Annotated in this window: 50 protein-coding genes and 1 pseudogene (1 of these 51 cut by a window edge); 18 read left to right on the top strand and 33 right to left on the bottom strand. The window is 57.4% G+C overall.

Annotated features, from left to right (window positions below; genetic code table 11):
• On the bottom strand, positions 1-934 hold the start of the coding sequence (locus ACOZ4N_RS00690; RefSeq protein WP_424016150.1) for a HAMP domain-containing methyl-accepting chemotaxis protein. It extends 1,289 nt beyond the left edge of the window; the window shows 934 of its 2,223 coding nt (coding positions 1-934); its start codon is at positions 932-934; its stop codon lies beyond the left edge, outside the window.
• Positions 935-1,146: 212 nt separating this feature from the next.
• Between ACOZ4N_RS00690 and ACOZ4N_RS00685 the strand changes: the two genes are divergently transcribed.
• The 3 genes from ACOZ4N_RS00685 to ACOZ4N_RS00675 all read left to right on the top strand — a co-directional run bounded on the left by ACOZ4N_RS00685 (position 1,147) and on the right by ACOZ4N_RS00675 (position 6,355).
• Positions 1,147-2,907 carry a methyl-accepting chemotaxis protein gene (locus ACOZ4N_RS00685; protein WP_424016271.1) on the top strand — a complete coding sequence of 587 codons (1,761 nt, stop codon included), beginning with the start codon at positions 1,147-1,149 and terminating at the stop codon, positions 2,905-2,907.
• A gap of 294 nt (positions 2,908-3,201) precedes the next feature.
• Positions 3,202-3,735 (top strand): DICT sensory domain-containing protein, encoded by a 534-nt coding sequence (locus tag ACOZ4N_RS00680; RefSeq protein WP_424016149.1) that lies wholly within the window; start codon positions 3,202-3,204, stop codon positions 3,733-3,735.
• Positions 3,736-3,907: 172 nt separating this feature from the next.
• Complete coding sequence (locus tag ACOZ4N_RS00675; protein ID WP_424016148.1) at positions 3,908-6,355, top strand: bacterio-opsin activator domain-containing protein; 2,448 nt, start codon at positions 3,908-3,910, stop codon at positions 6,353-6,355.
• A 235-nt stretch (positions 6,356-6,590) separates the two neighbouring features.
• Here the strand turns inward: ACOZ4N_RS00675 and ACOZ4N_RS00670 are convergent, their stop codons facing one another.
• The 4 genes from ACOZ4N_RS00670 to ACOZ4N_RS00655 all read right to left on the bottom strand — a co-directional run bounded on the left by ACOZ4N_RS00670 (position 6,591) and on the right by ACOZ4N_RS00655 (position 10,364).
• Complete coding sequence (locus tag ACOZ4N_RS00670) at positions 6,591-7,523, bottom strand: DUF6610 family protein (protein ID WP_424016147.1); 933 nt, start codon at positions 7,521-7,523, stop codon at positions 6,591-6,593.
• 143 nt (positions 7,524-7,666) lie between these two features.
• The gene (locus ACOZ4N_RS00665; RefSeq protein ID WP_424016146.1) at positions 7,667-8,449 is read right to left on the bottom strand and encodes a hypothetical protein; all 783 of its coding nucleotides are present in this window, start codon (positions 8,447-8,449) and stop codon (positions 7,667-7,669) included.
• Positions 8,450-8,656: 207 nt separating this feature from the next.
• Positions 8,657-9,619 carry an ImmA/IrrE family metallo-endopeptidase gene (locus ACOZ4N_RS00660; protein ID WP_424016145.1) on the bottom strand — a complete coding sequence of 321 codons (963 nt, stop codon included), beginning with the start codon at positions 9,617-9,619 and terminating at the stop codon, positions 8,657-8,659.
• A gap of 94 nt (positions 9,620-9,713) precedes the next feature.
• The gene (locus tag ACOZ4N_RS00655; protein ID WP_424016144.1) at positions 9,714-10,364 is read right to left on the bottom strand and encodes a PD-(D/E)XK nuclease family protein; all 651 of its coding nucleotides are present in this window, start codon (positions 10,362-10,364) and stop codon (positions 9,714-9,716) included.
• A gap of 444 nt (positions 10,365-10,808) precedes the next feature.
• Here ACOZ4N_RS00655 and ACOZ4N_RS00650 point away from each other — a divergent pair, with 444 nt between their 5' ends.
• Positions 10,809-11,660, top strand: a complete 852-nt coding sequence (locus ACOZ4N_RS00650; protein WP_424016143.1) for a DUF7537 family lipoprotein — start codon at positions 10,809-10,811, stop codon at positions 11,658-11,660.
• Positions 11,661-12,205: 545 nt separating this feature from the next.
• Here ACOZ4N_RS00650 and ACOZ4N_RS00645 read toward each other — a convergent pair.
• From ACOZ4N_RS00645 to ACOZ4N_RS00605, 9 genes are all read right to left on the bottom strand, one after another.
• The gene (locus tag ACOZ4N_RS00645; RefSeq protein WP_424016142.1) at positions 12,206-13,159 is read right to left on the bottom strand and encodes a hypothetical protein; all 954 of its coding nucleotides are present in this window, start codon (positions 13,157-13,159) and stop codon (positions 12,206-12,208) included.
• Between the two features lie 64 nt (positions 13,160-13,223).
• Positions 13,224-13,616 carry a hypothetical protein gene (locus ACOZ4N_RS00640; RefSeq protein ID WP_424016141.1) on the bottom strand — a complete coding sequence of 131 codons (393 nt, stop codon included), beginning with the start codon at positions 13,614-13,616 and terminating at the stop codon, positions 13,224-13,226.
• A 90-nt stretch (positions 13,617-13,706) separates the two neighbouring features.
• Entirely contained in the window at positions 13,707-13,856 is a 150-nt protein-coding gene (locus tag ACOZ4N_RS00635; RefSeq protein ID WP_424016140.1) for a hypothetical protein, read from the bottom strand.
• Between the two features lie 164 nt (positions 13,857-14,020).
• Complete coding sequence (locus ACOZ4N_RS00630) at positions 14,021-14,206, bottom strand: hypothetical protein (RefSeq protein ID WP_424016139.1); 186 nt, start codon at positions 14,204-14,206, stop codon at positions 14,021-14,023.
• Positions 14,207-14,424: 218 nt separating this feature from the next.
• A complete protein-coding gene (locus tag ACOZ4N_RS00625) occupies positions 14,425-16,254 on the bottom strand; it encodes an archaea-specific SMC-related protein (RefSeq protein ID WP_424016138.1) in 1,830 nt (609 codons plus the stop codon).
• Positions 16,255-16,338: 84 nt separating this feature from the next.
• On the bottom strand, positions 16,339-17,013 hold the full coding sequence (gene rdfA / locus ACOZ4N_RS00620; RefSeq protein ID WP_424016137.1) for a rod-determining factor RdfA: 675 nt from the start codon (positions 17,011-17,013) through the stop codon (positions 16,339-16,341).
• A gap of 57 nt (positions 17,014-17,070) precedes the next feature.
• On the bottom strand, positions 17,071-17,724 hold the full coding sequence (locus tag ACOZ4N_RS00615) for a hypothetical protein (protein ID WP_424016136.1): 654 nt from the start codon (positions 17,722-17,724) through the stop codon (positions 17,071-17,073).
• Between the two features lie 179 nt (positions 17,725-17,903).
• Positions 17,904-18,338: a hypothetical protein gene (locus ACOZ4N_RS00610; protein ID WP_424016135.1), complete on the bottom strand. Its 435-nt coding sequence runs from the start codon at positions 18,336-18,338 to the stop codon at positions 17,904-17,906.
• Positions 18,339-18,341: 3 nt separating this feature from the next.
• Positions 18,342-18,869, bottom strand: a complete 528-nt coding sequence (locus ACOZ4N_RS00605) for a DUF7342 family protein (protein ID WP_424016134.1) — start codon at positions 18,867-18,869, stop codon at positions 18,342-18,344.
• Positions 18,870-19,219: 350 nt separating this feature from the next.
• On the opposite strand from ACOZ4N_RS00605, the gene ACOZ4N_RS00600 reads away from it, so the two are divergent.
• On the top strand, positions 19,220-20,512 hold the full coding sequence (locus ACOZ4N_RS00600; RefSeq protein WP_424016133.1) for an RNA-guided endonuclease InsQ/TnpB family protein: 1,293 nt from the start codon (positions 19,220-19,222) through the stop codon (positions 20,510-20,512).
• A 250-nt stretch (positions 20,513-20,762) separates the two neighbouring features.
• On the opposite strand, the gene ACOZ4N_RS00595 is transcribed toward ACOZ4N_RS00600, so the two are convergent.
• The 4 genes from ACOZ4N_RS00595 to ACOZ4N_RS00580 form a co-directional block, all read right to left on the bottom strand.
• Positions 20,763-21,020 carry a hypothetical protein gene (locus tag ACOZ4N_RS00595; protein ID WP_424016132.1) on the bottom strand — a complete coding sequence of 86 codons (258 nt, stop codon included), beginning with the start codon at positions 21,018-21,020 and terminating at the stop codon, positions 20,763-20,765.
• A gap of 443 nt (positions 21,021-21,463) precedes the next feature.
• Complete coding sequence (locus tag ACOZ4N_RS00590) at positions 21,464-21,943, bottom strand: hypothetical protein (RefSeq protein WP_424016131.1); 480 nt, start codon at positions 21,941-21,943, stop codon at positions 21,464-21,466.
• A gap of 64 nt (positions 21,944-22,007) precedes the next feature.
• The gene (locus tag ACOZ4N_RS00585; protein WP_424016130.1) at positions 22,008-22,421 is read right to left on the bottom strand and encodes a hypothetical protein; all 414 of its coding nucleotides are present in this window, start codon (positions 22,419-22,421) and stop codon (positions 22,008-22,010) included.
• Between the two features lie 293 nt (positions 22,422-22,714).
• Entirely contained in the window at positions 22,715-23,725 is a 1,011-nt protein-coding gene (locus ACOZ4N_RS00580; protein ID WP_424016129.1) for an SOSS complex subunit B family protein, read from the bottom strand.
• Between the two features lie 752 nt (positions 23,726-24,477).
• Here ACOZ4N_RS00580 and ACOZ4N_RS00575 point away from each other — a divergent pair.
• Positions 24,478-25,281 (top strand): DUF429 domain-containing protein, encoded by an 804-nt coding sequence (locus ACOZ4N_RS00575; RefSeq protein WP_424016128.1) that lies wholly within the window; start codon positions 24,478-24,480, stop codon positions 25,279-25,281.
• A gap of 150 nt (positions 25,282-25,431) precedes the next feature.
• Here the strand turns inward: ACOZ4N_RS00575 and ACOZ4N_RS00570 are convergent, their stop codons facing one another.
• The 4 genes from ACOZ4N_RS00570 to ACOZ4N_RS00555 form a co-directional block, all read right to left on the bottom strand.
• Positions 25,432-26,595 carry a hypothetical protein gene (locus tag ACOZ4N_RS00570; protein WP_424016127.1) on the bottom strand — a complete coding sequence of 388 codons (1,164 nt, stop codon included), beginning with the start codon at positions 26,593-26,595 and terminating at the stop codon, positions 25,432-25,434.
• A 222-nt stretch (positions 26,596-26,817) separates the two neighbouring features.
• Positions 26,818-27,372 carry a hypothetical protein gene (locus tag ACOZ4N_RS00565; protein WP_424016126.1) on the bottom strand — a complete coding sequence of 185 codons (555 nt, stop codon included), beginning with the start codon at positions 27,370-27,372 and terminating at the stop codon, positions 26,818-26,820.
• Between the two features lie 614 nt (positions 27,373-27,986).
• Entirely contained in the window at positions 27,987-31,370 is a 3,384-nt protein-coding gene (locus ACOZ4N_RS00560) for an ATP-binding protein (RefSeq protein ID WP_424016125.1), read from the bottom strand.
• An 857-nt stretch (positions 31,371-32,227) separates the two neighbouring features.
• Positions 32,228-34,222, bottom strand: a complete 1,995-nt coding sequence (locus tag ACOZ4N_RS00555) for a hypothetical protein (protein ID WP_424016124.1) — start codon at positions 34,220-34,222, stop codon at positions 32,228-32,230.
• Between ACOZ4N_RS00555 and ACOZ4N_RS00550 the strand changes: the two genes are divergently transcribed.
• Positions 34,209-34,487, top strand: a complete 279-nt coding sequence (locus ACOZ4N_RS00550) for a hypothetical protein (RefSeq protein WP_424016123.1) — start codon at positions 34,209-34,211, stop codon at positions 34,485-34,487. The genes ACOZ4N_RS00555 and ACOZ4N_RS00550 overlap by 14 nt on opposite strands.
• A gap of 41 nt (positions 34,488-34,528) precedes the next feature.
• On the opposite strand, the gene ACOZ4N_RS00545 is transcribed toward ACOZ4N_RS00550, so the two are convergent.
• From ACOZ4N_RS00545 to ACOZ4N_RS00535, 3 genes are all read right to left on the bottom strand, one after another.
• On the bottom strand, positions 34,529-34,795 hold the full coding sequence (locus ACOZ4N_RS00545; protein ID WP_424016122.1) for a hypothetical protein: 267 nt from the start codon (positions 34,793-34,795) through the stop codon (positions 34,529-34,531).
• Between the two features lie 67 nt (positions 34,796-34,862).
• Positions 34,863-35,231, bottom strand: coding sequence for a hypothetical protein (locus ACOZ4N_RS00540; protein ID WP_424016121.1), 369 nt, complete (start codon positions 35,229-35,231; stop codon positions 34,863-34,865).
• Positions 35,232-35,306: 75 nt separating this feature from the next.
• Complete coding sequence (locus ACOZ4N_RS00535) at positions 35,307-36,965, bottom strand: hypothetical protein (protein WP_424016120.1); 1,659 nt, start codon at positions 36,963-36,965, stop codon at positions 35,307-35,309.
• Positions 36,966-37,248: 283 nt separating this feature from the next.
• On the opposite strand from ACOZ4N_RS00535, the gene ACOZ4N_RS00530 reads away from it, so the two are divergent.
• Positions 37,249-37,659 (top strand): winged helix-turn-helix domain-containing protein, encoded by a 411-nt coding sequence (locus ACOZ4N_RS00530; RefSeq protein WP_424016119.1) that lies wholly within the window; start codon positions 37,249-37,251, stop codon positions 37,657-37,659.
• 383 nt (positions 37,660-38,042) lie between these two features.
• Here the strand turns inward: ACOZ4N_RS00530 and ACOZ4N_RS00525 are convergent, their stop codons facing one another.
• The 6 genes from ACOZ4N_RS00525 to ACOZ4N_RS00500 form a co-directional block, all read right to left on the bottom strand.
• A complete protein-coding gene (locus ACOZ4N_RS00525) occupies positions 38,043-39,341 on the bottom strand; it encodes an ATP-binding protein (protein ID WP_424016118.1) in 1,299 nt (432 codons plus the stop codon).
• Positions 39,342-39,636: 295 nt separating this feature from the next.
• Positions 39,637-41,550, bottom strand: coding sequence for a hypothetical protein (locus ACOZ4N_RS00520; protein ID WP_424016117.1), 1,914 nt, complete (start codon positions 41,548-41,550; stop codon positions 39,637-39,639).
• Positions 41,543-44,242, bottom strand: coding sequence for a VirB4 family type IV secretion system protein (locus ACOZ4N_RS00515; RefSeq protein WP_424016116.1), 2,700 nt, complete (start codon positions 44,240-44,242; stop codon positions 41,543-41,545). Before ACOZ4N_RS00515 ends, ACOZ4N_RS00520 begins: the two co-directional genes overlap by 8 nt.
• Positions 44,243-44,247: 5 nt before the next feature.
• Entirely contained in the window at positions 44,248-45,369 is a 1,122-nt protein-coding gene (locus ACOZ4N_RS00510) for a hypothetical protein (RefSeq protein ID WP_424016115.1), read from the bottom strand.
• A 234-nt stretch (positions 45,370-45,603) separates the two neighbouring features.
• Complete coding sequence (locus ACOZ4N_RS00505; RefSeq protein ID WP_424016114.1) at positions 45,604-46,140, bottom strand: hypothetical protein; 537 nt, start codon at positions 46,138-46,140, stop codon at positions 45,604-45,606.
• Between the two features lie 212 nt (positions 46,141-46,352).
• The gene (locus tag ACOZ4N_RS00500) at positions 46,353-46,751 is read right to left on the bottom strand and encodes a hypothetical protein (protein ID WP_424016113.1); all 399 of its coding nucleotides are present in this window, start codon (positions 46,749-46,751) and stop codon (positions 46,353-46,355) included.
• A gap of 557 nt (positions 46,752-47,308) precedes the next feature.
• Between ACOZ4N_RS00500 and ACOZ4N_RS00495 the strand changes: the two genes are divergently transcribed.
• Both ACOZ4N_RS00495 and ACOZ4N_RS00490 read left to right on the top strand, forming a co-directional pair.
• Positions 47,309-48,025: a hypothetical protein gene (locus ACOZ4N_RS00495; protein ID WP_424016112.1), complete on the top strand. Its 717-nt coding sequence runs from the start codon at positions 47,309-47,311 to the stop codon at positions 48,023-48,025.
• Between the two features lie 89 nt (positions 48,026-48,114).
• Positions 48,115-48,447, top strand: coding sequence for a hypothetical protein (locus tag ACOZ4N_RS00490; protein ID WP_424016111.1), 333 nt, complete (start codon positions 48,115-48,117; stop codon positions 48,445-48,447).
• 23 nt (positions 48,448-48,470) lie between these two features.
• On the opposite strand, the gene ACOZ4N_RS00485 is transcribed toward ACOZ4N_RS00490, so the two are convergent.
• Positions 48,471-49,673: a hypothetical protein gene (locus tag ACOZ4N_RS00485; RefSeq protein WP_424016110.1), complete on the bottom strand. Its 1,203-nt coding sequence runs from the start codon at positions 49,671-49,673 to the stop codon at positions 48,471-48,473.
• Positions 49,674-49,798: 125 nt separating this feature from the next.
• On the opposite strand from ACOZ4N_RS00485, the gene ACOZ4N_RS00480 reads away from it, so the two are divergent.
• The 8 genes and pseudogenes from ACOZ4N_RS00480 (at position 49,799) to ACOZ4N_RS00445 (ending at position 56,647) form a co-directional block, all read left to right on the top strand.
• Entirely contained in the window at positions 49,799-50,002 is a 204-nt protein-coding gene (locus ACOZ4N_RS00480) for a hypothetical protein (RefSeq protein ID WP_424016109.1), read from the top strand.
• A 33-nt stretch (positions 50,003-50,035) separates the two neighbouring features.
• Positions 50,036-50,233, top strand: a complete 198-nt coding sequence (locus ACOZ4N_RS00475; protein WP_424016108.1) for a hypothetical protein — start codon at positions 50,036-50,038, stop codon at positions 50,231-50,233.
• 24 nt (positions 50,234-50,257) lie between these two features.
• Positions 50,258-51,934, top strand: a pseudogene (locus ACOZ4N_RS00470) (transposase).
• A gap of 841 nt (positions 51,935-52,775) precedes the next feature.
• A complete protein-coding gene (locus ACOZ4N_RS00465) occupies positions 52,776-53,087 on the top strand; it encodes a hypothetical protein (protein WP_424016107.1) in 312 nt (103 codons plus the stop codon).
• Positions 53,088-53,693 (top strand): hypothetical protein, encoded by a 606-nt coding sequence (locus tag ACOZ4N_RS00460; protein WP_424016106.1) that lies wholly within the window; start codon positions 53,088-53,090, stop codon positions 53,691-53,693. It begins immediately after the preceding gene.
• Between the two features lie 9 nt (positions 53,694-53,702).
• Entirely contained in the window at positions 53,703-54,959 is a 1,257-nt protein-coding gene (locus tag ACOZ4N_RS00455; protein ID WP_424016105.1) for a tyrosine-type recombinase/integrase, read from the top strand.
• 423 nt (positions 54,960-55,382) lie between these two features.
• Positions 55,383-56,222, top strand: coding sequence for a ParA family protein (locus tag ACOZ4N_RS00450; protein ID WP_424016104.1), 840 nt, complete (start codon positions 55,383-55,385; stop codon positions 56,220-56,222).
• Entirely contained in the window at positions 56,219-56,647 is a 429-nt protein-coding gene (locus ACOZ4N_RS00445) for a hypothetical protein (RefSeq protein WP_424016103.1), read from the top strand. Before ACOZ4N_RS00450 ends, ACOZ4N_RS00445 begins: the two co-directional genes overlap by 4 nt.
• Before the next feature lie 75 nt (positions 56,648-56,722).
• Here ACOZ4N_RS00445 and ACOZ4N_RS00440 read toward each other — a convergent pair whose 3' ends face one another.
• Positions 56,723-57,571 (bottom strand): MBL fold metallo-hydrolase RNA specificity domain-containing protein, encoded by an 849-nt coding sequence (locus ACOZ4N_RS00440; RefSeq protein WP_424016266.1) that lies wholly within the window; start codon positions 57,569-57,571, stop codon positions 56,723-56,725.
• Positions 57,572-57,671 lie beyond the last annotated feature (100 nt).

Here is a 57,671-nt window from a genome sequence, read left to right as displayed (position 1 = left end):
CACCCCGGATCTCCTCGAAACTCCCGGCGAGTTCGTCGGCACCCGCCTCGAGATCGGCGACAGTCTCCCCGTACTGGCCCGGATAGTCCGCCTCGAACTCCCAGCCGAGATCGCCCTGTCGTAGGCCACGGCTGGCGGTTCCGATCTGCGAGAACACGCCTCGAAGGTTCGACTGCATCTCACTGAACGCCTCGATCATCCGGCCGAGTTCGTCGTCTTCGACGTGGTCGTCGAGATCGTTGTCGAGGTCGCCGTCACTGACAGCCTGTGCAGTCTCCTCCAGCGTGGTGATCGGCGGGATGATCCGTCCGGCCACGAACAGGCCGACGGCAATCGCGAGAACGAACGACACGAGAGTCAGTCCGAAAAGTAACCACTGAACCGTCGCTGTGGTGCTGTCTGCCGACGCGACTGCTGCTTCTTTGTCCTCGACAGCGAGCTCTTCGAGCGTGTGTGCGTCCTCACGCATGTCCGTCAGTATCGGGTCCAGTTCTGCCATTTGCTGTCTGGCACGCTCCGTCTCACCGGCTTCTGCTGCGTCGAACACCTCCTGGGCGACGGCCGTGTACTCCTGGTGTCTGGACTGCAAGTCGGCGAAGGCCTGTTGTTCTTCCTCGCTCAGGTCGCTTTCATCCAGCTGCTGTGCCCACTCTTCGAAGTGGGAATTGGCCTCCTCGAAGTCGGCTCTGGCCCCGTCCTCGTCGAGCAGCGCCGCTTGAACCGCTATCTGTTGTTCCTCGACGGCGACCAGCATCTCCATGGACGCGTCGATGTCATCAGCGTCCTCGGAGATGACGTGGGCTTCGCCATCGACGGCGCCCACGGCCTGGTACCCGACCAATCCTGTCACACCGACCAGCAACGCTACGAGCACGAACGCCAGGATGAGTTTCGGCCGCAAGTCGAACCGATCGATTTTTACCTTCTCCAGCATGCGACATCCTCTCACGACCAACCCAATAGTTAGTGACTCTAGATAACAGGATGAGTATCACGGCTGAGAACCACCCATCGTCTCGATCGGCAACTTCTCCGTTCGAAGCGTTCCTAGAAGTCCCAGCCGAGAACACCGACTGAGTCGTGCTCCTGGTAGTGTGCCGGTATCTAGAGGCGGGACTTATGCTCGCGTTCGATCCACACACGTCTATGTCCGATTCGCCGCAGTACGGCCGAGACGATTTTGGACGTGGCGGCCTCAACGATCAGCTGGACGCGGACTCGCTTGTTGGCGAGATCGGCCTGGATAGGTCCGAAATCCGGTGGCGGAAGGATTTCGTCGGTTTCACCGACGACGATGTCCGTCGTCTTCGGACGTATCGAGATGACTTCGCGGACAACGCCGACCAGGTGGCCGAGGACTTCTACGACAACCTGACCGACCACGAAGAGACAGTCGAGGTTATCGGGCGGTCGCCCAAGAACGTCGAGCAACTTAAGCGGACGCAATCGGCGTATCTCGTGACGCTTGCCGATGGCGAGTACGGCACGGACTACTTCCGGGACCGGGCCCGTATCGGCAAACTCCACGATATACTGGATATGCCGATGAAACACTACCTCGGCCAGTATGGCGTCTACTACGATCTCATTCTCCCGCTGGTGGGCGACCGCCTCGTCGAATCACTCACAGAGCGCCTGACCGACGCTGTCGCAGACGGTGGGACCGAACCTGCCTCTGGCGGGGGAGAGGACGCGCTGAATCCCGGACCTGATCTCTCGCGTCGCGCGATCGAAACAGCGGTCGAAACGGAGGTCGACGACGCCGTACAGGATATCCTCGCGATTCTCCGAATCATCAATCTCGACATGCAGGTCGTCACCGACACCTACATCCACTCATACAGCCAGCAACTTGAGGAGGAGATCGAGCGCAACGAACGACTGATGGCCGACGTCGAAGAAGATGTGAAGCAACCGGTGAGTGACCTCCAGACGAGCGCCGAGGATGTCGCCGAGAGCGCCACTGCAATCAGTGACGCAGCGACGCAACAGTCCGAACGGGTGGACGAGATTTCGTCTGAGGTAGCGAACCTCTCGGCGACAATCGAGGAGGTCGCCTCGACAGCCGATCAGGTCGAAAGTGCGAGCGACCGGTCCGAAACCCTCGCCGAAGACGGCAAGGAAGCCGCCGACACTGCTGTTGGGGTCATGGACGATATTGGCGACGCTGTAAACGAAGTGGCGGACGATGTCACCTCGTTACGGAACCGTGTCCAGCAGATAGACGAGTTCGTCGATGCGATTGACGGCATCGCCGAACAGACGAACATCCTCGCGCTGAACGCATCGATCGAGGCCGCCCGTGCCGGGAAAGCGGGTGAAGGATTTGCCGTCGTCGCAGACGAAATCAAGTCACTCGCGAAGGAGTCACAGACACACGCCAGTGATATCGAGACGATGGTCGATGAGATTCAGACCGATGCCGAGGAGACGGCGGCCAATCTCGCTGACACCACCGAGCAGGTTGATCGGGGCATCGAGCAGGTTCAGGACGCTATGGACAGTCTGACTGAAATCGTCGAAGCTGTCACCGAAACAGCGAACGGAATCAGCGAGGTCGCAGACGCGACAGACGACCAGGCTGCTGCTGCCGAAGAGATCGCGTCGATGGTCGACGAGGTGGTCGATCGGACCGACCGCGTCGCAGAGGAGATCGAGAGTCTGGCTGCGGCGAACGAGGAACAGGCGGCGATGGTCTCCGAAGTGGAGGAGTCAGTAACGCGTCTGTCCGGTGAACGCTCCGCGACGGACGGCGGGCGGGATACCGTCACCACGACTGACCCCGAGGAGGTGTCGATTCCACAAGACCTCCCCGACGACATGCCGGACTTCGTGATCGAAACGCTCTCCGAGGAGCAACTGCGAGAGGTGGCTATCGGGAACCGTGATCCGACAGACCTGCTGTGATGAGGGGCTTCCAGCCGAGAACGGGTCGTGCCGATAGCGACAACAGACGCCGGAGATAGAAACGAGGGAGGAATACTGAATGGAGTCATATTCTGATGCGTCGATGGGTCTCCGTGATAGTATCGAGTACATCAGACACCGCGAGAAGGAACTCCGTCTGTTCAACGTTGGCTCGACAGAGCGGATAGACGAGGAACTCAGGGCGTATTTCGAGACATTGAACGTGCGAATTACTGTCGGTCGAACGAATCCGGGAAACCGGAAGGCGTCGCAGTCCTCAGCAACGCGACCGAAGTGCTCGCCCTCGTTGACGTCGCGAGCCTCCAGGAGTTACTCGAAGACGCGCCGACAGGAGCCAGCCAGTTCGGTATTGCCGACGGGAAATACGAGGAAATCCTCCGTCATCTCAAGGAGACTTCCTTCACGTCGTACGATACGGAACAGTTGCTATACGCGTCCCGAGAAATCGAGGACCGTGCCCGTCGGGTCGGCCAAGGTACGATTCACGCGGGGTTTCAGCAGTGCTCGGTCATGGCAGAACAACGATCAGTTTACACCGATCTCGCTCGTCGAGGTGTCTCCGTGCACGCCTACAGCGCCCCCGACGCTACGCCACCGGATTTCGGTTCCGGGCACGTTCATGCAGTTTCGACGGCCGAGATTGCCGAAACGTGGTTTGTCGTTTTTAACGGCGGTGGCGACGATACGCAGAAGACTGCTTTAGTTGCCCGCGAAAGCGACGACATCGGATTTTACGGAATCTTGACGTACGATCCGGGATTCGTTGATCACCTGCTCGCTCACCTGAATCAGACCTACGACTCCTGAACCGACGACCTGACATCTCCCGTCTAAAGTTCACATGCGAGAGTGCATACCGAATGCCAACCTCTATACAAAAAACTAATGAATATCTGGTTGGAAGAAATATCACCACCATTCTAAAAATATGAAATCAGTAATATGTTATTTATATCTGGGTAAAAGACCGTGATGTGAAATGGGCGAACGGAATCGGCAGGATAGAGATGGCGAGGAAACGCAGTCGAATCGCGCCGACGCTGTCGAAGCCGATTCTATCACGTGGCATGACATTTTCGAGACTGAAGAGCGCACGTCAGAACGGGCCGAAGTAGTAGACGAAAACACCGAGTTCGGAGAGAATGCCGAGAGACAACTTCAGGAACGAACGAACGCACTCGACGCGCTCAAACGGGCGAGTGAACTCTTTACTGGCCTGCCTGTCGATATTGACGACCGTATTCGGACGTACGTCGCTGAACTCCCACAGTGGTTCCGGCGTTCGCCAACGATTGAGGCCAGGATCCGGGTGGGAGACGATGTGTTCGAAACTGATGGATTCCATCAGACTACAGACACCCTGACAGCGAAGGCCTGCACACGCATCGGAACATCTGTCTCGATAACAGCCGTCTGCACGGACCAGCAACCCAGCACGGGCCAGCGGGCGTGGACCGAACCCGAGCGGGAACTGGTCGAGGCGGTCGTCGCACTCATCAAATCAGCCATCAACCGATGGGAGATAGACAGTCTGAAGCGCGTGTCCGATGGCGTTGCCGTACTCGACAGCGACCTCTCCTACGCTTACGTGAACCAGCAGGCTGAACAGTTTCTCGGTCAAGACAGCGAGGAACTACGCGGTGAATACGTCTGGGACGTTTTCCCCGAAGCGGTTGACACCATCGCCGAAGAGAAAATCCAGACGGCTCTCGATACGCAGTCATTGACATCCTTCGAGCGATATAATGCCGAAAAAGAGCAGTGGGTCGAAGCCAGAGTCCACCCGAGCGACGACGGCGTCGTCATCGTCTTCTCCCCCATCACCGACTCGAAAGTAGCCGAACGGGAACTGGATCACGTTCTGGAAACGATTCCCGTTGGAATCATCCTCCTGAACGCCGAGGGGGATATCACTCGCACAAACTCCCGTGCCGAAGAGTTACTTGGCCTGTCCAGACACAAGATGGATGAAAAGGGGTACACCCACCCCGACTGGGACATCTGGGACGAGGCGGGCAACCCGATCACGCGTGAGGACCATCCGATCACGCGTGTCTTTGAAACCGGTGAGACCATCCAGGGGTTCACTCACGGAATCACACTCCCGGACGGCTCCGAACGGTGGCTGTCGAGCAACGTCGCTCCCGTCAAGCGCGAGGACGGGTCTATCGAGCAGATCATCGTCGCGCTGGAAGACGTCACCGCCCCCAAACGTCTCGAACAGCTCATCAAGACGTTCCAGCCGGCCGACGAGATTCTCAACAACGCAACCGCGGGCGAGGAGACCAGACAGGCAATCTGTGAGTTGCTGACGGACACACGGGAATACCAGTACGCACGGATCAGTGAGCACACCCCGGACACAGAACTGATCGAGTCGGATCTCCAGGAAGGGTCGGGGTCTGTCGCTGTCAAGGAGTCAGTAACGCTCCCGATACAATCGCAGACGGAGGTCGCTCCGGCAGCGGTCGCTGTCGAAACAGGCGAGATACAGGTGGTTACGAGGACCCAATCCGACTCACGGTTTGCGCGGTGGCGAGCGGACACACTGGACCACGGGTTCCAGGGTGGCGCTATCGTTCCGCTTCAGCACAGAGGTCGTGTCTACGGTCTACTCGTCCTGTACACACACCGTGGAGAGGCGTTCGGGGGCCGCGAGCAGACACTCCTGACGACGTTCGGTGAGCGGGTTGGGCAGGTCCTTCACTCACTCGAGACAGAGCGCATTCTCCACGCCGACAAAATGGCCGAGCTCACCTTCGAGAGTACTGACTCGGCGTCGTTTTTTGTCTCCACTTCTGAACAACTAGACTGTACGATCGAGATCAGGGACACGATTCCGGCCTCGGACGAGATGCTCGTCCACTATGCGTCCGTTCAGGGTGCGTCGGTGGATGCCCTCAGTGATCTCGCGGAGGACACGGACCGGGCCGCCCAGTTGCGACAGATCCGGCAGACGGAGGATTCGCCTGGCGGAGAACTCGAAATCGGGCTGCGCCGGCGGTCCCTAGCACAGACACTGGTCACAGAGGGTGCAGTCGTCACGACGGACACAGTAACTGACGGCCGGGCCGAAGTCGTTTGCGAAGTACCGCTCGGAACCGATATCGGGTCGCTTGTGGCACGTGTGCAGGAGTCGTTCCCGGAAACGACGTTGGTCTCAAAGCGTGAATACACTCCGGCCGCGAAGACTGATGCACACGCAGTCGGGCGGGTGCTGTGTGATATCTTCGAAACCGAACTCACGGACCGTCAACAACAGGTCCTGCGAGCTGCGATGTACGGGGGGTACTTCCAGTCACCGCGACGAAGTACGGCAACCGAGATCGCCGACGCGCTCTCACTGACCCAGTCGACGTTCTCCTATCATCTGCGAAATGCGCAGCAGACGCTTTTTGAACGGCTATTCGACCGAATAAACCGATAACCACCGACACTCTGTCGGAATTGTTCGAACTCACGGTCGTCCAGGACATCCTCGTGGGAGTGACGGATGGTCAGTGCTTGTCGGTGTCGGTCGGCCCATTCGCTGTCTGACGCTCTATGAGTGGCTGTCATCTGTAGATGCGGAGGGATTCAAATTCGACCTCGTAAAAACGCCGATGGGTGATGCACCATCTGCTGGATACATGCTCTATATTCAGCAAGAGTGCTGAACGGGATTACGGTGCCGGCGTCAGGCCCTCTCGGTACTCGATTCGGGCCCGCTCGTGTTCGTCGCGATAGGCCAGCGCCGGGCCATCCTCGTACTCGACGACGATGGCGTCCTCGAGAGCACGTCCGTCAGCGTGCGAGCCGTCGACGGCCCAGACGGGATCTAGCGGCTCAGTTGCCAGCGGGCTGGAGCCGGTAGTCTGGTCTGGCCAGACGCCGACCGAGCGCCAGTAGCGACGGATCTGTTCGAGACTCCGCTTGACTGTCTCCCGGATCGAGAGGTGGTCTGCTGACCGGTAGCCGTTCGGGTGGAAGAACTCACCCTTTAGTGCGGCGAGGTGGATCCCGTTCCAGTCCACACCGACGATATCCGCCGGTTCCTCGCCGGTCACACGCGGTTGCGTAAGTTCCTGAATCGTCTGGTACTGTTTCGGCGGACTCGCACCGAGCAGGTGGACGCGTCGGCCCCGCCAGTCGACGATGTTCGTGTACTCGTCTGCGGTCTTGTCAGAGTACCCCATCGGATAGCCGAGAACCAGGTCCTCGTCGATAGCGGGAATCGCCTCGCGGCACTTCGGAACGATAATGATCTCGACGTCGGGAAACGAGGCTTTCAGCTCTCGGGCCGTCCGGCTGTATTCGCGCCCCTCGTCCCGAGTGTATGCATCGCCGAGCATCGCAACGTTAGGCTCTAGCTGCTGGAACCGCCGCAGGTACCGGTCGATATCGGGGTTCCGGAAGTCGTTGTCGAGGATCTGAACTGGAACGTCGACGTTCCGGGGCGTCTGTTGATACGTGTAGTCCTCGCGGATTCCGACTGAGAAACCGAGGGCGAAAGCATCGATAACGAAGGGGCTCCGGTGGAGGAATCCAATCCGGTCGGCGCGCTGTGCATCGTCGATGGTCGTTGCTGACCAGGAAGCTCTGGCTTCGGAAGACATCTGGACCACGGCCGCACGGAAGTGTGCGCCCAGCTGGGCGGGGGCAGCACAAACCTTGGTGGCGGCGGGACCGTCGTGCAGGTGGTTAACCAACAGGCCGGGAGAATACGCGGAAAAAGCGCCACTCTCCCTCTGAGTGTTGGTTAACGCAAATCAGTCTGGTGGTCCAGCGGCGCCGTCGACGAGACGTGGTCGTCGAGCAGGTCGATCGCCGTCGGATCGAAGAGGTCCGAGACGTGCCGGACGTTCCAAAGGCCGGACTGGTACACCTCCGATTTCTCAGAGTGGTATCCGAGCCAATCGAGGTCGGAGGGGCCGGCAGTCCGACGGTAGTGGCTGACGAGCGCGATCAGGTTCTGCTCGATTACCACTCGATCTACATCGGGACCCGGTTCGCCGGGGACGTCAACCCACAGAAAGGGAAGGTCGCGGATATACGTCGACACCTGCTGCTCGAGGTCGTGTTCCTGCTCGCGAACGGCGGTCGTCTCGGCGTCAGGATTCTGTTCTCCCCAATGGGGATACTGATCGTGCCAGCCGTGCTTCTCGATTAGCGCCCGACCGACGTGGAGTCGGAAGATCGAGCCACGGTGGTTGCCGCCATCGGCGTACTTGCCTCGGACGTTGCCCCGATGCTGGCGTAGGCGGTTCCAGAGCGTGTTGCTGGAGCCCTCACTCACGCCGACAGTGCCGATCCGGGAGAGTCGCCAGTCTGCGGGCGACATCGTTCTGAGCTCGCTGTTGGGCGAAAAAAAGAAATACACACCGCGGTCGGGCCAGTCCAACGTTCCGTCGACGTCGTCGAGATAATAGGGGCCGTGGGTCTGCTCGCGAAGGTCGGCGAGTGTCTGGTACAGCTGTTCAAGCGGGTCTGCCGCTGTGGAAGCTGCTGACGACAGCATTTCCTCACCGAGCCGGGAGAACACAAACTCGAAGAGGGGCAAGAGGCGTCTTTTCGGTATGGCGGTGTGCCCGGTCTGTGACCACTCACACGACGATCGCGAAGTCGCGATGAACGGCGATGTGTACCGATGCCCTGGTGGGCACATCTGGGTCGTTCAAGAACGGCCGCCCGGCGAAATAGAAACAAACCCGGATCTCTGGGAGCGTGTTTCGGAACTAGTCGACGGACGCTAGTCGGCTGGTTCGACCGTCTCGATGACTTCCTGTGCGGTGTTGGAGATCCGGCTCAATCGGTCGTGGACAGTTTCTGGTGCGTCCCCATCCCAGGCGGCGAGGTAGAACCGGGAGTTTGCTGCATCGAGACCGAAGTGCCGACAGACGACGTAGGCGACGGCTTCGGCTTCGACTTCGATCTTGGCTTCTTCCTCGTCCTCGTCGGGCTCGAAGTGGAGAATCGCGTGGGCGATCTCGTGGATCAGCGTTCGCGCAAGGTCGGCGTTGTTGTCCCGGTCCTGAATTTCGATGACCGGGTGCATCGTCACGGGACTGCGGCGCTTGCAGATCCCGTTTGCCGACCCGTGCTCCCACTGGTCGGGGGCAACGATATCGACCTCGAAACCAAGCTCCTCGCCGGCGTCGATCAGCGCCTCGACGAGGCCGTCGGGGTCACCGTGAGCCTCAGCATCGAGTTCGGGGAGTGGTTCGCCCTCGGTCTGGCTCACGTCGAAGACGGAGGTCGGCTTGAATCCGACCAGTCCCTCTGGCCAGTTGTCCGGCTCCGTCTCGTCGTAGTTGCAGTCGATGTTGTCGTGGTACGACGGCGCGTTCTCGCACTTGGGACAGCGATTGGTGATAATCGGTGCCCAGATCCAGATCGCGCTCTCGCCTTCCGTGACGTGGCGGTCGAACTCGTTTTGCCACGTCCAGTAGCCGGCGACCTTCGTCGCTTCGGGGCACTGCAATTTGATCAGGAGCGTGTTCCGATGGGAGTAGTCGTGGAACTTGCTCTGGACGTCCAGCCACTCCTGGAACTGCTCGCTGGCGAGGGCTTCGTCGGTCAGGTCGGCAAGGTCCTCGACCCAGCTATCCAGGCGCTCGCGCATATCATCGGCTCGCGAGTCGGACTCGTCGAACGCGACGGCCGGTTTCTGCTCAGTCGTATCGTCGGTCTGCTCGGAGTGTGTTGTCGACATTGGTCTGGTTCGGAAGCGCTCACGATGGAACGCTCCCTCACCACACTCCGGGGAAAACAAACACGCCGAGGAGAGGCTGTGAGGTGGATTTGGACTACTCTTGTCCACAGAGCCAGCAGCCACAATCCTCGAAGGGAACGTCAGCCTTGCTGGTGATCTCGCCCGCTTCGCGGATCCCATCGCGGATCTCGCGGGCTTTCTGCAGGAGTTTCGCCCGCCGGTCGGCATCGAAGGGATACGTCGTATCTGCAGGCCACGGCCGGATTTCGAGGTTCTTGCGATTGACGTAGATGATCTGGCCCGCCTCAGCGTCCAGCGCGTCCATGTATAGCGTTAGCTGATCCAGATGCCGTTCGGTCGGCGGGTTGAAATTGTACCACCCACCCCGGGTTTTGAAGTCGTACACGATCCCCTGCTCGGGGTCCCACAAGTCGGTGTGGCCGGTCACGCGGATCTCCTCGCCGCTGACGGGGTTGGTGTAGATCTTCTCGATCACGCGTTCGAACTCACAGCTGGGGAACTGGTCGGCCAGCTCCGACTGAATCCACTCGTGGACGAGTGTTCCCGCCCGGAAGGTCCCAAGGGTATCGGTGTCGAAGTCTTTGAGGCCGAGTTTGGCGAGTGTTGCCTGCCGCCTGCACTTGGCCAACTGCGAGGGATGGAACGTGACGGCGTCCCGTTCGACGTGGCTGTCCTGCTCGGCAGTGTCACGGATCGCCTGGCCGATCTGAGATTCCCAGTCCACTGTATCAGGGGTTGGTTGTGCGACTGCGCGGTCGGTGTCAGTGACGGAATTTTCGTTCGACATATGCTCTCTTGGGGGAGGACTCCCCCCACCCGCCAGGGGGGGCACAAACCACCTCCAAGAGGAGGATTCGCAGGTTGCGTGGGGATCTTATAAACTCTCGAAACTAGATGCTGACCGCAATATTATTGCACAAGATGCGGTCGAATGTTATGTGGACAACGTTCAGACGGAGGTTCCATTTGTCGGAGAATACATTCGACTCTATTGATGGAGATAACTATCAGCGCTCCGTTCAAACGCACACTGAGAAGTTAGAAATCATGCCTGGTTCTGAGCTGAAAGGCGATTAATGCAGTAATGGCTTTTTGCATCGTTAAATAGCTGATCTGAAACTCATGACAGACCACAATACTTATTTTACTTCCATTAGATCTCTATTCGATGAGAACAACAGTAATTACTTTGATCGTTGTCGCACTGATAGCGATAGCGGGTTGCAGTGGGGGACCGCAAAATAACCCAACAACAGATACTAATTCATCAGTAAACACTACCGAAGCAGAAGATTCTGAACTAAATAATTCGGCTGATTCGTCGAATTCAGCAACCTCATCGGTTAATGGAAGAGAACTGTTCGTCACCCATAGGAATGCTGGCAAGTCTGTCGGTTTCGAAGCAGAGATTTGGCGTTCTGGGCCAGGGACCATAAAACAAAATGGGACGCTTATGATCAATTCGGACCTTTCCAAATTCGTTATTCACCGAACTGGTGACGTGACATTTACCTCCACGGAACCTGACAAATATGTTGAAAAACCGGGAGAGAATGAAACTGTCGTATTTAAATATTCTCCTCCGGGAGAGTATCGTGACTCGGCATATTACGAAGCCTTCTTAGCTCCTGGAAAGGGTTCTGCCCAGAACTTCTCTAGCCCGGAGCCAGGATTCCTCAAAACATCACTCATCCGTTATGCGTTTGAGCCAACAGGTACTCAAACTATAAACGGTGAAAGTATGTCAGTTTATGACGTAACCGGGATTTCGGAAAATGCACGTGAGGTTATTCAGAATAGGTTCCAAGATAGAAACATTACAGTCGATGGTAAAGTGGTAGTTGACGGGCAAGGAATCATTCGGAATATGACTGTGGCACTCAGTCGACAAGGAGTAGATCAACAGTCTACTTATGCATATGTTGTTAACTCTGTAGGGGATGTCACGGTGAAGGAACCAGATTGGTTATCAGAAGCCTGCTCAAAAGGCTCCAATTCTGGGTATCAATTCACCTGTTAGGGTTTCCCAAGTCTAATCTAGACCCATACCTGCCCTGTTTCTCGACTCACGCATATCTCCGGGGACAGCTGGCTACTAACATTGACCCGAAGAGCGCCACTTGCGCTCTCAAATTGCTTGAACGACTGGGCATCGGCCTGCATGTCGACTTGTGATGGGTCGACGTACGGATCCTGATGACGCTATCGTTGACGGCGATTCGACATTCGTCGACGATTGGATCGACAGCGTTTACAACCGTTTTGGAGTGTGCTGAGCTTCGACGTGAGCTTGAACACGGCGGGAGGGGAGTCGCGGGCAGGAGTATCGTCGTCTTGCTCGGGCTCCTCGGCGGGCCGTGCTGTGGTTCCTGTTCTGGTGTCGGTTCGGCTCTGTCCGTCGATTCTGCATCTGTCAACATCGATGGCCTCCATCCGACTGGGGCGAACAAACTTCCCCTGTATCCCCGCTCAGGGGAGAACGGTCACGAGCCGGTCGGACCAGTAGTTGAGTCGGAAACTGCTGTAGCCTTCGGAGAGCCAGTAGGTCTTGACAGTCGCAATACGCTATAGCGAATCGTCCGGGTTCTCCCAAGCAAACTCGTAGCCAGCGATAATTCGCTCGTCGATGACGTCGCCCACCTCGTGTTCGGGCCCGTCCCAATTGATCGCGACCGTGTGGTCGCCGTTGGGCGGCTTGATCCGACCTCGATCCGCGACTTCGACCTTGGAGACCGTCTTTGCCAGCGTGCCCAGCGTCGCGAGGTCCGCCGCCTCCATGCTGAAAGAATCGCCGTCCGCTGAGTGGACACTGTGTTTCACGTCGCCGCGGACAGTGTCGTACTCGACTCGTTCGATCTCGATATCCTTCGCTTCTTCGAGCAGACGAACGAAGTGGGCGAGGCCGTGGAGGATCTGGTCGTTTTCCTCTTCGACAGCGAGCCGTGTGTCGCCGGCCTGGATATTGCTACTCCGACGGCCCTCACCTGGATCTGGACGATCCACGGGCATACAGCTGCATAACAGCGTGCCTTCTGGACCGGTAAGGATCCACGGGTAAGGACCACACAGGATGACGGTGTACTCCGTCGCTGAGTACCTGCCGCCGCCAGTGAGCACCCGCAGGGCTTTCTCCAGGGCGGCCCCGTCGATGCCATAGCCGTATCCCTCGCAGCACCCATCGACGTGGGTCACGAACGGGTCGATCCCGTCGAAGCCACCGTAGGTGTCTGGGATCCCCCAGATCTCGCCGCTGCCGTATTCCTCGACGTACTCGGCGACATCGCCATCGACGATCCAGCGGGTTTGCTGGGGTTGGACGTGGCCCGCACTAGTCTGGATCGACGATGCTGGTCGTCGCGTCTGGAGGCCCCACTCGGTGTCGGGTGACTCCCACTCCGGGAACTCGGATCGATCGGGAGCCGCAGTCAGGCGGGCACACCGGGCGACGCTGGTCGGGGCGGGATCGAGGTCTTCTCCTGTACTTCCGAACGCGCTCAGAGACGTACGAGAGTCGGTCATTGGTTGTGTCGGGAGGATCTGCTCTCCTAACCCGCTGGGAGACAAAAAACAAGGCGCGAGACGGTCAGGACTCGTCAGTCTCGAGGACGAGGCTGACGGTCCTGGTCGCCAGGTCTGCGAACTCGTCGGCGACATCGTCACGACCGTTACGCCGGAGCGAGTGTGCAGTCACCGTGTGCGCGAACGCCAAATGCACGAGCTCTTGGTCAGCAAGCTCGATTTCGGGATCGACGCTGTCGGCGATTTCGGCGAGGGATGCTGCGGCGTCGAACGCCCGAGCGAGATCGTTCAGTTCGCTGGCGGTGGGATCAGAAGCGCACTGGGCTGCCGTTCGAAGTGCCTCACGGTGAGAGAGCGACTCGCCGACCGAGGGTTCGATCGTGGGCGTACTATTCGTCGATTGTGCTGGTCCAGCAGTTGAAGAATTCTTTGTCGACATCGGTTTGAGGAATTGCACTGCGGTTGGTTGGTTTTCGAGTCGATCTTCAGCCTCCTGAGAGGGACAAACGACGCCGTCTGGCTGAGAACGAAAGCGGAGAGACCGCTGCTAGACGAGATCCTCGGGATCGAGGTCGTTGTCGTGGTACTCCTGGCCAGCACGATAGAACACGGGCAGGGCAGTCAGCGCGTAGACGGCCATGACCCCGACCATGAGCCAGTAGTCGCTGTAGAAGGCGCCGAGGCCAGCCAGGAGCATCGAGACAGCAAACGAATAAATGATGAAATAGGCGATAAACCGCTGGTTTTCCCAGTAGCTGACGAAGTTTGCAGCCATCTCGGGGAGAGCGTCGACGAACTCGCTACCGAAGGTTTTCAACGAGTCAGTCGATCTCCGAACGCCGGAGAGGAACCGCCGTATCATTACTGAAGTAGGGATTCGCGATCTTCACCTTGGCGTCCGATCGCCAGAAACTTCGTTCCGATCTTTTCGTCTTCGGAGGACCCCATCTCGTATTTCGTCCCCCGCAGCTCAAAAGAGACGAGATCACCGTCACGGGTGACGTCTACATTTGGTTCCTGGATTAGATGGTCGTCGCTGGTTGCCATCAGCGCAGTCTTTCTTTTCTGCCAACAAAACGGTTTTGGAACATCCAGAAAACGCAAGACAGCGCGTTAGTTAGCGCAGGGTAGTTCGGGTTATTGCAAGGAGTTCCGTCGGAGAGAGGGAGTTGTTGGTCCGAAGCTCCGGCGCTCAGCTTGGATTGGACTTCTCTCTCGCGTTCAGGCGAAGGAAGAGGTCAACATTACGGTGTAAAATCCCTGAATCAAGCAACAGCGCCGGTGTGGTCCGAGACCACGTCCCAGTCGTCTGGCGAAAGCTCCGTCCCCCCAAAGTCACCGGCCTCGGGATACGCCGTCGTCACGACGTACTCGGTCCGATCGCTGAGGTAGTCCACGAGCGTCTGAAGATGTTCACTGGCGAGCCCACCCACATCGTCCAGCAACAGACAGGGCACTCGGTCGGCGACGCTGAAGGCTTCGTAGCCAGCGAGGGCAGCGATGAAGCCGACGAGTTCGACCTCGCCTTCCGACATGGCATCGACAGTGATCTCTCGGCCGTCGCGAGCAATGATGAGTTCGAGGTCGGCTGTTTCCCCGGTGTCGGGGTCAACGTGCTTTTCGAGGCGTGCGGTCTCAAAGCTTGGGTCGAATTTCTCGACGACGTCTTCCAGCGCGTCGTCGAAGGCCTCGCGAGCGTTCGCGATCACATGCTCGCGACGGGCACGCAGCGACTGGATCTCCTGACTCAACTCGTCGATTTGGGCCTTCAGGTCCTCTCGCTCTGCGGCCTCGTCTTCAAGCTCCGACTTCACGTTGCGACGCTGTTCGAGTGTCGCCTCCGTCCGGGCGATCTCCTGTTCCAGCGTACTGCGGCGGTCGTCCGTTTCCTCGACCTGTGATTCCAGTTCATCGACCCGATCGGTTACCCGGTCTAGCTCTGCGCGGGCCTCTTCCAGTTCGGCTTGGGATTCGCTGAGCGTCGACCGAAGCGAGGACAGGTCATCTTCGAGCGCCTGCTTCTCGCGGCGCTGCTGTTGGATCTCGTTCTGTCGCTCCTTGAGGTCGCTCACATCGCTTTTGAGCGTCGACCGTTGCTCCCGTCGTTCAGCAATGGCCTCACTCAGCGCGTCGATCTGGGCCTGGATATCGTCGCGTGTCGTCTCGTGGCCACAGACCCAGCAGGAGAGCTGGTCGGTGTCGATCTGGCGGTCGACATCTGCCACGAGGTCGAGATGGCCCTCATCGAGCACTCGCTCGTTGGTATTATACAGCGTTTCGAGTGTCTCGATTTCCTCCGAGAGTTCGCGAACACGCTGTTGCTTGTCGTCGAGTTCGGCCTTCAGATCAGGGGCTGACGGGATGTCGATGGCTTCCAGTGCCGCCTCGTTCTCTTCAATCTGGGATTCGAGCGACTCGATTTTCGCTTCCAGTCGGGACACCCGCTGCTCGGCTCGCTCCCGTTTCTGACGGGCGTCTGCGAGCTTGTCTTGCAGCGCTTCTTGGTCACTGGATTCGGCTGTATCGCCGTCGATTTCGGCGAGTTCGGTCTGCAATTCCTCAAGTTTGGATTCAAGAGCGTTGATTTGCTCGGTCTTCGAGGTGAGTTTCTCGGCCGCACGTTCAGCATCGTTGAGGTCTGCTTCGACACGTCGCCGTTCTTCCTGCAGTGACTGGATCTGCTCGCTGATATTCTCCTGTTCAAGCGGCTGAATCAGGTATGGTGTGAGGTCCCCACCGTCGCGAACGGCAGTCCGGATCGCATTGTCCTCGTCGAGAAACGCGAATAGTTCGGCACAGATCTGGTCCTGTTCATCGGTGAGATACGGCGTGCCCGACCGGGAAACAGCCCCCGCATTCCGCTGCAGCGTTACTTCATACTCGTCAGTGGGAGTCTGGAGAGACACTGAACCCTCAGATTCTCCGTCAGTGAGTGTCCCTGTCGAGATTTCACCGCCCAGAACTGTCCGTATAGCCGTCACCAGGGAGGTTTTCCCTTGCCAATTCGAGGCCTGCACCGCGTTCGGGCCAGGTTGGATCCGTGCGGTCCCGTCGCGAATCCCAGCGATATTCGATATTTCGAGGTCCCACGTCATTTGCTACGGTAAAACAGGCTGTAGGTTCTTAACTTGTGTAGGACTGCAATTGCACAGCACCACGGTCTGAAAGAAGCATGTGGGTCAGGCTAAGAAACTGGAGATGACCTCAGTGGGGCTCACATCGGGGGCAGCCTCCAGGTCGTTGTGGGTGGCACAGACAAATCCCTGTTCGATCGCCGTCTCGATAGAAACACGCGTTGGACAGTAGTCACAGCGGAGGGAGGCTGAGAATTCCAGTTCGGCGTCATCATAGCCGGCCAGCCGATTCTTCTTACTAAGCGCCCGAAGTGAGTTCGTCACTCGATCGCGGAAATTATCTCTCGCGAGGTCAATCCCGTCCCGTTCCCAGTCGGTGTTGGTATTATCCTCATCGGTGCCTTTCTCGGCGTCGATGCACTCCTTGAAGTGGCGATAGATTGTGCTGTAGGAAACGAAATCGTCGGTCAACGCGTCGACATCAATCCCGTCGGCTTCAAGCTCGCTCACCAGTTCTGCGCGCTTATGCTCGGGGATCTCGTCGTCAGCAAGCACCTCGTACTCAGCGTCGATCTTGTACTCGGGATCGGGGCGGCCGTGCTCTTGGTAGACGAGTTTGAGTAGTTGCTTGTTGAACCAATCTTCGAGTTCGTTGATGCTGAGTTCGTCGTGGCCGTCCTCGCCACGCCATTTCGCAACGAGCGTGTTGTTCATCTCCTCCTTGTCGAACTCGTAGTTGTAGATCATCTCGCCGGTCTTGCAGCAGAATCGGTGTCGCATCAGTAGATTGCCTCTTGAGAGTTCTATTGCTCAGCACACTGCATAAATCCGACTCTCTCACCGGTTCAGGACCGAGGAGGGGTCGACCCAGTCGCTGGTACACCCCTGTTCGAGCAGGACCCATTGCTGCTCTGGGTTCTCAGTGGCACCGTCGCGAAGCCGAACAATGAGATCGAGAGCTGTGTTCAGCTGACCCTGATCAAGTCTCCCGATAAGCCCTTCCAGTGAATCGCGATAGATCAGATGGATCATTGCGTGAAATTCCTTGCTGAGGTCGCGGATCGTAGCAATGGTGTCGACCAGTGTGTCGGGATCAGCTGTGTCGACCAGAGCGGTGATTTCGAGGCCGACTCGGATCATGCCGGGTTCCACATCGTCTGGGTTAGCGTGGAACCACAGCAGCTGATGCAGTCGGGTACGGACAGTCTCACAATCGGCATCGGTCAACCCGAGTGGATAGTATTCCCCACCGCCCTCCAAATCGAAGCCAGCGTCGGCAAGCCGCTCCTCAAAATCGGGTTCGGAATCGGGTCTCCCAACAAACGGAATCCGGTCAAGGGCTGGATCGCCGAAGAGCTGCGAACTCATATGTGCATATGAGCTGTCTGCGACGTCACCCACGACGAGAATGACACTGCCGTCCTTCTCGAGACTAGTGAGTCCGTCTCGAAAATCCTCACCCGAACAGTGGTCAAATTCGCTCAGAAACATACCAATAGAAGGTCATCTCAGAACCTGTGTTTGATCTGGGATCCTCTGTATACCCATGCAGATGATATCTACTTACTATATGTTTTTGTTCGGCAACGCTTCTGACCCGTCAATGGAGTCTAGGGGTTGCGCCAGCGCTCCGTTGGTGCGTGTTCTCTTGTATGTTTCCTAATAACGATTTACAGATCTTGGTCCCAAACAGCCCCGACGCGATCGTCGACATATTCCAAGACCTGCTCAAGCATTCGCATAAAATCGTTCGGATACTCCCGGTCAACAGCATCCTTGGTTTCTGCATTGGGAGGTTGATGGAAGTGGTCACGAGTATTGTGTGGGTTCTCGTGCCGGTCCCACCGACACATCCGTGCTTGACCGTTCCATTCCTCCCGATAGGTAATGTAGAACGCACCATCAACGTAGGCTCGCAGCTCTAGCGATACTTGGTCCATTCGGGTCGGATAATAGCTATCGTCAAACAGGGCAACCACTGATTCCGGATACGAGGCCGGAAACACCGACACGGTCTCAACGAGTGTGAGATCCCCAAGACGTCGCGCAACCGTCCGGAGTAATGCTTCGTCGAGAATATGCTCAGCGGGGTCGTCATCAACCATTGCTCACGCAGGCGCTTGATCGGCCTCGTCACGGTGTTGACGAGCTTGTTCTAGTTCTCGGATGCGCCGTCGAACGGTCCGCCATTCTTGGAGTTCACGCCAGACCGTCTCTACATCGTCATACTCTGCATGATTGAGCGCATCGACATCTGCTGGGCTTTCAGCGTCGAAATACTTCTTGTACTCAGTCTCTTGCTGAGTGAGCTGTTCAAGATGGGCTAGTAGTTCTTCATCTGACTGTGATTGGAGCCGCTGGATCCGTCGCCAAGTGAAGTACTGTTCGTTTCGCTGGAACATATCTGGCGACTCCGCCGTCTGTTCCAAAAGCCCCAACTCTACGAACCACTTGAGATAGTCCCGAGCAGTTTCCTTCGAAACATCTGCCTGCTCAGCGATGTCTTTGACACGAGTGGGTTCGTATAATTGCAGGGCAGTCGAATACACTCGACTTCGCGTAGATTCTGTTTCCCGTTGAGATTGCCACTCTTCGGAAAGCTTTGGGATGTCTTCTGGAGGTTCATCTGATGTCATTAGCAGGGTCTACAGCATCTGAATAAATATAATTTGCGGGCGCTGAATTTATTTAGCGGATCAAAGTAACTGTTCATCGGATCTAAAAGGTCCCGCGGAAGCGGGCGTTGGCATCGTCAGCCAGATCAAACGTCTGAACGTCGCCGAGAGAACGCACTCGCGCAGGCTGCCCACGCCGGGCACGGATCAGCGTCGCGCCGTAGGCTTCACAGCGGTACCAGCGCGGAAGCCCACCCCTTCAGGGGTGGGAGGTAGCGCGTACGCTCCGTGCAACGACCTGCCAGTATCAGCAGTACTGACTCCCCAACGTAGTGAAAAATATTAATAAAGAGTGGCTAGTCCCGTGATGTATGGCGTGGGAGGTAACTCGAACGGTTCGCGTCCGTCTCGACGTTCCCGACGATCGCAAGAGCGACCTCCACGCCACCAACAGCAAGTTCCAGTATTGTGCCAACCGCACCGCAGACTGGGCGTGGCGCTATCCTGACGAGGACTGTGTAACCAGCAAGAGTGAAGCCGAAGCCGGTATCTACGACGAACTCCGCTCCGAGACGGACGGCCTCCACGCGAACCTCGTGCAGAAAGCCATCAAACGCGCTACCGACGATATTGGCAATTGCGTTGACCGGCTAGCCGAGGGCGAGAACACCAGTAAGCCCGAATACGATACGTTCAGTATCGTCTACGACAAGCGAGCGGCCACCTACTATCGTGACAAAGTGAGTCTCGCCACCGTCAACGGGCGGGTCGAATGCGAGTACGACCTGCCCGACGATCCCGAATGCACCCCACACGGCGAGTATCTGCTGAACGACGACTACTCCTTTTCGACCAGCACCGTCCACTACGACAGCGAAACCGACGAATTCTACCTCCACGCCGCGATGGAACGGGAAATAGACGCGAGCGGTCTTGAGAAAGCCGAGGATTCGAGAGTCCTCGGCGTGGACTGCAACGTCGACGCCCACATCGCCGTGACCAGCACGGGTCGGTTCGTCGGCAACGCCGACGCCCTCAACCACAAGCGCCGCGAGTTCGAGAAACGCCGTGCCAGCCTGCAACGGACCGGGACGCGGAGTGCCCACCTGACCTACCACCGTATCGGTGACAGGTTCGGACGCTGGAGCGAGGACTACCTGCATCGCTGTTCCAAGCAGATAGTCGCAGAAGCCGACGGCCACGGCTGTACGCACATCGCGTTCGAGGACTTGGCGCAGATCCGAGAGCGCATCAGCGACAGCAAGAAATTCCAGCAGTGGGCATTCCATGCGTTACAGGAACAAGTCGCGTACAAAGCCGACGAACACGGGATCGTGGTCGAGACAGTCGACCCATCCTACACGAGCCAGCAATGCTCGAAGTGTGGCTGTACGCTGGAAGAAAACCGCGACGGGCAACGCTTCGCCTGCCTGGACTGTTCGTACTCGGTGAACGCCGACTACAACGCGGCGAAAAACGTTGCTCGAAAACTGGCGTTGAAACTCCAGCGGGGGCAGAAGTCCCCTGCTGGAGGGGCGTTCTGTCAGTACGCCCTGAAGTCGGGGGTGATGACCGTGAACGCGACTGACGTGGCGTCCGACACTCCTGTGTCGACAGAACGGGAGTCCACCGACAAGCCCACCGCTTCAGCGGTGGGTAGCTGACCGCGGCCACAGGTGCGACAGGCGGCCCCATCGTGACGCGAGGCATCGCGCGGCTCGGCCTGCTGTTCAAGTAGGGTGAGAATCAGTCGAAATTCGAGATCCGACTCGAGACTGGCGGGCAGTACGTCCGTCTGCTGGTTGTCGCTGGGCATGGTTGAACTCCTCCACCCTGCTCGGGGACAACAAACGAACGCTCAGGATCTGCTGGACAGCGGTCACGAAGAACAAGGAGCAAGCCCCAGAGTGGGTGTCACTCATTCACAGAAACCCGATCAAAATCACGAATCTGGTTTCCAACAGCCTCAGTGAACTCGTTGATCGGGGCCTTCGTAGCAGCGCTTGGCATTGCACCGTAGCCATCCCACTCCCGAGCATACTGAACAAATGTGCCGATATCTACACCGTCAGCCTCAGTCGTATCATACGAGTCATATTCTGTGGAAATACCAAGAACGAGGACTTCACCGTGGTCCCGGTGTTCGTAGATACATTCTGATTTGATTTTCATGGCTCTGTGGCTAATCGTTAGTTCTCGTACACCATTAGCGTTGAACACCTGAATGTGAGAAAGTACAGAACCACATTATCACCACTATTCTGATAAGTCGGAATTCGAGGTCCGACTCCTCTACCCTGTCCGGCGACACAAACGAATGCCTGCGATTTGCTGGATTACAGTTATTCGTCGACTGTCACCCACGTTTCGCCGGTGAGCATACAGTCGGCGCACTTACTGTGGCGCTGGTACTCTTCAAGAGTGTCGTATAGGTCTCGACACCCGAAACACCGAATCTTGTCCGTTGACGTCGATGTGCTGACAGTCATGGCTCCTCTCGCACCCCCTGGAGAAAACAAACGCTTCCAGAGGGTCGGTTCACAGAAACCGTTAACCAACACTGCGACCTGAAACGTCGAAAACTGCGGTTCTGCGTGCCGGATGTTGGTTAAAAGCTACTGGTTTGGATCAACTGGATCGATTAACTGCAGGTCCGGATCTGCATCACCGATCCCACAGATCGCGATCTGATCGTCATCGAGGACTGCTCGGGCTTTCGCGAGAGTGTCGCGCGTTCCGGGAGACGTTCCGTTCCAGAACGCGAGGACTGCGTCGGCACGCTGAACGATCTTCGTGTTCCGCCGGGGGCCAGCAGCCTCGCCGTAGGTGTCCCAGTTCGGTTCGAGGACGGTGATGGGAACGCTGCCGACGTCGGCCAGTGCTGCGGCGGCGGCGTCGACGCCGTCGGCGCCCCCTGAGACGATTTCAGCGACTGGCCAGCCAGTGTCCAGAAGTGCTTGGCCGACGGCTTCGACACAGCGGACGGGTGCTTGCTCGAACGGGAACGATCGCGAACCGACGATGGCGACCGACAGGCCGCCTTGTTGGGTGATCTGGACGCCGTGCCACGACCGAGAAGGTGCTGTAGCGGACATACCTTGTTGCTCCGAGCGGGATTGATTCCCTCTCACTCCCTCAGGGAATACAAACCCACGGCGGTCAGGACTCGAGGGACACAATCTCGACGAGTGGCTGCATCGACAGCGAGAGCGCTTCGACGACGGCGGTCTGGATCTCGTCGGTGAAGCACTTCAGGGGCGGATCGGTCCGAACGGTCCAGGTGGGTGTTTCGTACTCGACGGGCACGATGTCGAGCGTCACCAGCTCCCGGGTACCCTGGGTCACGACGACGGTGACAGCGGTGTCGTCACAGAAGGCCTCGTCGAGCGACCAGCCATACTTGGCTTCTGCCTCGACCGGCGGTGTTGCGTCCGGACCGGTATCAGTCTGACACTCATCGCGAACGGGAACATCGTCGAGGTCGTCGATGTCCTGGGGCCAAGCCGGGTCGAACTGGTTGGCGGGCGATACGCGCGTTTTGTCGGGAGCTTCCGTCATCGAGAACTCCTCCACCTCACATGGGGAGAACAAACAACCGCTGCGACGACTCGGGGACACTCGTCGCAGAGCCTTCACGGCACTCCCTCTTGTGCCGTTAGGGACCGCGCGCAGCGACGCGAGCACGGTGGACCGCCGTGAGGCGCGCGATGCGCCGAGCGCAGCGCTCCGTCGTCCCCGCGAGTGACGCCTGGAGCGAGCGGGGGCTCGACAGACGCCTGCGTCTGTCGGTGGCGCCCCGCGCTGTGCGAGAACCCTGTCCAGCCGGCCAGCCACCACGCGTGACGGCAAAAAAGGGCGGCGGGTCGTCAGCCGTCGAACCGCTCGAGCGCTCGGTCGACGTCCACCGTTTCGACCCACGCGTGGGTGTCTGACTCGACATCCCAGGGAGCCTTCGATGGATCGTCGCCTGCCTGCCCGGTCCGGTGCATCGGCCCATCACCGCGTTCCTCGATGGTGATGTCGGTGTGTTTCCCGGTAATTGCCAGGCAGGCCTTCCCGTTCCACTCGTTGACCATCACGCCTTCGAGGCGGACCTGATCACCCTCCCGGAGCGTCGCCATCCCGTTGGACTGGTGGGACTTCGACCAGTAGACGAACTTCCGCCGTTCGCCCTCGTTGTCTTGCAGGTACCCCGCCTGGTACTGCCCAACCGCCGGCGTCTCGAAGAGGTGATCGACCTCGGCTTCGACCGTCGTCTTCCAAGTGGTGAAAACATCGATTTCATCGAACGTTTCTGCCACATCGGGCAGCCGCTGGAGCGATCGTTTGACTCCGAGTGCTCCGTCGAAGGCGTCAGCCCCATCGAGGACGCGCTGTGCAATGAGCTTCGCGAGGCCAGCCCGGCCCAGCTGGATGTCGTCGCCCATCTCCTCCGCCAGTGAGGACGCCACCTGGTTGACCGCCGCGAGTTCGTCCTGTTGCAGCCACCCACGGGGATCGGCCTGCTCCTGGGGATCCACGTCGGGACGCTCGTCGGCCGTCGTCTGCTGGTAGTTCGTGTCAACCCCACTCTGCACTCTGGAGGACGCCGCCCGCTCGAGGCTGGCCGTATCTGCATCACGAGCGACCTCGCGATGGCGCACCATTTCGGTTTCCCGGCTGACCCGCCGTTCCTGCTGGGCGAGCGTTTCACCGTGTCGGCAATCCGGACCAACCGCCGGGTCACGCGTCCAGTCGTAGTCGTTCTGACGCTCGTAGTAGTTTCCACGCGAGTCGATCCCTTTGTTCGGTCTGAAGTCCAGCTCGTCGCCAGCCTGCGTTTCGGCGACGTCTTCCAGGATGTGTTCCGGCCCACTGACCTTGTCGGCCAGCGACACCGTCATCTGTTCCTCACGCGGATCGCGCTCCTTTGCTGCCAGTGCGCCTTTTTCAGTCGTCGATGCCTTTTTCTGCGATTGGTTGTTACCGTACATTGTAGATCACGAAGGCGCTCACGCGCCCGACACCGCGATGCTCCAACATCGCGGATTTCCTCGACGTCACGTCCAACAGACCCATCTGCGCGCTCTCGCTCGCGCCTTCGCGAGCGCCCCCTGGGCGCGAGCGAGAGCGCGCCTGAGAGGCGGACCCCTTTCCAGCACCGCGCGCCGTCCTGCCGAGCGATGCGTGGCCGACCGCCGGGAGGCCACGTGCTAGCGAGCGGGGAGCACCGCGACCCGCGAGCAGCGAGGCAGGGCTCGGAAGACGAACGGAGTGAGTCTTCCGGCGACCCGGCCGGAGCGAGCGTCCAGCGGGATATGCCCGTTCGTGTCCGGCCCGGACTGCGGGTCCGTGTCCAGCGCGACTGTCGCCGAGAACGCGCGCCGCCCAGTGGCGCGCGACAGCGCAGGCGGCACCAAGCGCTGGAACGCGAAACGCCCGCGAGGGGCGCAACCGACGGGGATACCCGCTGGCGCCGAGGGCACATACATTTTAGCCCGGAACGCGGCCGAGCGGAGCGAGGCCGCGACAGCCCGGAATGGTCGGTCGCGAGCGACGCGGAGGGCGGAACGCGGCGAGCGGGGCGGGCCGTGTCGATACAATCAGTTGAATCCGAATTGCTATGGATCGGCCACCAACACGCTTCCATATGACAACCACATCGTGGCAGCATATCGGCGTGGACTGGGATGCCGGCAAGTGGGTCGCAGTCGGCTATTCCGACACCGGAGAGGCGGGTGTTGACTCGTACGCGGCGTTCAAAGACATCTGGACAGAACACGGCGACACCGCCGACCGCATCCTCGTCGACATCCCGATCGGATTGCGCGGGCCGAGCAAAGACGCGGACGGCCATGACGAGCACAATGAGTCGCAGTCGAGACGGTGTGACCGTCTCGCTCGCAAGGTGATCGGTCCGCGCTCGTCGTCAGTATTCCCGGCCCCCTGCCGTGCGGCCGTCGAGGCTGCACTGGATGGCGACAAGAGCCACAGCGAGCTGAGCGAGATCAATCGGGAGGCGGTTGGCAAAGGGCTCACCCAACAGGCCGCGAGCATCATTCCAGGGATTGCCCAGGTGGACAGGGTGCTAGCCGAGGAGGCTGCCGACGAGACGATTATCGAGAGCCACCCGGAGGTCTGCTTCAGGGCGTTCACTGACGAGCCCCTCCAGTACAATAAGACGAGCGCTCAAGGGCTGGCCACGCGGCTGGACGCGCTGGCGGCCAGTACCGAGTACGAACCAGGGACCTGGCGAACCCTGGCTGACGAGCTCGCTGGGGACCACGCCATCGGGGTCGACGATCTTGTTGACGCACTCGGCTTGGCGTTGACGGCCAGAGCGAATCACGATGCATTCCACAGCCTCCCAGACACCGACTCGGTACCCACTGATGCTTCGGGGCGGCCGATGCGGATGTGCTATCGACGGGCGGAGCCATTTGATCTTGACTGAGCGGCAACCGCGGGCCCGACCGTTGTTACACCGGTAAGCATGGATGCAGGAATAGAATCGAGTGAAGAACGGACCAGGACTCATACGCTTCTCGATAAGCCGCTGTTGTCGTACGATTCCGCTCTTAGCGAGCCAAATTCGTATGCCCACCTACCGCGTCACTGGTGTCTCCCGGTCCGCCCAGACACTTTCCCCCTCGGGGATGGCATCCATGCCCTGAATGCTCGCATAGACGCTTGGATCGTCCAGTGAGTCCATCCGATACATGTGCATTGGTGGGTCCTCCTCGTAGGCCGAGCGAATCGCCGTCGAGATGAACTCCTGATCTGGGGGGACGCCTGCAGGGAGATCCCCGATAGGCTGGCCGTCCTCGGCGACAAGGCGACGGATGAACTCGCCGTTATGAGCCTCCCAGAGTTTCTGTCCATGGCGCCGAACACACAGGACGTGACAGTGCTCGTCGCGGTCAGGTAGTTCGGGGAACGTCGAATAGTCCATCCCCTCCCACTCGAAGGGTGCGTGAGCCTCACACAGTACGAGGTCCGTCGCGAGCTCACCCTCAGCAAGTTCGTGAAACGGGTCGACGAATCGATTGTGGTCCTCGGCTGACAATCCCTCGAAGAGATGCTTTTCAGGTGAGCCCGATGGCCCTTCATCCAGAGGTAATTTCACGATTGGCAGATCTCGAGTCCGCACAAGAACACTCCCAGTATCGAGTGCCCGTGTCTCGTAGACTGGTGTCGCAAGGACGTGCTCACGACTGCCGATACGCTCGAGGAACGCAGCGCCGAAGACGGTCACGAAAGGTAGTTTCTCGATGCCGTGTTCGGGGAGGCGGTCGGTCGGGATTTTTCGCCCGTCGGGCATGATAGCGAGGACTGCCACCCACGGGTCGGTAGCTTCGGCGAGGGCTTCGAAGGCGTCGACGAGTTCCTCGACCTGTGCTTGCACGTCGTGGTTCTGTCTCGTGTGGTCGATCCAGGCGCCCGGCCCTCTGATCGTCACTGGAGCGATATCGTCGACAGGGTCACTGAGGTGGAAGTCGATGGTGTAGGTGTGTCTCGAATGATTGTACTCGTCGTCCCTATCGTACCAGACATTGACACTGCCATCCGCTCCGAGTAGTTCGGTGCCCGAAGCGGAGTCTGCTGACGACTCACCGTGGAGACGGTCGGCAACCGCCTCGATCGATTCTTCCTGGCCGACTTCCGCCGTGAATCCGTTCTGGAGGAAGGCCCTGAGAACATCTTCGACAGTCGTCTCCCCCACCGCGTCGAAACAGACCATCCCCAGTAGCCAGCTATCGTCACCCATTGGAACATTGTTTTGGAGCCCTCGCAATAATCCTCATGCCCCTTCCTGATTGTGAGTGCTACCTAGTGCTTTCCCCGATCGCGCGGAGCTCTGCAATGCGAGCACGATGGACCGCATGCGCTTTTTGCGAGCGCAGCGGTCGGCTCGAAAAAGAAGAGAGGATTCTGCCCAGTTCGACCACCCTCGTCGGGCCCCCTTGGAGAACTGTCCCCCAGTGTCCCGTCAGTCTAGGTCGTCCGGATCCGGCAGATCGACCTCGACACCTTCGCCGGGATGCTCGAACTCGTCGGGGTCGATGGCATCCCAGTCGGTCTGTTCGGCTGGGGTCTGTTCCTGCTCCGTCGACGTCGTTCTTTCTTGCTGGTCGCGATCGAGTCGGTCCTCGATCCGATCCAGCTGGGCACTGATATCATCGACAGTCGCTAGCTGTTCGTCGAACTTCCGGAGCGTCTCGCGAACCTGCGTCAGTTCTGCATCGATTGCCTCCAAATCCCCTGTCGAAGCCTGTATCTCCTTGAGATGAGCCGCTGCCAGATTGATCGTCAGCCGGAGGGTCTCTGCTCTATTCGTCGTCAGCGCTGCACCCAGGTCATCGATGAACTCTTTCTCCGGCGACCCCACCCGCACCGTATAGACCTCGTCGGTCGCATCGGTGTCAGGGACTGCCCCAGACGAAGAGTCATATTGAGCTAGTACCGCATCAACTGCCTCCATCAAATCGTCGAGAGTTATATCGCTTTCACCGTTGGTGTCGAGATCGAAGTCACTCTGATCCATCGACATTCTTAACATCTCAATCAAGGCCCAAATAAATTCCTCTCCGACCATCTCCCCTGTCGTTTTGCTCCCCCTCATCCCAGTCCCATCCCCGCGACAACGTGGATGTCCCGCCCCCTCTCAGCTGTCTGATATGCCAGATCGCTGCCTACTCCCTGAACCCCCTGTTTCGTCTGGTTCCCCGCCCGCCTACCCCGCCTATATCACTCTATTCCTTCGCACGAGCAACCCGGTACACCAAGACACCAGATTGCTCTAGAATCTCGCTAAAACAAGCTGACTCCATAACTGGCAGTACACGGCTATATATACAAGATCGGGAAAATTGGGGGCCGTCATGCCGCCGTCTGGTGGTTACCTCTGTATTCAAGATTTTAGAGTGGGAATCCATCCTGTATTCATATTATCCTATATCTGCGTAAAACCGCAAGAAGAGGCCCGTCTGAGTCTGTATACAATGGTGTATTCAATCCGTGGAAATTTCTATCAAATCCGGCCCACGTACTGCGGTTACAGCTGTATACGCACCACTTTCCTATATGATTGGAAACACTAGACCAGCATACGCACAGCTGTTGAAGCGGAAAGCTGCGGGCAAGAAAGAAACTAAGAGATTATTGAACCGAGGAGGAGTCAGGATCTTCGTAGCGACCCTCGCCTACTGTTCTATCAAGAATAATACCAAACCCGGTAACCTTGTCAAGACCAGAACCAGCATCAGTTTGTTCTGTGATTTTTCCGTACCCCTGAGTGTTTCGTGAAGGGTGATCTGCAACATAGCCTTCCTCCTCGAGGATGTCCAAGAGATGGTGAGCCGCGTTCTGGCTCTCGACGACCCACAGTGCCATTGCCTCGTTTGTTTCACAGAACTCTGCGAGCTTTTTGTAGTCTCCGAGGACATCGTCTTTCCGAAGGGGAGAGTCTTCCCGATCTGGGCGAGACGTTTCAACTTCGACGACCCGGTGTTCTTTCTGAGGATGGGTCGCAACGAGGTCGAAGGTACCACTCGTATCGTCACCTCCGATGTAGGTCTTCACGGTGAACCCCCGATTCGAGTAGATCCGCTTCAGGAGAGAGACGATCACTTTGTGGCGAGGGCTCTCCCGTGGATCACCTTGCTCCGTTCCCCACACGATTTCGAGGTCATCGAACGCGGCCAGTGTCTTGTTCGTCGGCCAGTAGTAGGTGTAGCGGTTGGCCAGTCTGACTTCCCGCAAGAACTCATCGTCGACGAGACCATCTGCGAGATCACGCCGGTCAAACTCACGGGTTGCCATTGGATCGCCCCGCTCGTAGAATGGCAGATCACCGTTCCAGTAGTCGACCACGTCCTGCAGGAACGTCTGCTCCTGGTTGGAGAGTGCTTCTGCGGGGCGAGAGTCATCGACATCATCTCCAATGTCAAGGTCGGTGGACGTCGACGGCGCAGCACTTCCGGCCTCCGATGACGACTCGTTGCCGAGGGTATCCAGCTGCGTGAGCCGATTTGCTGTCTGCTCGGGGGAGATACAGTACTTCTGGCGAGTCTTGGCCCGGGTTGCATCGGCCATCGGACGAATCGCCGAGTCTGTTTCAGCATGTCCCGGTGGCAGCGGGAGCGGTTCGAGTGTCATAATCTCGGGCTGTTGCTCCTGGAAGCCCGTCGGGGGCAACTGGGCGATGAACTGTCCCTCGGGAAGCCCCTGGATGTAGTCACGGACCTCGTCGCTGTCCAGCCCACCGTGGAAGAGGCTGTCCGGCAGGTCATCGTCGGTCGAGACGTTGCCGATGATCTTGGTGTTGATGTTGTTCAGGACCTCCGTGTAGACAGATCGGTTCTTATGCGGATCGTCGCCGAGGACCTGAGCGGGATACTGCATGACCAGCCCCAAGCTCAGGTCGAACTCACGGCCTTCCGGGAGTAACTTGTTGTGGACGATGTTGCTCCGGGTCAGTGGCGCGCTCTCCTCGATGAGACAGTTGACGACGTAGTCGTCACGGCTTGGCGTGTGGAGGCTCTTGATCGCTGTCCACAGGTGGCTCAGGAACAGCACGTTGAACATCTGGGACGCGTCATCACGAAGCTCCCCAGTGTCGATCACCACCACCTTGTTGCTGTGGAGAATCTCCCGCAGGTCGAGGACGTTCTCGTCTTCGGCGTACCAGCCACGATTGTGGTCCCACTCGGGTTTGTAATCGAGCATCCGCCAGATGAAGTCCCGGTCGTTCAGCTTCGAGATCCGGTTGGTAACGGCGCCGGCTGTCTTCTTGAACTGCCGCTCGTTCTTCTCAGTGTGGCGTTGCAGGGATGCCGCCACCGTGGCCGAGGACGTTTCTGGAACGCTCTTGTGCATCTCGTACTCTAGGGCCATGTCGTAGAGATCCGAGATAGGGAACGCATCACCCCCGACACGGGTTTCCTCGAGGCGAGCCTGCTCGGGAGCGGGATATTCGGCCCGCTCTTCCTCGAACAGCGTTCGGATGAACGCTTTCAGAACATCGTTCCCGACCCACGCCTGTTCGACCTTTTCCTCACCAACGGCGAACCGAAGGACTTCGTAGAAGTGGTCGATCGTGTCCTGGATTGCGGATTCACGGGAACGACCGGCCTGATAAATCAGCGGCCGGAGGTCAAAGAATGGTAGACCGGGGACTTCCTGATTGTCTTCGGGGATCTTGATGTACTCGACGTCGTCGAGGTCGTCGAAGATGTAGCGATGAGTGCGGAGGTAGTTGTCGCACATATCCCCGCCCTTGGAATCGAGCAGGAACGTCGGACCAGAGAGCTCCTCGTGGGCAGTCAACAGATCGTTGATGCCGGCGACGGTTTTCCCACTCCCGGTGGAGCCGGCCCGGAGATAGTGCCGGGTGAGCGTCTCAGCATCAAGGTGGATCGCCTCACGTTGAGATACTTGATTCCGCCATTCAGCCACGGATTCGAGGGCTTCCTGCCCTGTGGACTCGGTGGGACTGTCGACGACAGTGGCAGCTTTCCCGATACACATCCCGTCGTCGAACGACTGGAAGACCTCCTCGTCGGGCGTTGTCAGCGGAGAGTGCGCAGCCGGCCCACCGCCCGAGGCCCCTCGCGAAGCCTTCGGTAGTGAGTCGATCGTCGGGACAGTCACGAAATTCGCGAGTTCGTTCGCGTTCGCGACGAGCATGGGCTTGCTCTTCCAGAACGACTCAGTGGGTGTTGGCCGGGTCAACTCGTGATTGAGCAGGCGCTGGTACTCACTATCATCCTGCCCCAGGTATTCACCTTCGAGCTGGTAGAACGACCCAGACAACTGGCTGAAGGAAGATTCTGCATCACGGATCACCTTCTCGTCGCTCGAGGCACATCGGATAGAGACGTTGAAACTCGTCTGTGGGTCCTTGTTGTTGAGCTGGGCCATCCGCGTCGCCTTGTGCCGAGACTGATCCTCTGGCCCCTGTTCAGCAGAGCCGACTTCTTCGGCCGGCGTGTCGTTACGGTGACGGCTCCGCTGTTCGTGTTCAGAGACGCCGACCAGCCGGTCGAGGAAGGTCTGGACGAAAAAGCCGAACCCGGAGGTAACACCCATCTTGAGGTTCCGCTTCTGGCTTTCGGCCTTCCGCGTCCAGTCGACACGGGGCTCGAACACCGCCTGGAACAGCCACTCTTTCTCGGTCGTGATTGCTGTTTCGAGCAGATCCGACAGTGGCGACCGGTCGGCGCTGTCGTCGTCGAACTCGGACAGCAGCATCATCCAGTCGTGACGTTTCTGCTCTTTGCCAACCCACCGACAGAGGTGGGGCGTCTCTTCAAAGCACTCTGAGAGGGCAACGTCGTCGGTGTCGAAGCGGTAATTCGACGGGTACTGGCTGGTGGTCTTGCTGTGGAGTTGATCGAGGTCGTCTTCTTGGTCGATCCCGAAATAGAAGTGGAATCGCTGGTGGCCGGCGGGCTTGTGAATCAGGAACTCGAAGGAGTTGACCGGCTCGACGAAGTCGAGATGGTTTTCGAGGCCGAGCGGGAGTTCGCGACCGTCACCCATCGAGTGCAGTCCGCGGAGTTGGCTGGTGATGGTCTGCGGGGAGAGCTCACTCCGGACGGGTGTGATCTCGATATACTCACGGGCCTCGGTTTCTGCGGTGGCTTCAATTGCATCGGTTCCTGTCTGCGTGTCGACGCTCGGGTCCTGGGTCTGTGAGTCGCCGGAGTTGGTGTCTGAGGGGGTGCTATCGTCTTCGTCCTCGGACTGGGACCCACCAGTCGGCTCAAACGGGATCGGTTCCGACCCGGACGGTGAGCGGTCTTGGAGAGGAGAGGAGTTGAGAGAACTACCAGGGCGAGAGAGACGAGAGGCTGCTAACTCGGTTCGATCGGTGTCATCGACCGGATCTGGACGCTGATCAGTGGTGTGAGAATCGCGAGACGGATTACTGTCTGGAGAGTCGTCGCTATCGGACATCTGCAGCTATCAGTTACAGTCCCAACAGGTTATTATTTGTGACTGTAGACTGTGTGAATGAAATCTAGGAAGATACAGCGGGTCCTAGAAAGGTTCTCCAGCGGATTCGGTTACGTTTGGGTGCTCAGTACAGATTGTCAATGGAACGTGATATTATTACCATGGAAGAATTCATAGTAACAATATAATGTCTGTTTCAAGCATTCAGAGGTTTGCAATATTGCTAATGCTTTTTGGTGGGTTCTTAGAGGCGTCCGCAGCGGCCGCTAACAACTGGTCCGGAATACGAGGAGCAGGTGAACCAATTATGTTCGCAGCACTGGGTATCGGCGCATTTGCAATGATCCTATCATTCACAGAACAGGCTGATAAATAAGCAGTCTCATTTTTTCGGATGGTTCACCCGTGAGCCTACGAAACCACTATTCCTCATACCACGCCTATCGAGATTCCCTGTTCGGCTTGAACACGAGCCTGTACCACATCAGGAACAGCAGCAATGCTGCCCACTCGACGACCAACATGACCTGATGGATCATCCCCGACAGCCAGCGATACAGATCGCCCGACCGCTCTAACATGAAAATCCGGACGTAGTGGCTCGTGTAGGCCTTTTCGTAGAACGTACTGGCACCGGACATCGGGTCAGTGCCCTCGAACCCGACGGTTACGAGCGCCTCGGTCGCGTGAACAGTCGCCCACCCACTCGCGTTCGTCGTGACAGTATTCGTTTTCACCCCGTCGACGGCGAGTTTTGCCCCGCTAATCCCAGCCGATGTATCGGGATCGAACAGCCGGACATGGACGGTTTTCCCGTCATTTTGCATCTTGATCTTGGACTCCTGGTAGGTGATATGCTTGACCGTCGTCTGGATACTGTTCCCGAAGATGTCCTCAGCACTGGCCTGTAGGTTCTGCAACTGGGCATCCGTCATGTAGGTCTTGCCAGCGTAGCGGGTATAGAGCGGCGTCTCCCCCTCCCGGTTCACAATCCCTTGCGGGAGCGAGCGATCTGAGATGGTCGTCGACGACGTGCGCTTGTCGATCTGGTATCGGAGCTGGCCACGTTTCGACCAGTTCCCCAGTGCCGCGTAGTCCCGGTACAGATGCGCTGCCTCTTTCTTTCCCACCGGATGATCGAAGGTCGTCGGAACTGTCTTTTTACGATCTCCGACAAACTTCGTAATCGAGTCGTACAGCGAAACCGGGTAGAATCGCCAGGGACCATATATCGTCTCGGACTTTTTCGATCCACTCGGTGAGAGCCGAATCTGACCGAGTGGCTGTCCGGACAAATCCTGCGTCCCATTGATCGTGATGTAGAGTTCATTCGTCGGTTCTCGATCAATCGCATGGACAGTCACCGACAATTCATCGGGCTGTGCGGCCGAGACTCCAGTGCTATCGGCAACAGTCGATTTGGTGGCAATCGTCTCGCTATGGCTCTCTGAGACACAGTCCGGGTGCTCTCCTTCTTTCCCCCACCGCCGTTGGAGCGTCACTTCGACCCGGTGGGATACCTGCAACGTACCGCTCTGTGGATTGCCAAAGTTGAACGTCGCTCTCCTGCCCCGCCGTTCATCGCCACCCAGTGAGACACGCTTGGTTACCTTTGTGTCGACGATGGACAGCTGCTCCCATTTGCGGACATCGTAATACTCGGTCTTGGTTGTGGAGTTGTTTGTTCCTGGGAGAGCAACACGCGTTGTGACCTTGCATTCGTCCTCGAGTGTCGTTTCCCAATTTGATGGTTTGATCAGTCGGAAATCCGACGGCGCCAAAACCGTAACACCGTCTGGGCTGACGATGAATTGTCCGTCCAGAAATGCCCCTGGCGACGTTCGGGCGATGCCGGCCCATTGGTTTTTCAGGACGGTAACATTCCGCTCTGAGAAGTTACTGTGGAACTTGATCTTTCCACCGCCGTCGAACCAATTCGACCCAATCGAACTGCCAACTGGGCGTTTGGCGATTCGCGGCTTCGTGTCGAACTCGGAAACGGCCTTACTATTGCGACTCTCGTAGGACACCGTCTTCCCCTTGTTCACTTCGACTGCCCACGGGTTCACGATCCGCGGATCGGAACCGCCTGTAATCAGGGCATTCCGAGTTGGGAGCCACCCGTTCCGTGGCTCGGCTTTCCCCAGCGCATAATAGCCGTTTACTACCTCATGATTCACACCGGCTGTCGTGACCGTCTTGTTTCTCAATCTCCCGGCCGAGACGATGGCCGTCTCGTCTGGCTTGACCCACTTATCTTCGTAGGGGATGTGGATATCCGTCGAGAGCTGTTTCCGAAAGCCGTCTGTCCGGGGCGCAAACGCGTTGATCTTCCCATTCGGCAACCCCGTCGTGTCGAACGCGAACGGTGGGATTCCGGCGGAGACATTGTAGGTATTGGCCCCATCCGGACCGTAGTCGGTGAACGGGATCATCGTCTCATTCCGCGCTGGATCACTGTCAGCCGACGCGAGGATTTTGAACGGCCCCGAAGAACTGGCCGAAGCAGCAGTGTTAGTTGTACTATTCGAGGAGTCCGTATGGATAGCGGGCTGTGGGGACGTCGTCAGCGCTGTTGCCGGCACAGTGGCCACGAACGTCTGTAAGACGAGACACGATACGACTGCAAAGATGGCGACGCTACGAGCGACGGATCGACGAGCATATTGTGTCATTGAGGGTGTTCTCGGGAACGACTAGCTACGTGTGGAGGGTCATGCTCTGTACTCCGGACTGCTCCATCACGGGATCATGTAGTGGATTATCGACAGCAGGGTTCCTGGGGCCAGACCAATGATCGCCATGATCGACCCGGTGAACGCGAGCCACTTGCCCCACCCGCGTTTCTGACTGCCACGGTGACTGGTGAAATACGCAATCACACCCAGAATCACACAGGTGAATCCGAACAGTTTGAAGAGGTCTGCCAGCTGGGCGGGGAATCGGACGGCGTCTTCGATAGCCTTCATTCCGGACGCGAGTATCAAAATAAGTCTCGGCGGGATCATGGTACTGAAAGAGAGAGTGAAGGAGTCTGTTTTCGTGTAGCGGGAAGTTGGATGGTGAGTTTGCCTCTCAGGGGCCACCGACGTTGGTGATGAACTTCAGGACGGAGATGAAGATCCCGAACCCGAAGTAGAAAACGATCATTCCAGCACCACCGCCGAAGAGCCACATTCCGTACTGGGCGCGGGAGGAACTCTTCCGAGCACTCCACCAGAGAACGGCCCCCGCAACGATCGCGATAAATCCGACGTACTTCAGAACCATCATTGCGAGCGAGTGGACGTTCGAGAGCATCGATGAAAGACCGTCCTTGCCCGCATCACAGTTGTCCGTGTTACTAGGGTCACAGCTAGACTGTGCTGCAACTGGCTGAACGAAGGTTGCGCTCAGTAGTGCTACGGCTAGCACTACAAGCAGGGCTTTCTTACCGAGTGACATCGGCAGATTAGATAACTGTCTGAAGTGTCTTAATTATTGTCCTTTCAAGCAAATATATTCTAACTCGACTCTCCACTATAACCCGAGGAAGCCAAACCGTCCGGAATCATCATCACCATCACTAGGTGGCTCGGACTCACTGAACGGTTGCTCCTGATCGGTGTCCTCGATATCGAGGGCAGCCTCCAGCCGGTCGATCCGTTGCTGCAGGCGCGTAATCTCCTCTTCTTGCTGTTCGGCTTTCTTCTTCCAGTGCTTCATGAGCTGTTCGTTGCGATCAACCTCACCCTCGAGTTCCTGGATCCGGCCCGCGATCTGCTCAACCCATGGTGGAACACTCCCCTGGAAGTCGAGAATCTGGGTGTACCAGTCCTCGAAGTACTGGGTTGTGGTCGTACGGGAAGCGCCAGTGTCGTCACGCCGGCGGGACTCCGACGTAGATTGGTTCGTTCCGGTGCGGTCCCGATTTTGGGTGTCATTACGTGACTCTGCGTGCGATCCCCGGACCACCGGATCGCGACGAGTGCTCTCTGTAGGTGGCGTTTGGTCAGATTGTGTCGTCGACGAGGCCCGGTCTTCTCCAGGGCTGTCCTGGTGTTCTCCTCCAGACCCAACAGGCGAGCCGCCGTTGGCAGGTTGAGAGTCCGACCGGTGTCTCTGTGACTGTGCGTTCTGATCATGTTTGTCATCCAGATCGAGATTCGAGTGGTCGAAGGTGTCGGTCACATGGCGAAGTGCCTTGCTGATCGTCATCTGGCCGTAGGTCTTCTCACCACGGTCTGCATCCCACTTCTCCCGCATCAATCCGGACTGCCGGAAGATCGTATCCATCCGGTGGGGGTCTTTCGCCGTCCAGAACGCGAGCATCGAACAGAATGCCATGTCGGCCTCAGACTGACTCTCGTACCGCCCCTTCCAGTTTCCCTCCCAGAGATGTTGGAACTTCTCGCCATTCTCTGCGTTCAGAGCGCGCTCGACGAGAGCCGCGTTTGTCCCGGAAAGCCCTGGCACTGATGCTAATTCGTCGCTGCTATCCGCTGTTGAGGGAGTTTTGCCGTTTTGTGCAGACGTCTTCCCGTTTCTACTGGGTCCCGTTGGGGTGTCACTGTTGGACGAGAGGACTGCGCCACCCGCCGCCGACTGGTCGGTACCGTTGGTACTGGCTTCGTCCTCGAGCCAGCTCGTGTCCATCGTGGTTTTCTCACCGAGGTACTCGTCATAGACCGATTCGAGCGCCCGGTAACGTTCCTCGATGCCGCCGTTTCGATCTGAGAATGGAGCGCCGGAGACGGTGAAGTACCGGCCCGTCTCGTAGATCTCGATATCGTCTTTCCGATTGCGGTCACCGGGTTTGTCAGCTATGATCAGAACATGCGCCCCAGTCCCAGACGGGCTGACCTCAGTATAGCTGTCGAGTGTCTGGATCACGTCCGTCGCCCACGCATCCATCTCTCCTGAGTCGGGCTCCCGACAGTTATCGAGGTCGACGCCAACGTACGGATCCTCGTCGGTAAAGACAAAGCCGATACCGTCGACGGCGTCACCCTGCATTGAGAACTGCAGAGCTTCTCGAAAACTAGTCCAGGTCGTGGGGTCGTCCGTCGATGCATGGCCCCCGGTTCCTGGTTCGACTGGAATTTTCGTCGTTTTGCCGTCCCGCGTTTTCGTCCGCCAGCAGATCCACTGATCGGTCTGGCGGAGTTCTGCGGGGACGTTCTCAGGGTTCCCCATCATGAGGTGATATAGGTGTTAGATTTCCATACTGTTAGGAGTTACAAAGATGTGTGGGTCCTACACCAACACCACCCTGTGATTGTGACGAATAGTCAACGCTCCAACTCCGGTAGTGCGGAAGATCCATCTCGCTACCCAGTTTGAAACAACTTTATACGAGCATTATTGACTTCCGGCTATTCTCTTTTTGAGTGCCAACACTCTGTCAAGGCTCCACAAAAGGGGCTCGTCCCGATTTACCACCCCAAGCTACTTTTAGATACAGGCGATTACATCTACGTACATGCCGATCCATCGTGAATCTCACCCTGAAGATGTTGACCTCAAACCAGGGACAACGAAATCAGAAATCGTTGTCTTCCTGTATCAGAATCTCGAACTCGCATATGCTCCAAGCGAAATTGCTGAGGAGTTAGATATCCCGAAGGGAACTGCAACGACGACACTGCGTCGCCTTCATGAGCAGGGATACGTCGGTCGGATGGAAGAAGGATACTATCACGGACTGAACGACCGTGAGGATCTGCGTCGGTACCCACACAGTGTTGCTGAGACTGAAGCGATGTTCTCTGCCCATCCTGACAATGACGATGCTCCGGAACCAGACCCTGGCCGAGAGGCAGATACTGATGCAATTGAAGACGGTGATTTCGAGTCTGAAGTTGACGAACTAGAGGACGAATTCGATGTCTAATCGATTTTCTGCGGGCTCAATCTGCTGGGCTGTCGATCCAACTGGTGTGCATCCCGAGCGGCCTGTTGTTGTCCTCTCCCACGAGACACATCCCTATGGTGCAACCGAATGCGCCGTGATGTGCCTAGGAACGAGCGTCTCCCAGTTTCAGCATCCGACGCCCCCGTTAGAGTCCCATCATTACGAGGATATCTCATTTAACAAGACGCCGCATTTGCTGCCATGGGCACTCCGCACCATCGCCCCTGGATCACTCAGAACGAATCGGGCTATCGGGCAACTCACAGCAGACGGCGAACAAGAAGTCAAAAAAGCGCTTCTAATGCTGTTTTCGGTTTGAGGAGAAATGCAGGAGATGGTTTAGATTGTCTCTGTCCCTCTGTTTAAGCAACAACTACGCTCAGATCGAAGTGCTCGCGTTTGAGTGCCTCGGCATTCTCCTTGGCCGCACTCCGCCGTGCATCGGCCACTAACTGCTCGAGATCCGCGCCAGACGCGCCCTCAAGCTCCTCGACCATCTCCTGTAATTCTGAGTCACGAAGGGCAGTCGGCACGTCTTCCAGCTGGGTTCTGAGGATCTGGAAGCGGGCCTCCGCATCGGGCAGCGGAATCTCGACGTGCTTGTCGATCCGGCCGGGCCGCAGGACCGCCTCGTCCATCTGCTCCTTCCGATTCGTCGTGAGCACGACGAAGAACTGCTGGTCGTCCTGAGAGAGCTTGTTCAGGAACGTGTTGGTCGTCTTCGCATCCTCACGATTCGTGGAGAGGCCATCGTCGCGACTCCCCAATAGCGACTCGGCCTCGTCGATGAACACGACGCCTTCGAGTTGCTGGGCTTCCTCGAACAGCCGATTGACGAGGTCGGGTCCCTCGTTGATCCACTTGCTCGTCAGCTGGGACTGGCTCAGTTCGACGTAGGGCCGCTGGAGAGCGTTCGCGAGCGCTCGTGCGAACAGTGTCTTCCCCGTCCCTGGCGGACCGTGGAACAGGACGCCCTGATCGGGCGTGACACCAAAGCGGTCGTAGCCCGCGCTGTCGTTGACGTATGGGGAAACCACGTCCTCTCGAAGTTCTTCTTTGACGGACTCGTAACCGCCGACGTCGTCGAAGGTGGTTTCGGGTGGCTCCTGCCAATCGAATTCGAGGTTTTCAGGGATCATCTGGGTCTTCTGTTCGTGGGTAGCGGTCGATTCGTCCGGGTGCGGATTCTCAAATCCGCCGTCGTGCATCTGTGGTGACTGAGGTCCCTGTGTGGACTCTGTAGTTCGGGTCGGCGACGAATCCGGGCGGGCCGAGGACGTTTCAACGCCGGCTGAAGCTGGAACTCGCTCTTTGTCTTGGACGGCCTCAGCAGTCTGTGATCGCTGTAAGAACTCCGGCGGATATGCAGCGATCAGCCACATCACTCCACCAGGGTAGTAACTCAGTTGGAGGATTTTTTGATGGGAAAGCTGGCCGATCATTGGCAGACTTGCGATACCTGCATAGAGGCCACCGATGAAGGTGAAAAGAGTGAGCAATGACGTAAGCACCCCCACGTGGAACGGGTTCCAAACTTCGCTTGCTTCGTTAAGATTGAAAGCCAGAGTTATAAAAAGGACAGACAGTACTACAACAGCCTCAATGATCACACTGCCTTCCATCCAAATGCTCTCAGCCCCCGATACCAGGAGTCCTGCCATCGGATACGAAATTGCATAGAAACCGACAAATTTCGTAATATCGGCTATACTCTCCAAGCAATCCCTCGCCGTGGAAGGGATACTAGGAGCCGCCCACTGGTCCACTCTCCAGAGATCTCTGTAGCCTTGGATCCAGATAAACGATAGAACACAGAACCAAATCGCAAACCAAACAAAGCCGATGAGTTCATCCCATGTGATCGGGATGCCAAGAATTCCTAGTTTAGGAGACAGTGTCATAAGAATCGTTTAGTGCTGTTCTTGATCGAATAATTTTGTGAGGCCCAATTAAGTATTAGGCTCCATCGGGTCCGCCGGCATCTCCTGCGCCAGTGTCGTTCGTAGTGCTTTGACTCCCGCTATTTTGAGGGGAACTGGCACCAGCTCCACTTTGTTGGGTTTCTTTGCGGGTGTTCTTAGCGGTCGCTGCTTTCTCGACATCGCCCCGAGAGGCGGCGCGCCCATCACCACTGTGCTTCTGCTTCGCCCGGTCATGTGCCATTACGGGTGCATAGCCACCCATTCCGTAGGCGCCTGCTCGGAGCGTAGCGGCCCCAGTTTTGGCGGTTGCCTTTCCGCCTTTCTTTCCGGCTTTCATGGACACCGCTGTCGCCGCTGCTGCCTTTTCAGCACTATGACTGCCCGTAGCCGCAATCTTGGAATTTCTCATCATCGTCTGATACCTATCGTCAAGATCGACGGTTTGCCATTCCCCACTACTGGTCATGTAACGAACGTTCTTCGACTCTGGGATGTCAACCTCCCCATCGAATACTGGTTCGTCTCCAAGTATCCCACGCTCATGGGCCTCACTAAGATCCAAAGAGCCACTGTCGGCTTGATCTTCCAGCCACTCCGCGTTTTCCCTGTAGGACTGTGCAAAGTTACTCGGACGGCGGTTGCGAGCCCCCCTGCGAATATTGCTGACCTCATTTTTAGCTGCTTGAACTCCTCGGCTATTGGCCACCGCTGATTTCGCCCTTTCCTTCACGCCAGCGGCCTGCGCTGCCGCGCCGTCGAAGTAACTCGGCGGCCGACCTTTCCCGGCACTCTGGACGTCACCATCCATCTGATCGCCGAGATTACCGTTGTCGATAGCTGCACGGGGTGTCCCGCCACTCGAGGAGCCGCCGTTACTCGATCCGGAGCGGCGACGTGATCCACTCCCGCCGTTGCCACCACCGCCAGAGGCGCTCACAGCGCCGGCAGCAGAGCCACCAGCGTCCGCACCGGCAACCGCACCCTTCCCAGCAGCTGCGCCGGCGGCCGCGCCGCCCGCGGCCATGGCGGCTGTCGTCGCCATGCCAACAGCTTTGCCGACGCCCATCGGCTGGCCGGCCCAACTGATCGCTTTGAACACGATCGCGACGAGTACGAACGGGACCAGAACGACTAGCACCAGTTGTGTCCAATACCGCGTCGCACCACCGCCAGCGCCAGCCTGGACCACGCCACCAGCCATGATGACCTTCATCGCTCGAAGCGCCACGCCAAGAAGCGGGCCTGCCAAGAGTGCATACACTCCCATCCGACCGACCTTGGCGGCGAACTTGTGGATATGGACGCCAAAGCCCCAGTCGGGGTACCACATGACGGCCCAAATCGGCGCTCCAAGGAACACGATATAGACGATGTACGTTCGCAGGGCCAGCGCGAAAATCGACAGCGGGGTCGCGATCATCATCAGGACCGCCGCCTGGAAGTAGGCCGCGATCAGCGCCATCGACCCGAACGTCGATTCGATGTTGAATTGGTTACTCCCCGGATTGAAATTCAGCTTGAATTGCTCCGGCGCGATCTGCATCGTCACTGCGTTCATCGCATCAACGCCGAGTCCGATCAGCGGTTTCGAGAGCGCGATGATCAACACGACGGAGGCAATCCGGAACCCCTGCCGCCAGAGGTGTGCCTTCTGTCGGTCTGCCCACGGCATCGACAGCAAGCCGACAACGATCATCAGGGGGAACAGCGCCACAGCCAGTTTGAACGATGCTTGCCATGCCTCAACTGCCTTTGTGGACGTGGCAGGGTTCACGATCTTCAGCAGTGGTGTGAGTGCAACTCCTGTCAGCTGGAAGAATCCCTCGAGGATCGATCTGATGAATCCCTGGAACGCCCCGAAGATCGCATCAGCGATATCGCCAGGACCGGGAATCCCGACCAAAATGACGTAGTTGGCGGCGGCCACCAGCGTGCTGGTCTCAATCATCGCTCTCACCCCCTTGGGCCTGCGATTCCAGATTTGCAGGCATCACGTCAGCCTCGTCGGGTGACTCCGGCTCTGGATCAATACCGTCCAACAGCGCATCATCGTCGACGGCCGACTGTGGCTGTACCGAGCTGGGGTATCCGTTGTTCTCCATCCACCGCCGATCGCGTTCGCTGAGCATCCCCTCGTTCTGGAGGTACGTCCACGGGTCGCGGTCGTCGTCGAGGATGTGGTGCTCGAACTCGCCGGAGTAGACATCCAGCCACCGGCGTCCGTGCTGGGACGTACTCAGCAGACATTCCGAGTAATCGGCGTCCTCGCCACGAGTGGCGCGCTGAATATCGCGCACCTCGTCTTCGGAGAGCTCGAAGTAGTCGACGACCTCCGGGCCGACGTTCTCCTGATAGAACAGCTGCTTCACGTCGCAATTGTCGTAGATTTCTCGCGTGGCGTCGTTTTTCAGGAACTCCTCGGCGGTCTGGCTGATGAGCGTCAGGCCGGCGCTGAAGTGACGGCTGTGCCGGATGAACAGGTTGATCAGATCCCGCGCACCGTCACGGCGGAGCAGGTAGTGTGCTTCCTCGAAGGTCACGTCGGTCTTTTTCTCCGACCGGCGAGCCTCGTCGTAGGCCCAGTTAAGCATCGCGTGCATGATGATCGGCATCTCGCCCGTGTCCGCGAACGAACTCATGTCGAACACAACCAGATCGTCGTCGAGGTCAATGTTGCTCGGGCCGTTGAGGTTGCTGTTGATGTTCCACTGCTTGAGCGATTCGAGTTTGGGCTCTAACTGCCGTGCGATGGTCCGATAGCGCTCCGGCGGTGTCTGGAGGTTCGTCACTGCATCCAGCACCTCGCTCTCGATATCGTCGGCGTCGGTGTCGACCGTCAGCCCATCATCGTCGTAGGTGACACCGAGCCTGTTGGGGATGATCTCCTTGAGTTCCTCATCGGAAAGCCCCCCGTTCGCGATGATCCCGACACCCTCAATCACGTCGTCGATAATCGGGCTCTCCCGGTCGAACGTCTCGGGATCCGGCGTGATGCCTTTCTTGAGGTAAGCGTAGTAGATTGCATTCGAGATGACTCCCTCGTCGCCAGACGTCATCCCGTCGGCGTCTTTCTCGTCCAGATACGTCCCGAAGAGTCGGACGACGTTCCAGAGTTTGAGCTTGAACACACTCTCCTGCGTGGTCGCATCGTGAGCGGCCGCGTCGATATCGAGCGGGTTGATCCGGTAGTCGCCACCGAACTTGATCACGGTGCCACCCAGCTGTTCCACGAAGTCGACGAAGTCGTCGCCAAGCGGGTCGAAGATGATCGTTTTGAGGTCGTCGTCGACCAGGATCCGACGCCACAGCGCCATCTTCGTCGCGTAGGTCTTCCCCGATCCGACCTTGCCGCTGATGGCTTTCGAGTGGCCCGAAAGCCCGTACCGATTGATGATTACCGGCCGGTTCGTGTTGTCGAAGCCCAGCAGGATCCCGTTCTCGTCGTCGACAGCCGGCTCAACGAAATTGAAGCACTGCGTCAGTGCCTCCAGTTGGACTGTGTTGTGGTTCTCTATCTCCGGGCTGGCCAGCGGAGCGACCGACGCCTGTGCGGCGTCCTGTTCGGCCTGGATCGGCGTTAGATCAAGCCCCTGCTGGCGGGCGCGGCGCTGGATTCGCTTTCTCGCTTCCTGCATCTCCTCAAGGGTTTGGCCACGGATTTCCACAAAGACTGAGACGTCGAAGAGCTTGGTCGTTCCCTGAACGAGTTCTCCGAGCAGGCGGTCGAGTTCCTCGGCTTCGTGCTCTTGTTCGTGCGTGTCCGTGCGGTTGCGGCGTTTCTTCCGCTGGATCGCGCTTTTCATCTGGGTCAGCCGCTTCTGGAGGCGCGATTTCACATCTTCTGTCTCACGCGGATTGATTTGCATCGACAGGCGCACGTCCTCTGACGCGAGCGTTAGCGGAAGCAACCATCCCGAAGAAAGGAACCGTGGAAGCGAGGATGCAGTGAGGATCTGGTAGAAGTCCCCATCTCGGGAGTGCCAGTTCGCCTCCTCGTCGATGACCTCTGGCGCGAGGACCGACCGATCAATCCGGCCTTTCTCCTCAGCGGTGGTGAACGGTGTGGCCAGTGTCGTCTCGTCCGTCGAAGCCAGTTGGTACGCGGCTTTCTCGATGGCGTCCTTATCGGGCTCCTGGCCGACGGCCTCGAGATACTCGATGGCCTCCTGCATCTCCTCGCCCGAGAGGTCGTCGATGGAGATACGGCCGTCGTCGTCATCTACGTCGTCCTCACCGCCGGGGGTCGGGAGTCGGTCGGTGAGCGACGATGTCTCCTGATCCGGGTCGGTATCTGCCGAGTCGTCGTCACGTGGGGTCCGCCACGGGAGGACGACCTCGACGAACAGCGGCGTCCGCCAGACCAGAGCAGCGGTGATACAGGCTGCGACGACCGCGGCGATCGCACCGGCGAACAACCCAGCGCGATACGCGGGCCAGGAGGCGGTAATCATGCGAGCGCCAGCATAGCGCTGGATGACGATACCGCTGATGCCGACCACCATCCCAGCGACGCCGGCGCGGACTTTCGAGTGGCGGTACTGCCAGCTGGTCATGGCGACCATCAGTGCCGCGATGAGCGCATTGGCAGCGACACCGAGGGCAATCAGTTCCGGTCGTGAGAGAGTGTATGGACCAATCATCGTAATCACTCGCTGGGCTGGTGGGTGTTGACCTGATTGGGGCGCTGTGCCCCGTCTTTCTCGACATCCTCTGGCGGGGCGTGTTCAGTGAGCCAGCCATGATCCAGATTCTCCGGTGGCTCGTCACCCTTGTAGTAGTAATAGAGAATTTGCTTGATTTCGTTGGGGTCGTCCCGGATCTCCGGATCGACGCCCGTCGGCGGGAGTGACGACGCCATGTTCTCTGCGCGCGAGCGGACCTCGCGAGCCAGCATATCGTGGTCAATCTCCTCTTCGTCCCCAGCTGGTCGGAGGCGACTCAGGAACCCACCCTCCTCTTCGTCGGTGTCCGCAGCCATCGATTTCCTGACGGTGACGACGATGAAGTGCTGGCGGTCGCGGATATCGGCCATGGAGACGACGTTGTCGATCCAGTGGCGATGTTGTGCCCGTCCGTGACTCATCAGCGGGTGTTCATCGGGGTCGCGCGTCCGGTTGGCTTCTTCGAGGCGATGTGTGTACTCTGAAGCGTCGTAGGGCGTCGGGAGCGTAAGAATTTGAAAGGTTGACTGGGTGCCCATCAGGATGTCACTCCACGCTTCCAGGACTGCTTCTTTCTGGTCGCTGTCAAGAATGAGCCACGGGCGCGGGCCGATCTCGATAATCATCGAGACGCTGTCCTCGGTGACGATGACGCCGTCGTCGCGGATGTACTCGAAGTCAAGATGGTCAGCCGTGTCGTCACTGCCGAGAAGGCGTTCGACCTGGGTTTCCTCGTCTGGTGTGTCCCCGCCGTCGGTGCGGGTTTTCTCCTCGTCGGTCGAGTGGAAGTAGCTTTCGTAGGTCACGGTAGTCGCTTCAGGGTGGGTCGGTTGCCAGTGATACGTTGCATCGGTATAGCGGATTTTGCACATGCCGAGGAGCCATCGGTGCGGACGCTGGCAGGCAGGAGTTTTCACGAACACCAGGCCGCCGATGACGCACCCGGCGATGCCGAGCGGGCCATAAAACTGGACCGGGAGATTCAGAAGTAAAGTTGCGGTCGCTGGCGCAATTGGAATCGCGAAAGACTGGAAGAGTCGCTTGACGCTGAAGCCGCGAAATTTGCTCGTGAGGAGACTGTCTGCAACTGGAACGCGTTCAGGCATTGTCGCTGATCATAGATTGGTCGGATGGACTCGTTTGTTGTGGAGGCGACTCCTGCTCAGAGCGGGGACAGCCGTCGACAACCGAGGTGTGGCGACACTGTCACTCCGCGAGTAGTCTGGCGATCTGTGGAATTGACTGCCCGAATGTGGTATCTCCACTACAGGTTTCAGACCCACCTCACTTCTATGTTTCCATTGGAATGGACGTGAATCCAACCAATCGAGGTGTGTTGGTCACAACAACGAAGGGAAGACAGCTGGCAGAAAGGAGAGTATGATCCCGCTCATCGAGCCGAGAATGAGTCCCACACCGGTCTTGAGACTGGTTCGCGCACTTTGGCTGACTCTGCCCGTCGACGGTGAGATACCGTAGAGTGCAGCGCCCCAGGCGATGAGTGCTTGCCCAGCGATGGCGGCGACCTTCGAGAGAACATCTGCCGCCTGATAGAGCGATTGATCCGCCCCTGAGCTAGCAACCTGCGTCCCGCGGATGCCAGGAGCGAACATCGCCTGTGATGTCGACGGCATCGGCCCTGTGCCGGCCACGATGAATCCGAGGACAGAGTACACCGTGCCGAGCGCAAAGTACACGAGGAGCGCTCCGGCACCGCCACAGAGTATGCCCAACCCCCGACGTCGCCGTTTGGAGTTCGTCCCAGTTCCCCAATAAACGGCACCGACGATAAGCGCGAGAAAACTGAGGTACCGGCTCGTAACAAGAACAAGGGAGGCGAATCGGCTGATCGACTCGACCATTGCGCCGCCAACCATCGATACAGTCTGTTCGTGTGGGGGGATTACAATTGTTCCGTCTTCTCAACCAACAAATTCCAAAATGAACTATGTTGTTTTTCACCTCGGATAATCCGGCCCCTTGTTTTTAGGCCAGCCTAGACCCTCAGCCTGAAGATCCCATCTTCGTTTTCAATTATTGTTTTCATATAACAATCGCCCAGAGTAATCGTTGTTTGCTCTGGGGCGAATTACTCGCTACTCGATGGGCTAACGGGCGAGATGTACTGTGATTTGATCTTCTCTCCCTCGCGCCACTGCAGGTAGTAGTAGTCGTTGCCATTGATTGTCTTGGTGGTGATCGTTCCCTTCGTGGAGGCAATTCCAGCTTTATCAACAGCCTCCTCCTTCACCGCTTCCCAGTCATCTTCGTCCCATTCGTCGGGGACTTCATCTGGATCCTGCTCGGCCTGTTCGGACACTTCCTGCTCCGCCTGTCGCTCTTTCCAGCCTGCGAGCGACAGTGCGTAGTTCGAGACAAGGCGAAGCCGGTCAGGATCCTGGCGGTCGATCGCGTCAACGAGATAATCCGGCAGTTCGTCGGGTGGAATTGGTGAATCGCGGAGACTATCCGTTAGATCATCGGCCATGAGTCAGGCTCTTATCTCTAACCAACGCTCAGATATTATTATATCTGTTGGTTATTCTTCAGGGTAACACACAGCGAGACTCTAACAAATGTGTTGGTTATGTCCTTTGTATTCTGTGTACAGATTTTTCGCGTTCGCGAGTCTCCTGTACTTGATCTGGCAAACGATCGCTTTGCTGGTCAGGTGCAGTTGACCGGTGAATAAGAGTGTTCGCCGATCGTGACTGCCAATCACACGCTGACGCTGGTGAAGAAGGACACGGGAATCGGATAGCAACGAGACTCTCTCCGCGATAGCGGGGGTCTGAGTGTCGACACTATCCAGAATCTCAGAAATCCGGTGGATTAGTTGCCTGTTAGACAAGAACGCCCGGTCAGAAAGCGATCTGAAGCAGATTCGTTTCTGCGGTTCGGTCGAATATACGCATTAGAGGCCCGCTATACCCGCTGTATCCCCATCTTCCACAGCCTGCCAGTAGTTGAGGCCGGTCGTCTCAATGCATATGGCATATCTCCAGCATAAATCATAGCCAGTCAATCGACGGCCCGTCACGGAGAATGCCTCAATACACCCTTGGCGACTTCATTTACCTCGAAGGAATCAATGGAACGCCCGATAGAACCAACCAACTGGTCCGGGCAGGCCGTCCTCTACACGAGTGGATCGCACAGCACCCTCTGGGAGGACAAATCGGCGATATCAAGGATCCAAGCGTACCTCTATGGGTGAAGACACAGCAACAAAGCTGCAGCAAATGCGGGAAAATCCCGCAGAAGCACGGGGACACTGAATGCCTCTACGAACCCGACAAGGGAGAACGGTGGAAGTACGACAGCTTCCTACGCCGGTTTCAGGACGCCTGCGAAAGAGCAGGAATTCCCGACAACAAGAGAAGACCGTACAACCTGCGTCATACCCGTTTGACCGAGGTAGCGACCTTCATGGGCTACGAACAGTTGAACAAGTTCGCGGGCTGGAAACCCGGGTCGGATAGGGCGAAAGTCTACGTCCACCTCAACAACGACGATGTCAACAAGGCGATCCGGGAGGAGTACGGCCTCAAACACGATTCAACAGAGGATGAGAAAATTGAATGCCTGTTCTGCAACACTAAGAATCAATCGCAGCACACGGAGTGCAGGAACTGCGGCCGACCGCTCAGCCTCGAAAAACGTGAGGAACAGAAGGAGAAGCAACGTGTGGTCGACCGACTGGCGGAACTTGAAGAGCAAGGGGTTCTGGAGAAGATTGAGCAACTCAACCAGAATAATTGAGGAACATAGTTGTGGCTACTTCTGTTCCTACTGATAGTTCCGCGACCTCGTACAGTTGTCAGTGGGGTTTCCAGCAGAGACTGGATTCGATGCTGCCAGGACAGCAAAACCACGCATACATCTACGACAACCTAAACATGAAGAACGTGCAACCCGGCGAAACAGGCTACATCATAGAAGGAACCAACCAAAACGGAAACATCATAATTGAACCCTCAGACGAGAACAAGATCAGTGTAAGTGATCTACCTGGCTCAGATCTTCAATCCTACCTCCAAAACTACCTGCCCGCCAACAATCCGAAAGCCGAAAGCATGTCAAGCAGCCAAGACCCATGGAAAAACTTCCCGATTGAGGGCGAAGTTGGAAATGCTCAGGGAAGGTATCCAGGAGATGTTTCAGACTACCATTCAATTAATTAAGTAAGAAGTAATGAAGGAGTTGGTTATACAGCCTCTTCTTGGCTGTAAATCATCACTTCCTCTCCCATATCTACCGTCATGTAAGTCTTTTCTTCATCTTCTAATCCAGATGTAACTTCCTCTATACGACTTCCTTCTTCTACTACATCAACTTTCATGCTGTAGTTTTCTTCGGCATCTAGGATATTGTCATAGAAGAAGACTGATGCCGATATATTGAGTTTCTTCGCTTCCATACCCACTCCTTTAGGATCAGCGTTGATATTATCTGGATTGGCTCTTGAACTGACATAATCTATTGCGTCGTCTGTATAAACTACATCATTATCAGCATCAGCCATATACCCAACTATTAAATCATCATCCTGACGTTTACGCCTTGCTATCGATTCTCTCTCTACCTCTTCATCAACGAAATCTATCTCCTCATTTCCACGAACAAAGGTGTCAATATTCATACCAGCCAAACCATTTCTATAGTCCTCATTATGCTGGCCATCTATATTCCGTTCTGTGAATCTGCCTTCGTTTGGTGTTTCTCCGGGTCGAAGTGTTTCGAATTCGCCGTGTACGTTTCCGTATGGGGCGGAGAGTGATTTGGTTACTTCTCCATTCTCGTCTGTTACGAGGGATGATGCGAGTGTGATTTCTCCACCGCTGTTTCCTTTTCTCCTGTCTACAAGTATTTCTTCTGAGCTGTAGCCAAGTTCTTCGTGAAGAACGTATTTAGCGGCTCTTACCTCATGATCTCTTTTCAGGTCCCAAGAGCTGGTGTCTAGGTGGATTCTTCCGAATACTTCTTCAACAACCTGATGAGGATTATCCATATCCTCAACGTCCTGTTTTAGTTTTTCGAAGTCTAATTGGCTTTCTACGTACTGTAGTGCTTCGTCTTCCTCATCGATTTCATTTGCTTCGTCTACAAAAGTTCTTCTCTGCTCTACAGGTACGGGATCTGAGAAATCGCTGTTGGGAACAGTCTCTGGGTAAACCTCTTCATGGAAATGCGTTTCAATTTCCTCGTAACTTCTATCATCTTCAAAGCTTTGAACTTTTTCTCCTGTCTCCGTACTTTCTGGAGTTTCTGGGTTCTCTCCAGTTGTAGTCAGTGAGGTGGTTGCGGTGTTCGCTGTATTCTGGTTTCCTGTATTCTCTTGGCAACCGGCTGCGCCAGCGAGGATCGTGGCCCCTGTCAGGTGGAGAAATCGGCGGCGTGATCGTTCCATAACTCGAAAACCCTCTGTAGTCGTTACCTAAACATAGTGACGTATCTTTAAATAAGTGTTCGTGGGTTCGATAGACACGAAAGCGAGAGATATCCTGTCGTCCCAGAATCTGAAAACTCGTTCATGTGAAGCGTGGCATCCGGAATTCAATAATCCTTGATGACTCCATAGAAAGAACTGTGGTGAAGACGCACTCGCGGTTCGCTGAAGCAGAGCAGCTTCTGGAAACCCTGAACTCATGGAGTGAAGAGGAGATCGAGGAACTGCCGGAACTCTACCAGAAAAAAGCAAAAGAATATCAGAGTCTTCTGCAAGACGGCGTCGAATAAACCGTAACACTGTCTACACCAGAATAACTGGTTGTGAGGTACTTCGATTACGGCGAGGATCCGGAATTCGACATAGAAGAGGTTCTTGAAGGTTCTCAGCAGCGTGAGAAAGAACGTCTTGAAGAAGAGCTTGAACAGATAGAACACCAGTTGGAGGAGCGGGACCGGATCTTCGAGGAAAACTGGAGTCGAAACTGGACTGGTGTACCGAGGAATCATACGAGTTCTTGAGCGTGTCGTCGGCACCATCCCGCCGTGGCCCCAACACGTGAATCTCGCCGCACGGTCTTCCGGCAGATCGCCCAGCTATCCTACCTTGACTGGCCCACGTACGAGTCGAGCCCGCTGTTCGATCGCACATCGCTCCTTGGAGTAGAATCGGATATCCGCATCGTTGCGGAACCATGGTTCCAACATGACGATCACGAGGCTGTCGAACCATTCGTCCACGCAGTGCCGCTCGCATACGTCCAGTTCGATCCCCACGACCGGTATACAGGCTCGACGAGCTACGAGATGGAGACACTGTTTCGCCTATTCCTGCTGAAAGAATGCCATGGCTGGGACCACGAAACCGCGCTCGTCGAATACCTTTGCCAGCATCCCGATCTCTGTGATCAACTCGGACTGGAGTCGGTCCCCGATCAGTCAACCCTGTGGCGCAGCTGGAATCACCGCTTTACGGCCGATCTCCAAGACACCATCAAGACGGCAGCGCGAACAATCCTCATCAAAGCCCAGAATTCGGGCGTCACAGTCCCACGTGAGCCAGACCGACAGAGCCGCAGAAGCGGTGACGTGAGTACAGAATCAGACCCAGATGACCAGACCGTATTAGAGCAGGCTGAGACAGTCACTGAGCAGGTGAGTCGCGTTGCATTCCCAGCGTTCTCACTGGACCGTGGCGAGGGCTGTGAGATCCACGAGAACGCCTACTGGGATCTCCAGACCTATCTCGGGCTTCGAGGGAACCTCGCCGTCAATGAGGGCGCTCGGAGCTTCATTCACGAATCTAATCGGGAGCGGACACCGCTCGGCCATGCCCATCGCGAGCATGTGCGGGACCTCTCCATCGAGCAGATTCGGGAGATGTATCGACAAGCGGTTACCCGATTGCTGGACCGGGTAGCAGAGACGGAGGAATTCTTCCGGGCCGGCATCATTGCCATCGATATAACTGAATCAGACCCGTTCACAGGAGATCGGGCCGGGCATGAGGACGAAATTATTGGGACGAAGGAGAAAACCGACGAGTACGCCTACCAGTGGGCGACAGTCCAACTGGTCGGGAATGCTGTTCCAATCGCGTTAGACGCGCGGCCAGTGCGCAAAGGAGATACGCGCAAGGAGATCGTCGAGGACCTCTTGGATTCGGCAGAGGCGGCTGTTCATGTCGATAACGTACTGATGGACCGTGAGTTCGACAGCCAGCACATCCTAGAGATGCTCAGCCAGCGCGGGATGTCCTACGTCGTGCCGAAGCGGATGCAGACCAGCTAGAAAGCGCACGCGAAACGACTTCTCAAGCGGGGGAAGGACCGCTACGAGACTGACCGAAAACTGCATCTCGGCGACAACGAGTGGCACTCGACGACACTGATCTACCGACGGAAAGAGAACTCCGAACACACCGATCATCAGCAGTATTCGGTGTTCATGACGAATCGGAATAGCGGGCTCCTTACTGAGTACGGCTACCGGTGGGAGATTGAGAGCGGCTACAAATCGATCAAGCGGTTCATGGGTGCGACGACCTCAAAGAATTTCGGCCTCCGATTCTTCTACTTCGCGTTCGCCTGTCTCCTGTACTCGATCTGGCGAGCCGTCGACCTGCTGGTACAGGTGCAGTTGACCGGTGAATACAAGCATTCACCTATTGTGACAGCCGACAACACGCTGACGCTGGTAAAGAAGGAAACGGGAATTGGATAGTGAGGGTCTCTCTCCGTGAGAGCGCAGCGTCTGAGTGGCGACACTATCCAGAGTCTCAGAAATCCCCTGGATTAGTTGATTTGGAAACAAGAACGGTCGTTCAGAAAGCGATCTGACGCAGATTCCACTCATCAATTCGGCCGATACCACGCATTACAGACCTGCCATACCCGCTGTAGTCTCAACTTCCACAGCCTGCAAAATGGTATAGCGATATGCGATTTATAAAAATGCAATTCGCTGGTTTTCCTCGGTTAAGAGCCTTTAGATGCTGGATTTGTGAGGATAGAGGAAATATTGAGATGGTCATGATTACTCCAATAATCACGACCACTTTGATGCATCCCCGTGCTGTCTGGTAAGCAGGAATGGTAAAACTCCCTCACGACGCCGTTTCCCCCAGATCGAGCCGCCAAGGGCAGGTTCGAGATCTCTCTGGGTTTCCTCAGCCGAGTTGCTGAGAGGGCGACAGCAGCCCGCCTCATATACCAGCTGCCCTATCCTATTGTTCTCCCTACGCCCATTCCTGGCTGGAACAGTATTTACGTCCACCTCGAATTGCATATAATGTTTTTACAGTAGTGGTCCGCGATACGGCATATGAACCGTGAGACGGTTAGTCTGAACTCGTCTGAGTCGGTATTTCTCTTTCAATACCCCTTCAGAGCCGGCTTCATCCGAACACAAGGTGACGAGTGATTTTTTTTAGGCAATCACCGATTCAGTAAGGAGCTGCTGATGAATAGCGATATGTTGACAGCTACTGTGTCCGTGTAGAGTTGTTCCCTCGTGTTCACACATAGGGGAACAATTTATCAAATTGGGCCGCATATCTCCTGTCATGAGTCAGGAATCGCTCGACGATACAATCAAATTCCGTGCTGGTCCGCTTAAGGAAGCGGCATCCGAACTGGATTCCGTTCATCTGGGTGGCATCAATATTAGCGAACTCGCACGTGAGGGGCTTACGCAGATGCTTCAGCGATCCATAACGGACGACGACAAAATCGCGATTTACGAGCGCTATTCGGCAGGTGACATCTCGGAGGACGCTGCTCGAGTGCTCCTCGGTGACGAACTAGACCTCCTCGAAGAGGATATTGACGACTTCCGTGAGGGTGCCACTGACGACACCAGTGACTATCTCGTCTAAATGGCTAGCGCCGACACACGGTATCCGATCCTCGTCGATACGGACACGCTAATCGCTGTTGCAAATAGCTCTTTGTGGGCTCAAATAACGTCACATGTTGGTCTAACGACGACGAACGTCTGCAAACAGGAACTCGAGCGTCACGTCGAAAACACACGCGAGAACGTACCGGTGGGAAGCCGCCCATACCGGCTGCATTACGGGAGCCGTACAGCGCTCGATGCGCTCGAGGATGACGAGACACCGCTTACCCAAGTGACGAGCATCCCCCGGCCTCACGGAGCAGACGCCGGCGAGGAATCGCTCCGACAGGAAGTGGTCCAGAATCCCGAGGCTATCGACTACGTCATCTTGATGGATGCAGTCGGCCGGCGTTCAATTCGCCGCGCCGTCGACGACCAAGACGGAGATATCCGTGTTGTGACACCGCCATTTCTGTTCTATATCCTCTACGACAACGAGCTCATTTCGCGTCGTGAGATCTGCGAAGCCTGCGGTGAGCTGTTGGAACGTGAGGGCTGGACCGGATACAAGGCCGTTAAAGCCGCTTGGGAAGGGATTCCGATTGGTTGTAGCGATATTCTGGACGACCACCTGCTCCCCTGAAGAACCCAAATGAATCAGAATACTTCATCGACACGCGACGGTACGACAGCGCTCACGGGTTCCTTCGAACGCTACCTCCAAGACAAGGGCAAAGGTCGCGGGGGAGACGGCGGAAACTACCGTCGGAACGCTGAGCGGGAACTCAAGCGGTTTGTCGAGTGGGCCGCGGGCGACCGCGGGGATGACGACTGGACCGGAGTCGTCCCTGATGATGTCGACCGGGAGCCTGTATTCGCGGACCTCGACGAACGAACTTTCCGTGAGTATGCCCGCCATCTGGCCGGCGACCGTGGACTCAAGCAAAATACCGTCCAGACCTACTACGCGTACATCTCAGCGTGGTGTGGTTGGTGTGTCAACGAAGGATATCTGGAAGCGCACTATGCCCAGCGAGCCAGTGCGACCGGTCCACTCCCTGACGACGACGGTCGAAAGCCCGGTGATCAGCAGGCATGGACACCCGAACACCGCCACGTGCTCACGGCACACGTCGACGAGCGGGCCCAAGACGCCGTCGAGAGTCGAAAAGAAGTCAGAGAGGACGCCGAGCCCAAAGAACAACAGCGAGCACGTTACAGAGCTATCCGAGCGACACGGGATCGAGCGCTCGTCTACCTTCTCGCGTACACGGCCGTCAGAGTCGGCGAACTCCTTCGTGATCCCGACGACCCTCGCCGCCGTGGCGTCCGGTGGGAAGACCTCAATCTCGAGGAGGGTAGTATGGATGTCTACCGGAAGAAACAGCAGTGGGACGCCGCCAGCCTCCCCGATCCCGTTATCGTCCCGTTGAAGCGGTACCGAAAGGAGCTGAACCCACCGACCGAACGGTGGCCAGTCTTTCCGACGTTCGATCAGCGGTCACTCGGAGAACTCGTCCAGGAAGCGCTTACAGAACGCGGGCTGCGGCCGGCTGCTATCGACGACCGGCGTGACGAACACGTGCGCGACCTCCTGCTTGCACTCGACGAGGACATTCGCCCCCAATCGATCACGACCGATGGAGCGCGGTCGATTCTCCAACGCCTGACCGACGACGCTGGCATCGAAATTAATCACCCGAAACACGACTATCTCGCCCCCCACGGTGGACGCCGGGGGATGGGTGAAGTTCTGGTCCGAGCGTTCGGATACACCGTCGCAGCCCGCTATCTGGACAACTCCGAAGAGATGGTTCGAGAACGCTACTCCCACATTGAGGCCGGTGAACTCGGCGACGTCGCAACCGAAGCCCTCGACGAGATCGATGGCGATGCGACGCAGTCGTGATCGTACACGCGGAACGGAAATGAGGTCTTCTTGTGGTGAGTTCTGCCTATCGGACTGAGCCAGCCAGCCGGTATAGCTAAGGAGTATAGCTACCTCAGTCAGCCCAACTATTACACTACCACGATCAGCCGGCCCAAATGGATAGTATATCCAGATAGTATAGCTAGCTACCCCATCCAGATACTACACCCAGATGTTCCTTCCAGATGGACCGTCGGGATAGTGCAGATTGCTGGTTCAGCCAGGTGTCGTATCCAACTGGATCAAATACATCGACAGGGAGAAGGCCTCACTGGGGAATGTATTCGAGATTCGCTGCCAGCATCGATCGGGTAAAATGAGACTATCGAAAAAAGTATAGCCAGATAGTATAGCTATACCGTCTGACTTACCTTTATAGTTATCCGACGCAACATGTCGCGTATGTTGGCGTACACGGTATACAGCGAGGCGGGCGGTGTGGGAAAGACGACACTCGCCGCAAACTTGGCGAAAGCAGAGGTGCGTGCCGGCCGTGACGTACTCGTCATCGATCTCGACACACAGGAGGCATCTCTCTCGCATCTCTTAGACGTCGCGGACGAGCGGAACGACTCGGAAGCGGATAGTCTGCTTCGACATATGATCGATCGGCCACGCGGACCGTTCGAGGACCTGATCCGGACCAGCGAGGGGATCGATATCGTTCCGGCACACAACATCCTCGAGTACGCCTCGAAGCATCTACGTCGTCGCGAGGAGGAGGCCGCGGACTTCGGCGAGACGTTCAACCCTAACAAGCAGCTATTGCGAGTCCTCAGAGAAGCGGGCGTTCACGAAACGTACGACACGCTAATCGTCGATCCACCGGCGACGGCCGACATTAAACTCCATAACGCGATACACGCCACCCGACACGTGGTAATTCCCTTCGAGCCTTCGGGGAAGGGATACGAGTCAGTCCAGGGACTCGATCAGCTCGTCGGGGGGCTCGAAGACAATCTCGACATCGAGGTCGGCGTGCTGGCGGTCGTCCCCAACCGGTACAAGGGGATGAACGACCAAGATCGGTTCCTGGAAACGCTCCAAGAGGATGGGTGGGACATCCCGGTGACGTTGCGCGAACGCTCCTCGATGCTGGAAGGCTGCTGGGCTGAGCAGTGTACAGCCTACCGCTACGTCGACGAACATCGTGACCGCAACCGCGATCATGAGGTCGAGACACTCGAGAAGATCGACGACCTCGCGGAACACATCCGACTCCAGACGGAGGTCCCAGCATGAAGCAAGGCTCGACCGACGACCCGTTCGCGGAGGACGCCGCCTCGGAAACAGGCACTGACACGGACACCGAGTCAGGAAAACCATCAACAAACGACCCGGAAACGCAACCGTCGCAAGATACCACAGCCGGAGGCACCACGGAGGAATCGAGTGCCGCTGACACCGACGACGATAACGGTTCAGCGGCGAGCCGACTCCCCTACATCTACGCGCGAGATTCGGTCAAAGACGGCAGACAACAGCGGCCGATCTTCCTCCGAGACGAAATCGAAGACGGGATTCCGGAGTTGGTCGGCGAACTCGAAGATCGGTTCGGCGAGAATGTGTATCGAACGGACGTGATGGAAGCCGCGGTCGAGGTGGCTCAGGAACACCCCGATCTCCTCGAAGCGAAGCTCGAAGAGTGGGGGTACGGCTGGGATTGAACCGGCTACTGGAGAACGTGAAAACGGACTGACCGCTCTCGTTTATCCGTTAGTCGCTACGACGAGAACGTCGGCTCAGAAGTCTCCCAATGTCGTCTGGTTTCGCTGCAACGACTGCGCTCGATATGGAGTTTCCCGGGTGAGATAGGACGCGAATTCGTCGACGGCGCCGTGCTGGACGTAGACCTGCTCGGGATCGACACCGCGAACGAGGTCGAGCAGTTCTTCGTGGTCGCAGTGATCGGAGAGGACGAACGTTTCGTCGTAGTCGCCCCTGAATTTGAAGCTGCTATCGATCGCCCAGCCCGAGAACCCGGCCTTGATAGCGTCGCTCGATTCCCGCAACTGGTCGACGAACGAGAGGGAGTTCGTCTGCCCGGGCAATACGAGGACATCACCCGCTGACAGGTCGGTCGATTGGTCGTACAGTTGTGCCCCGAAATCAACGTCGAGATGGGCTTCGACAACAGAATTGATCTCCGCGATGGCATCGGTGACCAGCAGTCGTGATCTCCCCGCACGCTGTGCGAGGCCCTGTATTTCCTGGGCCCGCCCCAACGTATATCCCATGCAGATCACCGGCTGGTCAGCTGTATCCTCGAACCAGTCGACGATTTCAGCTTCGAGTTCGGCTTGTGGCGGAAAGACATACTCCGGCGTGCCGTAGGTCGCCTCGACCACGAGAATGTCAGCGTCGACCGGTTCGAAGCCGTCGAGGTAGAATCGATCTCGGGTGGACACGTCACCGGTGTACAGGATGCGGACGGTCTCGTCGTGTTCGGTGTCCTTGGCAGTGATCAGCGTCGCTCGGGACCCAGGCACGTGTCCCGCATCGAGCAACTCGATATCCGGATGGGTGCTTGGGGTAGGTGCGTCGTCACGACGGACGCCCGCGAGGGCCGCGGTTAATTTCGAACAGACCATCGAATCGGGCGCTTCCGAATAGAGTGGTCGCCGTGGGCGTGGCTACAGACTGCGATATCACCGTCTGGCCGTGATGCATCGGCCTGGACCACCCGGCCAT

This window comes from Halorientalis pallida, from assembly GCF_049605515.1.
Classification (GTDB): Archaea; Halobacteriota; Halobacteria; order Halobacteriales; family Haloarculaceae; genus Halorientalis; species Halorientalis pallida_A.
Note: the sequence above shows the minus strand (reverse complement) of the source record. Positions and strands in the feature narration are given on the sequence as shown.

Excerpts from the sequence above, each read along its gene's own strand:
- ACOZ4N_RS00565 (WP_424016126.1), bottom strand. The coding sequence starts at position 27,372 with ATGGATCAGAGTGACTTCGATCTCGACACCAACGGTGAAAGCGATATA.
- ACOZ4N_RS00660 (WP_424016145.1), bottom strand. The coding sequence starts at position 9,619 with ATGTCGACAACACACTCCGAGCAGACCGACGATACGACTGAGCAGAAA.
- ACOZ4N_RS00500 (WP_424016113.1), bottom strand. The coding sequence starts at position 46,751 with ATGGCCGATGATCTAACGGATAGTCTCCGCGATTCACCAATTCCACCC.
- ACOZ4N_RS00530 (WP_424016119.1), top strand. The coding sequence starts at position 37,249 with ATGCCGATCCATCGTGAATCTCACCCTGAAGATGTTGACCTCAAACCA.
- ACOZ4N_RS00490 (WP_424016111.1), top strand. The coding sequence starts at position 48,115 with ATGCTGCCAGGACAGCAAAACCACGCATACATCTACGACAACCTAAAC.
- ACOZ4N_RS00555 (WP_424016124.1), bottom strand. The coding sequence starts at position 34,222 with ATGATCCCGTTCACCGACTACGGTCCGGATGGGGCCAATACCTACAAT.
- ACOZ4N_RS00575 (WP_424016128.1), top strand. The coding sequence starts at position 24,478 with ATGACAACCACATCGTGGCAGCATATCGGCGTGGACTGGGATGCCGGC.
- ACOZ4N_RS00570 (WP_424016127.1), bottom strand. The coding sequence starts at position 26,595 with ATGGGTGACGATAGCTGGCTACTGGGGATGGTCTGTTTCGACGCGGTG.
- ACOZ4N_RS00440 (WP_424016266.1), bottom strand. The coding sequence starts at position 57,571 with ATGGTCTGTTCGAAATTAACCGCGGCCCTCGCGGGCGTCCGTCGTGAC.
- ACOZ4N_RS00610 (WP_424016135.1), bottom strand. The coding sequence starts at position 18,338 with ATGGTTGATGACGACCCCGCTGAGCATATTCTCGACGAAGCATTACTC.
- ACOZ4N_RS00645 (WP_424016142.1), bottom strand. The coding sequence starts at position 13,159 with ATGACCGACTCTCGTACGTCTCTGAGCGCGTTCGGAAGTACAGGAGAA.
- ACOZ4N_RS00450 (WP_424016104.1), top strand. The coding sequence starts at position 55,383 with ATGTTGGCGTACACGGTATACAGCGAGGCGGGCGGTGTGGGAAAGACG.
- ACOZ4N_RS00540 (WP_424016121.1), bottom strand. The coding sequence starts at position 35,231 with ATGTCACTCGGTAAGAAAGCCCTGCTTGTAGTGCTAGCCGTAGCACTA.
- ACOZ4N_RS00595 (WP_424016132.1), bottom strand. The coding sequence starts at position 21,020 with ATGAAAATCAAATCAGAATGTATCTACGAACACCGGGACCACGGTGAA.
- rdfA (WP_424016137.1), bottom strand. The coding sequence starts at position 17,013 with ATGCGACACCGATTCTGCTGCAAGACCGGCGAGATGATCTACAACTAC.
- ACOZ4N_RS00465 (WP_424016107.1), top strand. The coding sequence starts at position 52,776 with ATGAGTCAGGAATCGCTCGACGATACAATCAAATTCCGTGCTGGTCCG.
- ACOZ4N_RS00605 (WP_424016134.1), bottom strand. The coding sequence starts at position 18,869 with ATGACATCAGATGAACCTCCAGAAGACATCCCAAAGCTTTCCGAAGAG.
- ACOZ4N_RS00670 (WP_424016147.1), bottom strand. The coding sequence starts at position 7,523 with ATGTCTTCCGAAGCCAGAGCTTCCTGGTCAGCAACGACCATCGACGAT.
- ACOZ4N_RS00560 (WP_424016125.1), bottom strand. The coding sequence starts at position 31,370 with ATGGGTGACGGTCGCGAACTCCCGCTCGGCCTCGAAAACCATCTCGAC.
- ACOZ4N_RS00675 (WP_424016148.1), top strand. The coding sequence starts at position 3,908 with ATGGGCGAACGGAATCGGCAGGATAGAGATGGCGAGGAAACGCAGTCG.
- ACOZ4N_RS00445 (WP_424016103.1), top strand. The coding sequence starts at position 56,219 with ATGAAGCAAGGCTCGACCGACGACCCGTTCGCGGAGGACGCCGCCTCG.
- ACOZ4N_RS00635 (WP_424016140.1), bottom strand. The coding sequence starts at position 13,856 with ATGCTCCTGGCTGGCCTCGGCGCCTTCTACAGCGACTACTGGCTCATG.
- ACOZ4N_RS00600 (WP_424016133.1), top strand. The coding sequence starts at position 19,220 with ATGGCGTGGGAGGTAACTCGAACGGTTCGCGTCCGTCTCGACGTTCCC.
- ACOZ4N_RS00630 (WP_424016139.1), bottom strand. The coding sequence starts at position 14,206 with ATGGCAACCAGCGACGACCATCTAATCCAGGAACCAAATGTAGACGTC.
- ACOZ4N_RS00535 (WP_424016120.1), bottom strand. The coding sequence starts at position 36,965 with ATGATGGGGAACCCTGAGAACGTCCCCGCAGAACTCCGCCAGACCGAT.
- ACOZ4N_RS00515 (WP_424016116.1), bottom strand. The coding sequence starts at position 44,242 with ATGATTGGTCCATACACTCTCTCACGACCGGAACTGATTGCCCTCGGT.
- ACOZ4N_RS00545 (WP_424016122.1), bottom strand. The coding sequence starts at position 34,795 with ATGATCCCGCCGAGACTTATTTTGATACTCGCGTCCGGAATGAAGGCT.
- ACOZ4N_RS00495 (WP_424016112.1), top strand. The coding sequence starts at position 47,309 with ATGCCTCAATACACCCTTGGCGACTTCATTTACCTCGAAGGAATCAAT.
- ACOZ4N_RS00520 (WP_424016117.1), bottom strand. The coding sequence starts at position 41,550 with ATGATTGAGACCAGCACGCTGGTGGCCGCCGCCAACTACGTCATTTTG.
- ACOZ4N_RS00625 (WP_424016138.1), bottom strand. The coding sequence starts at position 16,254 with ATGACGTGGGACCTCGAAATATCGAATATCGCTGGGATTCGCGACGGG.
- ACOZ4N_RS00485 (WP_424016110.1), bottom strand. The coding sequence starts at position 49,673 with ATGGAACGATCACGCCGCCGATTTCTCCACCTGACAGGGGCCACGATC.
- ACOZ4N_RS00525 (WP_424016118.1), bottom strand. The coding sequence starts at position 39,341 with ATGGCAGGACTCCTGGTATCGGGGGCTGAGAGCATTTGGATGGAAGGC.
- ACOZ4N_RS00460 (WP_424016106.1), top strand. The coding sequence starts at position 53,088 with ATGGCTAGCGCCGACACACGGTATCCGATCCTCGTCGATACGGACACG.
- ACOZ4N_RS00510 (WP_424016115.1), bottom strand. The coding sequence starts at position 45,369 with ATGCCTGAACGCGTTCCAGTTGCAGACAGTCTCCTCACGAGCAAATTT.
- ACOZ4N_RS00590 (WP_424016131.1), bottom strand. The coding sequence starts at position 21,943 with ATGTCCGCTACAGCACCTTCTCGGTCGTGGCACGGCGTCCAGATCACC.
- ACOZ4N_RS00455 (WP_424016105.1), top strand. The coding sequence starts at position 53,703 with ATGAATCAGAATACTTCATCGACACGCGACGGTACGACAGCGCTCACG.
- ACOZ4N_RS00685 (WP_424016271.1), top strand. The coding sequence starts at position 1,147 with ATGTCCGATTCGCCGCAGTACGGCCGAGACGATTTTGGACGTGGCGGC.
- ACOZ4N_RS00650 (WP_424016143.1), top strand. The coding sequence starts at position 10,809 with ATGAGAACAACAGTAATTACTTTGATCGTTGTCGCACTGATAGCGATA.
- ACOZ4N_RS00505 (WP_424016114.1), bottom strand. The coding sequence starts at position 46,140 with ATGGTTGGCGGCGCAATGGTCGAGTCGATCAGCCGATTCGCCTCCCTT.
- ACOZ4N_RS00615 (WP_424016136.1), bottom strand. The coding sequence starts at position 17,724 with ATGTTTCTGAGCGAATTTGACCACTGTTCGGGTGAGGATTTTCGAGAC.